This window comes from Caballeronia sp. NCF2 (assembly GCF_023631205.1).
GTDB classification, from domain to species: Bacteria; Pseudomonadota; Gammaproteobacteria; order Burkholderiales; family Burkholderiaceae; genus Caballeronia; species Caballeronia zhejiangensis.
This window is the reverse complement of the sequence record NZ_JALQDN010000067.1, coordinates 1-55,940: the sequence shown is the minus strand read 5'-3', so window position 1 is coordinate 55,940 and position 55,940 is coordinate 1. Positions and strand designations below refer to the sequence as shown.

The window sequence follows — 55,940 nt, the reverse complement described above, 5'->3', positions numbered from 1 at the left end:
TGCGGCTCGTCGCTGCGTGGTATCAGTTCCTCGATGCAGTAGGTGCATGATGACGACAGCCAAACGGATTCTCCAGGACCCCGCCGTGATGCAACCCGCGACGATCGATCCATCGGTGCGGCATCAGCGACGCGAAGACCGCGCGATGCTGCTGTTGATGGCGCCCGCGCTGTTCGTGGTCGTCGTATTGCTCGTCGTGCCGCTCGCGTGGCTGTCGTGGCAATCGTTCTATCACGACGGCGTGTTCTCGCTCGTCAATTACAAGCGTGTCTTTACCGGTGCCTATCTCGACACCTTTCTGCTGACGTTCAAGCTCAGTTTCATCGTGACGGCGATTACGCTGCTGCTCGGCTATCCTGTCGCGTATTTCGCGGCATCGATATCGCCGCGATGGAGCGCGCTCGTGCTCGGCATGGTGATTCTTCCGTTCTGGACGAGCGTGCTCGTGCGAACGTACGCGTGGCTCGTGCTCTTGCAACGCACCGGTCTCATCAACAAGGCGCTGCTCGGCATGGGTCTGATCGAGCGCCCGTTACAACTTTCGTATAACCAGTTCGGCACGATCATCGCGATGGTGCACATCCTGTTGCCGTTCATGGTGCTGCCGCTCTACTCCGCGATGCAGAAGATTCCGCCGAATCTCTCGCAAGCAGGTGCGAGTCTCGGCGGTTCGCCGCTGCATGTGTTCTTGCGCGTGTTTCTGCCGCTGTCCATGAGCGGCGTGCTCGCGGGCGTCACGCTCGTCTTCGTGCTGTGCCTCGGCTTCTATATCACGCCCGAGCTGATGGGCGGCGGCAAGTCGATGATGGTGTCGATGATCGTCAGCCGCAACGTCGAGATCTACAACAGTTGGGGCGCGGCAAGCTCGGTGAGCGTGGTGCTGCTTATTTGCGTGTGCGCGATCTTCTATTGCGTGAGCCGCGTGATTCCGCTCGAAAAGACACTGGGGGCGAAATGAATACCTTATCGTTCGGCCGCGTGACGCTCGGTGCATCGGTGATGCTGATTCTCGCGTTTCTGATGATTCCCGTGGTCATCGTCGTGCCGCTGTCTTTCTCGGATGCGCGTTTCCTCACGTTTCCGCCGCCTGCGTATTCGTTGCGCTGGTATCACGCGTTCTTCGATAATCCCGCGTGGATCGATGCGGCGAAGACCACCTTTGCGGCCTCGACGTGCGCGGCCTTGATCGCGACGCCGGTCGGCATCGCGGCGGCATACGGCATCCAGTATGGATCGCACTGGTCGTTGCGCTATCTGCGCACATTGCTGATGCTGCCGCTGATGGTGCCGATCATCATCGTTGCAGTGGGCGTGTTCTTCGTCTTCACGCAGATGGGTTATGTGAACACGCTTGGCGGTCTCATCATCGCGGATACGATGCTCGGCCTGCCGTATGTGCTCATCTCCGTCGGCGCGGACTTGCGCACGTTCGATCGCACGCAGGAGATGGTCGCGCGCAGTCTCGGCATGAATCGCTTTCGCGCGTTCATGGCGGTGACGTTGCCGCAGATCAAGGCGAGCGTGATCTCGGGTGCCGTGTTCGTGTTCATTCAGGCGCTCGATGAAACCGTCGTTGCGCTCTTCATTTCGGGCGGCAACAATCAGACGCTCACGCGCCGCATGTTCGTCACGCTGCGCGATGAAATCGATCCGACCATCGCCGCCATCAGCACGATGCTGACGGCGTTGACCTTGTGTCTCGTGATGATCGTCGTCGTGAGCCGGCGATCTTCGGCTGCGGCGCGAGCCTGAATCTTTCACAACGAAAAACCATGCGACATCTACAGCAGTTCTATATCGACGGCGAATGGGTCGAACCGTACGGCGATACACGTTTGCCGGTCATCGATCCATCGACTGAAGAAGCGATCGGCGAGGTCGCGCTCGGCGATGCGCGCGATGTCGATCGCGCGGTCGCGGCGGCGCGGCGTGCGTTCTCATCGTTTTCACGGGCGAGCGTCGCAGAGCGCGTTGCGTTGCTCGAGCGTTTGCTCGAAGCGTATGTCGCGCGTTACGACGAGATGGCCGATGTCATCTCGCGCGAGATCGGCGCACCGGCGAAGCTCGCTCATGCGTGGCAGGCGGCGCTCGGCAAGCGTCATATCGAAGAGACGCTGCGCACGGTCGAACGCTTTCAATGGCAACGCAAGAAGGGCACGACGCTCGTCAATCACGAGCCCGTGGGCGTGGCCGCGCTCATCACGCCGTGGAACTGGCCGATCAATCAGATCGTCTGCAAGGTCGCGCCTGCGCTCGCGGCGGGATGCACGGTGGTGTTGAAGCCGAGCGAAGTGTCGCCGATGAACGCCGTGCTTTTCGCCGAAATCATCGATGCGGCCGGCGTGCCCAAAGGCGTCTTCAATCTCGTCAATGGCGATGGTCCGACCGTCGGCGCGGCATTGAGCGCGCATCCGGATGTGGATATGGTGTCGTTCACCGGATCGACGCGCGCGGGCATCGAGATCGCGAAGCTGGCCGCGCCGACCGTGAAGCGCGTGCATCAGGAACTCGGCGGCAAGTCGGCGAACATCCTGCTGGACGATGCCGATTTCGAAGTAGCCGTCACGGCCGGCGTGAATTCGTGCTTCAGCAACAGCGGTCAATCCTGCAATGCGCCGACGCGAATGCTCGTGCCCGCATCGCGGCACGACGAAGTGGTGCAGATCGCGTTGCGCGCGGCGCAGAAGCAGCGCGTCGGCTCACCGAGCGATCCGGCGACGACGATGGGCCCCGTCGTCAGCGACGTGCAGTTCGAACGCGTGCAGCGGCTGATCGATGTCGGCATAGAAGAGGGCGCTGCACTGGTGACGGGCGGCGCGGGGCGTCCCGCTGGACTCGAACGCGGTTATTACGTGAAGCCGACCGTGTTCGCTAACGTGAATCCTTCGATGACCATCGCGCGCGAGGAAATCTTCGGCCCGGTGCTCGCGATCATGCCGTATCGCGATGAAGAAGAAGCGATCGCCATCGCGAACGACACGCCTTATGGCCTGGCGGCTTACGTGCAATCGCAGGATCAGGAGCGCGCGCGCCGCGTGGCGATGAGAATGCGCGCGGGCAGTGTCTACGTGAACTATCCGGCGTGGGATCCGGGCTCGCCGTTCGGCGGCTACAAGCAGTCGGGCAATGGGCGCGAATATGGCGAGTGGGGACTGGAAGCGTTTCTCGAAGTGAAGGGCATCGTGGGTTACGGCGCCTGAGTCACGGCGTGCGCGGCCGGTTCATGCTTGTCGAGGACCGTGCCGCGCAATGCATCCGCCGCGCGCTCGGCGATCATGATCGTCGGCACGTTCGTATTCGCGCATGGAATCGACGGCATCAACGACGCGTCGCATACATGCAGACCTTCGATGCCATGCACCGCGCCGCGCGCATCGGTCACGGCCAGCGGATCGCTCGATGAACCCATGCGGCACGTTCCCGACGGATGCCATGTCCCGCCGACATGGCGCATGACGAACTCGGTCATCTTGCGATCGTCGGCGAGCAGTTCGTCGATCGTGATGCCTTGCGTCACGACGCCTTTGATCAACGCACCACGCAACGGCCCGGCGATATCGAGCAGCGCGCTCAACGCGCCGCGCTGGAGCGCACTCCATGTTCCCGGCACCGCCACCGCTGCAACGCGCGGTGAATAGCTCGATGGAAAGATCGCATCCATCGAAGCCGATGCAAGCGTTGCAGCGCCGAAACGCAGCGCGAGCTTGAGCCGTTCGAGATCGCGGGAATCGGAGAGCATCGCGAAGTCGACGTTGGGTTCATCGAATGCATTCGCCGATGCCAGCGTGACGCGTCCGCGCGAATAGGACTTGTTGACCCAGAAGAAGATCGTGCCCAGCCGATAACCCACCGAATGCCAGCCCGAACGCGACAGGATCGCGCCGTGCATGTCGCCTTGAACGGTGTCGGCCAGGCCGGATGAAAAGCGCACGATCGCCTGCTCGTGATGTTCATCCGGAAACGGCGTGCGTGCGGCGCGCGGCAAAAACGCGGAGACCGCTATCGAAGGATGTTCCATCAGATTGCGCCCGACGCCGGGACGATCGGCCACTACGTCGATGCCGAGCGCGGCGAGTTCATCGCCGGGGCCGATGCCGCTTCGCATCAGCAATGCGGGACTGTGAATCGCGCCCGCCGATACGATCACGCGATGTGCGCGCAAGTCTTCACGCGTGCCGTCGGCGCGAACGATGCGCGCACCGATCGCGCGCTTGCCATCGAACAGAATGCATTCGACGACATCGCCGGTGCGTATCGTCAGATTGCTGCGAGCGCGCGCGGCATCGTCGAGATAGCAAACCGAGGTCGGTATGCGTTCTCCGTTCGCGCTGACCGCGATCGCACCGATGAACGTGCCGTCTTCCCAAGGTCCGTTCTGATCGTCGCGCAAGGCGTGGCCCCTATCGGCAAGCGAGGCGAGCACCGTGCGCACGAACGGCGAAATGCGCGGCCATGCCGTGCGTTGAATGCGTAACGGGCCATCGCTGCCGTGCAGCGGGCCGGTGACATCGCAATCGGTTTCCAGCTTGCGAAAGTAGGGCAGACACGCTTGCCAGTTCCAGCCATCGGCGCCAAGCGCTTCCCATTCATCGTAATCGGATGGAGAGCCGCGATTGGCCATTAACGCATTGATCGCCGAGCCGCCGCCGAGAAGCCGCGCCTGTTCATAGCGTCGCAGCGCCGCGGCGCGTTCGCTCATGCGCGCTTTCAATGCCTGCCAGATGTTGCGCGTGTCGAGATAAGCGCGGCCCGGATAGCGGCTGCGGATGGCATCGGGCATCGTGCGCGCGGAGATGTCGCGGCCCGCTTCGACGAGACACACGGTCGCGCGCGCATCTTCGGAAAGGCGCGCGGCCAGCACGCAGCCGGCCGAGCCGCCGCCCAGAATCAGAAAGTCGAACACGTCGGCGTTATTGCATGAACTTGAGCCAGCGCGCCTTCGCCTGAATGCCGGACTCTGAAGCCCACCATTCTTCGGAAAGCAACGCCTGCTTCGCCGCATTCGCGGGCGCGCTCGGCAATTCGGATGCGCGCTTGTCGGTGATCTTGCCGGTCTTGAATGCAGCCGGATTGCCCGGACCGTAATCGATATAAAGCGGCAGATTCGCCTGCAATTCCGGCGATACGGCCGCGTTAAGGAAGCGCACGGCTTCGTTCATGTTCGGCGCGTTTTTGAGGATGCAAAGCTGCGTGTTCTGCAGAATGCCGTCGTTGAACGTGAAGGCGACATCCGGATTGTCCTTCATTACGGCGCTCGCGCGGCCGTTCCAGATCATCGTCATGTCGACTTCGCCGTCGTGCAGCAATTGCGCCGACTGTCCGCCCGAAGTCCACCACACCGTGACGTTCGGCTTGATCTCTTCGAGCTTCTTGAACGCGCGATCCACGTCGAGCGGATAGAGCTTGTCGCGCTGCACGCCATCCGCGAGCAGTGCGGCTTCGAGCACCGTCATCGGATCGTTGCGCAGTGCGCGCGTGCCGGGGAAGTTCTTGACGTCCCAGAAGTCCTTCCAGCTTTGCGGCACTTTCTTCAGCGACTTCTTGTTATAGCCGATGACCGTCGAATAGAACTCGTACGCCACCGAATAGGGCGTGCGGTATTTTTCGGGAATGGCTGCGGCGTTGGGTAACTTCGAGAAGTCGAGCTTTTCGAGCAGCCCTTCGCGCCCGCCGCGCAAGCAGTTCGACGTGGGCGTATCGACGACGTCCCAGATCGGCTTGCCGGTTGAGCCTTGCGCCTTGATCTGCGGCCACGCATCCGGAATGCTGTCCTGGTTGATCGTGATGCCGAGCTCTTTCGCGGCGGGATCGAGAATCGCCTTGGTTTGCGCTTCCTGATACGCGCCGCCTTGCGATACGAACGTGATCTTGCCCGCTGCGAACGACGGCGCCGCGCTCGCGATGGAGAGCAGCAATGTCATGGCCAGCGGACGAACGGGAAAGTGCGGACAGCGGAATCTTGCAATCTTCATCACGGCGTTTTCCTCGACAAGATTGAAGCAGTGGACGTCCTGCAGATCGCGGTCCCGTCCGGCTTCGAGCGAAGACGAGGACGGCGCGCGGATGACTAAAAATATATTGAGTCAAATACGCGGGGGCAACGCCGGAATTGTTGGAGTGACCATGACCTGATGTTATGTCAGCGCAATGGCCACGTCCGATGCACGTTCAGAAGATCACGTAGACCTTGCGCATGGTTTCATCGACTTCCCATGTGCCTTCGGTGTTCGCCGCGAAGAAGAGCGTATCACCGCCGGTGAAGTGGATCGTGTCCTCGCCATCGGGCGTGAAGCGGCCACGGCCGGCCAGAAAATGCATGACCTCCGCTTCCTTCACCGAACGCCGGTACGTGCCCGGCGTGCATTCGAATACGCCCGTATCGATTGCTTCGCTGCCGGGAATCACTTTTTGCACGCCGGATATCTTTATTTCCTGCGTGCCGGGAAGTCCCGCCGTGCCCCAGTCTTCCAGTCCTTCGATTGCTATGCTCTGTTTGAGTTGCTGTACTTTCATTTGCTTTCTTGCCTCTTGATGGTTTTGGGTGATTGCCGGATCCCGTTATCGCGTCGGTCTATTAGCGTTGCCCCTGTGCGGGGCGGCAGTCACTTTCTTTGCCGTCGACCAGAGTTAGCGCTTTAGCGCTTACTCTGGTCCTTTCAAAGAAAGTAACCAAAGAAAGCAGCTTCCGATACGCCCGCGGTCACACGCAGTTTGGGTAGTCCTCTCGTCGTTCGTGGGCTGCCTAAAGAGGGCCTCATAGGCCCCATCGGGCTTGGCTCGCGCACGGTCTGCCACATCGCACCACACAACAAACTGGTTCAGCACCAAATAGCTCCGGCTCGCTTCGCGGCCGATGGGTCCATCGGGAATGCGCGTGCTTCTCTACTAACGTCTCCATCTCGCTGCAATCGCCGCCCTTTGGTTTCCCTTGCATACCCGGCGGCAGCGCGTAGCGCTGTGCCGAAGCTGTTTCGTGCTGAACCAGCGCGCTCAACGTATTCGGGCGGCAGACCGTGCGCGAGCCAAGCCCGGTTATTGTGATGAGGGCACTCTTTAGGCGAGTGCCATCGAGGACGAGAGAACTACCCAAATTGCGTGTGACCGCGGGCCTGAAAAGCTGCTTTCTTTGCTTACTTTCTTTGCAGCAGCAAAGAAAGTGAGTGCCGCCCCGCACAGGGGCAACGCTAATAGACCGACGCGAAAGCGGGATCCGGCGACTACTGGAAGGAAAGTGAGTGCCGCCCCGCACAGGGGCAGTGCTGATAGACCGACAAGTACACGGGATCCGGCGACCTCACATCACAACCGTAGAACAGCGCTTCAACGAGCAAAACCACCTGCAACTCGAATGCGCCGTTCGATCTTGCCGAGCCGCACGACCGTCACGCCCGGACGCAACTGCCGCAGCGACGGCATCACGAGCATGCAATCGTCATAGGGCGTTTCGACCGCAACGCCCTCCGCCCAGCCGATCACGCTGCCCGCTTTCGGAAACACTTCGAGCCCCGTGTAGGCATCGGCGAAACGGAAGTCCATGCTCCTGGCTACGACCGGTTCCGTCACACGCACAACGAGCATTTCCTGCGGCGATGGCTGAACCCATCCGGCGGGCAAGTCTTCTTCGTCGATCACGCCGGATAGCAACAGAAAGCGCGCGGTCACGTCGCGCGCGACGGTCACGGCATTCGCTTCCCAGTGCTGTCCGCATTCGATGAGCAACGCGTTCTTGTCGCTCGAAGGATCGCCGAAGCCTTCGTAATCGCGCATGCGCCGTCCTTCCGGATGACCTTCGTCGCAGATCACGGTCGCAGGCGTGCCGAGCCTCGCCGACAAGTCGATGCCTTTATCGAGCGGTCCCGCGACGATCAACGGCTTGCTCTTCTCGTGCATCGAATGAAGATCGAGCAGGAGGTCCACCGTATCGATGACGGGCCGCATCGCGCGGGCGCGGCGCAGCTCGCTCGAATCGCGCGACATGTCATCGAGCGCTTGCGCGGTCCATACACGATTGAAGTCCTGATCGACGAAGCGCGATGCATCGGGCTTGCTCGCATCGAAACGCGCGTAAGCATCGACGTTCGCGAACGCGAGCGTGAGCTTGCCGCGCCACGGGCGCAGTCCGGCACGCAGCAAGGCATCGACGACGATCGCGCCGCACACTTCGTTGCCGTGCGTGAGCGCGTTGATCATCACATGCGGACCGTCGATGCCCGAATCGAACGTATGCACATACGGCACGCCCGCGTTGCCCGAGGCATGCGCGCCGATATCGGGGAACGCGATCTCGATCGGGTATGCGTTTGAATGCGCGTTCATTCGAGCCCGCCCTGGCAGAGATATTTGATCGAGAGGTAATCGTCGAGGCCGTACTTCGAGCCTTCGCGACCATAGCCCGATTCCTTGACGCCGCCGAACGGCGCGGCCTCGCTCGCAATCGCGCCTTCGTTGATGCCGACGAGTCCCGATTCGAGCAGACGCGATACGCGATCGATGCGCTTCAGGTTCTGGCTATAGAAGTACGCTGCGAGGCCGAAAGGCGTGTCATTGGCGGCGCGGATCGCCTCGGCTTCGTCGTCGAAGCGAAACAGCGGCACGACCGGGCCGAAGGTTTCTTCGCAGCTCAACTGCATGTCGGACGTTGCATCGGCGAGCACGGTCGGCGCGTAATAGTTGGGGCCGAGTTCCGCGAGACGCCTGCCGCCCGTCAGCGCGCGTGCGCCGCGCTTCAACGCGTCGTTTACATGACGCTCGATCTTTTCGACCGCGCGCGCGTTGATCATCGGGCCGATCTGCGCATCGGAATCAGTTGCAGGCGCAACTTTCAATGCGGCGACGCGCTTCGCGAGCAGGTCAGCGAACTTGTCATACACGGACGACTGCACATAGACGCGATTCGGGCACACGCAAGTCTGTCCGCCATTGCGGAATTTCGATGCCATCAATCCGGTGACGGCGGCATCGAGATCGGCATCGTCGAATACGATGAAAGGCGCATTGCCGCCGAGTTCCAGCGACAGCTTCTTCAACGTGCCCGCCGATTCCCGCGCGAGATACTTGCCCACCGGCGTCGAGCCGGTGAAGGTGATCTTGCGCACGCGGCCATCTTCGAGCCAGTCGGCGACCGCGTCCTGCGCGTTTTCGCGCGATGCGCTGATGAGATTCAACGCGCCCGCCGGCACGCCCGCTTCATGGGCGAGCATCACGAGCGCGAGCGCCGTGAGCGGCGTATCTTCGGCCGGCTTGCCGACGACCGTGCAACCCGCCGCGAGCGCGGGCGCGATCTTGCGCGCAATCATCGCGAGCGGGAAATTCCACGGCGTGATCGCAGCGACGACGCCGACCGGTTCCTTCACCGCGCTCATGCGCTTGCCGCGTTGCTGCTGCGGAATGATGTCGCCGTAGATGCGCGTGGCTTCGTCCGCGAACCACGCGACGTAAGACGCGCCGTACATCACCTCGCCGCGGCCTTCCGCGAAGGGCTTGCCCTGTTCGAGCGAGATGAGACGTCCGAGCGCATCGGCATGCTCGACGATCAGCGCGTGCCAGCGATGCAGGACCGCGGCGCGATCTTTCGGCAGCGTATCGCGCCACGCGGGGAAGGCGCGCGCGGCGGCATCGGTGGCGGCGCGGGCATCGGCGGGGCCGCTGTCGGCCACTTGCGCGATGACGTCGCCCGTCGCGGGATCGGTGACGGCGAAGCGTCGGCCGCTTGCAGCGGCAACCCATTTGCCGTCGATGAAGTTATCGGCGCGAATCAGATCGCTCAGTTCATATCGTTGCGTCATGGTGGTCTCCAGAAAAGTCAGGCGAGCATTTGCGCAATGGCCGCGCCGACTTCCGTCGTCTTCGCCTTGCCGCCGAGATCGCCCGTATGCGGACCTTCCTTCAATACCGCCGTGATCGCGGCAAGCATCGCATCGTGTGCTTCGCGTTCGCCGAGGAAGTCAAGCATCATCGCCGCCGACCAGATCATCGCGACGGGATTCGCGATGCCCTTGCCCGCGATATCCGGCGCGGAGCCATGCACCGGCTCGAACAACGACGGGAAGTTGCGCTCCGGATTCATGTTGGCCGAAGGCGCGATGCCGATCGTGCCCGTGCAGGCCGGACCGAGATCGGAAAGAATGTCGCCGAAGAGATTGGTGGCGACGACCACATCGAAGCGATCCGGGCTCAGTACGAAGCGCGCGCACAGAATGTCGATGTGCTGCTTGTCCCACTTGATCTCGGGATACTGCGCGGCGATTTCGGCGGCGCGCGTATCCCACCACGGCATGCTGATCGAAATGCCGTTGCTTTTAGTTGCGACGGTAACTTTCTTCTCGCGCTTTTGCGCAAGATCGAATGCGAACTTCAACACGCGCTCCGCGCCCTTGCGCGTGAAGATCGACGTCTGCGATACGAACTCGCGTTCGGTGCCTTCGAACATCGTGCCGCCGACCGATGAATACTCGCCTTCGGTGTTCTCGCGCACGATCATGAAGTCGATATCGCCCGCCTTGCGATTCGCGAGCGGCGAGGGCACGCCGTCGAAAAGACGAGCGGGGCGCAGATTGATGTATTGATCGAACTCGCGCCGGAATTTGAGCAGCGAGCCCCACAGCGAGATATGGTCGGGAACGGTATCGGGCCAGCCGACCGCGCCGAACAGGATCGCATCGGCATCTTGCAACTGCGCCTTCCAGTCGTCCGGCATCATCTGGCCGTGCTGCGCGTAGTAATCGCAACTTGCCCATTCGATATGCCGGTACTCCAGTTCGATACCGAAGCGCTTGCTCACCGCGTCGAGCGCGCGCACTGCTTCGGGCATCACTTCCTTGCCGATGCCGTCGCCCGGAATCACGGCAATACGATATTTGCTGGACATGTGCTACTCCGCGTGAAAATGATCGACGATAAAAAGCACGCACGTGCATAAAGCGCGTGCGTCCGTTGAATGCATGAGAATGAGAGGCGCGCGCCTCAGTGATGGTTCTGCGAGAAGAGCGTTTCGAGCGGGTAATGCGTCTTCACGAACGACGTCTTGATGATGACGTAGCTGAAGTACTTCTCGATGCCGATGCCGCGCTCCAGCAGCCCTTCGATAATACTTTGATAGTGACTCACGCTGCGCGTGACGAACTTGAGCAGATAGTCGTAACCGCCGCTCGCGAGATGACATTCGACGATCTCGTCGACATCCTTCACGGCATTCACGAAGTTGATGAAGTCTTCGCGGCGATGATCGGCGAGCGTGACTTCGGTGAAGACCACCTGCACGTCGCCGAGCTTTTCGAGCTGAATCTGCGCGCCATAACCGACGATATAACCCGCCTTTTCCAGCCGTTTCACGCGAATCAGGCAAGGGCTGGGCGAGAGGCCGACCGCATCGGCGAGTTCCACGTTCGTGATGCGCCCGCGCTTCTGCAATTGCGAGAGGATACGCAGATCGATTCGGTCCAGCTTGCTGTCGGTGCTCATCGCGGCGGGTTCGGTCTCGCATGTCGGCGGTCGGTCGATGTTATCACGCAGCCGCGCGCGAACTAAAGCCCGATGCGCCTTTCAATGCATCGCGCACGTCGCTTTGCGCGAGTACATCGTCGAGTGTCTTCGTGAGGCGCTCGAACAGCATGTCGAAGTTCGCTTCGGTATAACAAAGCGCGGGCGCGAAGCCGAGAATGTTATCGCCGAATGCGCGGAACACGAGGCCGTTTGCATAAGCTGCGGCGGCAATGCGGTCGGGCAGCTTGAGCGATGCATCGAAGCCGCGCTTGCTGTTTTTATCGGCGACGAGTTCGAGCGCGCCGAGCAAGCCGCGATGCCGCGAATCGCCGACGAGCGGATGATCGAGCAACGCATCGAGCCCTTGCGCGAAACGCGGCGCCAGCGACTGCGCATTCGCGAGCAGGCCGCCTTCGTGATACAGCCGCATCACTTCGAGGCCGATCGCTGCGCTCACCGGATGCGCCGAATACGTATGTCCATGACCGATGACCGCCGACACATCTCCGCCATCCGCGATGCCCTGGTAGACCGCATCGGACATGAGGACCGCGCCCATCGGCGCATAACCCGCGGTGAGTCCCTTCGCGACCGTCATCAGATCGGGCTCGACGCCTTCGCCTTCGCACGCGAAGAGCGGGCCAGTGCGGCCGAAGCCCGTGATGACTTCATCCGCGACGAAGAGGATATCGAGCTTGCGGCACGCTTCGCGCATCGCCTTCAGCCAGCCTTTGGGCGGCACGATCACGCCGCCCGAGCCTTGAATCGGCTCGCAGAAGAATGCGGCGACGTTGTCCGCGCCGAGTTCCGCGACCTTGGCTTCGAGCGCTTGCACCGAAGCGGCGATGAGCGCGGCGTCATCGGCGTAATCGTTGCGGTACGCGTACGGCGAAGGAATGTGATGCTGCGTCGGCAGCGGCAAATCGAAGTTGCGATGGAACGCAGGCAACGCGGTCATGCCCGCGCCGATCGACGACGATCCGTGATAGCCGCGTTGCAGCGCGATGAAATGCTTCTTCGACGGACGGCCCGTCGCGTTGTAGTAGTGCGTGATGAAGCGCAGCGCGGAATCGACGGCATCGGAGCCGCCGAGCGTGAAGTACACATGTTGCAGCGAAGCAGGCGCGAGCTCGACGAGCTTCGCGGCGAGTTCGATGGCAGGCTCCGAGCCGAAATGAAAATAGCCCGTGGCGTAGGGCAGTTTCGCCATCTGCTTCGCGGCGGCCTCGACGATGCTCGCGTGTCCATAACCCGTGTTCACGCACCACAGGCCGGAGAACGCATCGAGCAGTTCCCGGCCTTCGATGTCGCGCAGGAACACGCCATCGGCGGAATCGAGCACGGTGACGCCGCGCGCTTCATGCGCGCGATAACTGACGACTGGATGAATCAGATGCTTACGGTCGGACTCGACAAGCGACTTGATCGACATGATGCGGCTCTCTCTTCGCGAAGGGGGCGGAATGGCTCTTGACCGTTTCATACTATCGGCAGAGCCGCATCGCGTGCATCGCCAAAAAAATCGCCAAAAAGCGAATCCGCAGCGTTTTGCGGGGGGCGCGCAGCATTTTCTGCTGCGGCCTTCGCGGTCTTTGCCCGACGATTCAATAGCCGCGCGTGCGGTCGATTTCGCCGATCATGCGCTCGCCCGCGCGATGACGGCGCAAGTTCTCCAACACCATTTCGACGGCGGTTTCGGGCCGCGTGGCGCTCGCGATATGCGGCGTGAGACGCACACGCGGATGCGTCCAGAAAGGATGCTCGCGCGGCAAGGGCTCGGGATCGGTGACGTCGAGAATCGCGGCGTTCAGATGCCCGCTATCGAGCGCATCGAGCAGATCCTGCTGGATCACATGCGGACCGCGCCCGACATTGATGAACGATGCGCCCTTCGGCAAGGTCTCGAACACGCGTTTGCCGATAAGCCCGCGCGTCGCATCCGTGAGCGGCAGCAGGCACACGAGGATATCGGTGCGCGCGAGAAACGCATCGAGCGATGCCGCGCCCGCATGACATTCGACGCCTTCGATCTCATGCGGCGAACGGCTCCAGCCCGCGCAATCGAAGCCGAACGCACGCAGCGTGGTCAGCACGGCGGTGCCGAGCATGCCGAGACCGAGCACGCCGACGCGCCGCGTCGAAGCCGCGCGCACCGGCATCTCGCGCCACACGCGCTCGCGTTGCTGCGCGGCGTAATCGAAAAGATCGCGATGAATCGTGAGCACGGCTTGCGTCACATACTCGACCATGCCTTCGACGATGCCCGGCTCCGTCATCCGCACGACCGCGACATGCGGCGGCACGCCGGACAGATCGAACTGATCGATGCCCGCGCCGACCGAGAAGATCACGTCGAGATTGGGGAATGTCTGCATGACATCCGCGGGCGGCTGCCACGCGGCGAGATAGCGCACGGCATTGGCATCGCCGATATCGGGCCATACGCGAAACGGCACGTCGGGCGCTTTCAGCGCGAAGTGCGTGGCCCATTGCTTGCCGCGTTCGGGATCGGCTTTATAGAGGATCGTCATCGTGTTCAACCCAGCGCCTGGTTGATGATCGCAAACTGCGCTACCGATGCGTCATGCGGCGGCGTGCCATTGCGCGCCATCTTGATGACGGTATCGACGCGTTTCATGCCGATGCTTTCGAGCCACGCCGACAAGCCGCTTTCATCGGGCGTGTCGATGCGCGTGAACTTGCCTTCCTTATGCGCGAGCCAATGGGCGATGAGCGCTTGCGCGCGGCGCGCGTGCTGCGCGTCGGCGGTGACGGAGACCACCGGACCGATCGCATGGCCGCGCCCGAATTCGCGGATCAGCGCGAAGCCCAGCACTTCGCCGTCGCGTTCGAGCACGATGCCGTCGGCAACTTTCAGCAACGCAGGCAGGAGCGTGCTTCGATCGAGTCCGCTTGCGCGCGATGCAAGCGCGACGAGTGCATTCGTATCGCGCGGATCGATCGCACGCAGGCGCTCGCCTTGCGCGAGATCGATGCGCGGCACGGCGAAATCGGCGGATTGATGCTGATGAATCGCACCGATGCGCGCGAACCCGAGCTTCGCGTAAAGCGGCTCGCCCGCGGGCGTCGCGTGCAGCACGGTGATGCGCTTGCCGAGCGCTTCGAGCAGCAGTTCCATCAGCTTGCGGCCGATGCCTTTGCCCTGGCAGTCCGGCGCGACGATCACCATGCCGAGCGATCCGCCATCGTCGCCGTACTTCCAGCACAGCGCGGTGCCGACGACACGCTCGCCTTCCTGCGCGATGAAGCCCGCGCCGGCGTCGAGCACGAAGCGCCAGTCGTCGGCGCGATGCGGCCATTTGACTTCGACCGAAAGCGCGTGAGCGGCGGCGATGTCATCGGCGGTGAAAGGGCGATACAGCAGAGTGGATGTTTCGGCAGCGGACACGGCATGCTCCACGTCAGAGGATGCCCGCCACTGTGACACGCGGCCCTCGCGCGCGGATAGGACGATCCTGTTGCTTACGCGGCGCTTGCCTTGTTGCGCATTCCGAGCCACGTCAATCCGGCCGCGCCGAATCCAAGCGCCGCGACCGCGATCCACAACGCGATGGAAAACGATCCGGTGTGCGCGGCGATCGGTGCGGCGACGAGCGGTCCCGCGATCTGACCGAGCCCGTATGAGGCGGTCGCGTATCCCATCAATCCGGCTGCGGCTTCGCCGCGCAGACGGCGCGCTTCGCGCATCGCGAACAGGGTGATGGCGGTGAACGGCAAGCCCAGCAGCAAACTGCCGATGCCGAAGCCGAGCGCGCTCGGAAACACGATGCCGAGCAAGATGCCGAGCGCCTGAATCAGATAGCACGCAGCGCAAAGCAGCCGGTTGTCCCACGACAGCGGCAGCCGCGCGGCGACCAGCGCGCCGGCGATCAGCGCCAGTCCGAAGGCAGGCCAGAAGAGATCAGGCCACGGCGAGGCCGGCAAGGCCTGTCGCGCGATGACGGGCAGAAACGTCGCGGTGATGATGTAGCCGAATCCCGCGAGACCGTAAAGGCCGACGAGCCCGATCGAATCGACGCGCGCCGATGCGTTCGCCACGCTTTTGGCGGCATGCGCCGGGCTGCGCGCGACCGGCGCCCGATGCGCGAACGCCTGCCACACGAACACGCCCGCCACCGCCGAGCAGAGCGCGAATCCGATCCATACCGATGGCGCGGGCACGCCGAGCGCCGCGGCGGCCGCGCCGAGCAAACCGGTCGCGACGATGCCCACGCCCGGCCCCGCGTAGATGACGCCCGCGAGACCGTGCGCATCGAGTTCCGCGAGCCGGCGCAATCCCCATTGCGACGCGAACACGAAGGCCCACGCGCTGACGACGCCCGCCGCGAAACGTATCGCGGCCCACATCCAGAAGAGATGGATGATGCCCATCGCGAGCGTCAGCGCGATGGTCCCCGCGAGCGCGAGACGCACCATGCGCGCGTGATCGATGCGGATCGCCGCGCACGACAACGCGCCGATCAGATAGCCGGCGTAATTGGCCGATGCGAGCCAGCCGCCGTGCCGGATATCGAGCGCGCCGCTGTTGAGCATCAGCGGGAGGAGCGGCGTGAAGGCGAACCTGCCGACGCCGAGCGCCACCGCCAGCACGACGGCGCACGCGAGCGCGGCGTTTCGGGCGTGATGCGCGGGCAGCGGCGAAGCGTGAGCGTGCGAGGCCATGAGTCGGTCGGCGAAGAAGGGATAAACCCCATCGTAGCTTGACCGATCCATCTTGAAAAATGAATAATCGAGATGCGATCAATCTTCGGAAAAGATCATGGATTTGTCTGCATTGAACATTTTCAGGGCCGTCGTGCGCGAAAACGGCGTGACGCGCGCGGCCGCGAAGCTCAATCGCGTGCAGTCGAACGTGACGGCGCGCATCCGTCAACTGGAGGAGACGCTCGGCACCGATCTCTTCATCCGCGATGGCCGCCGTCTCGTGCTGACGCCCGCCGGCGAAACCCTGCTGCCGTATGCCGAACGTCTGCTCGCGCTCGCGGAGGAGGCGCGTCATGCGGTCAGCGAGGATCGTCCGCAGGGGCGGCTGCGGCTCGGGACGATGGAGAGCACCGCCGCGAGCCGTCTGCCGCGCGTGCTGGCCGCGTATCACCAGCGCTGGCCGCAGGTCACGCTCGAACTGACGACGGGCGTGACGCGCGCGCTCATCGACAGCGTGCGTGCGTTCGAAGTCGACGCGGCGGTGATGGCGCGGCCGATCGAGCCCGACACGCTGCCCGCCGAGCAATTCGAGTCCGTGCCAGTGTTCGAGGAGGAACTGACGCTCGTCACGCCGCGCGGGCAGCATCCGTCGACGATGGCGCAGGCGAGCGCCGGCCTCACGCTCATCGCGTTCGAGCGTGGCTGCGCGTATCGCTCATACGCGACGCGCTGGTACGAGCAGCAGGGCATCCGTCCCGCGCGGGTGCTGGAACTGGGTTCGTATCACGCGATCGTCGCGTGCGTGGCGGCCGGTGCGGGCGTCGCGGTGGCGCCGCGCTCGGTGCTCGAACTCGCGCGTCTGGATGACGAAGTGGATCTGCATCCGATGGGCGAATTCGGTCGCATCGACACCTTGCTCGTCTGGCGCAAAGGGCATTTTTCGGCCGCGCTCAACGCGATGCGCGAGCTTCTGGCGGAACGTCCCGATGACGCAAAGGCGGCGTGACGATGTCGTCCGGCATCAGTTAGCTATCGAATGACGCGGGCGAAGCTCATTTCACGAGCGCCTTGATGGCCAGTTTCTTTGCCATCTGGAATGTCCTGGGAAAGGTCGTTTCGATGCCCAGCACGACGCGGCTCGATAACCGCTCCATGTCCTTCGGGCAATTGAACGCCATGCCGTTGAACTCGCGCAGATTCAGCGGCTTGATCTTCGACTGGAACTGCAGGAAGCGGTGAGAAACCGGAATGAAATGCGACGTCAGAGAGCTGCGCGAAAATTGCGGACGCGTCGTGCGCAGACTGCCGTGAATCGTTTTCGAATTCCATAGAAGCACGTCGCCCTTTTGCAGGAATGGCGCGCGAAATTCGAGCCGTTGTTCGGAGAGGATCTTCTTGACCAGCTCCTTGTACTGGCCGTGATTGAACGCGACGTCGAAGTTTTTTCCGTTCTTCACCATGTCGATGCGATGACTTTGCGGCACGACGAAGAAACGCCCGGCTCCCGCGTCGATATCTTCGAGCGCGTACCAGCATCCGACCATCGTGCCGATCAATTCGCTATCGAGGTAATACGTGTCCTGATGCGGCCACGTCTCCGCGTTGCCTTCGAAATACATGCTCTGCACGAGCTTGCCTTCTTCCGAAAAAATCTCGCGTGTAATGGCTTTGACAGGCCTGCTCGCGAACGCCTTCACCGCGAGATTCTTGAGCGGCGCGAACGCTACGTCGCCGAGCGACTGAAGGTTGAGCAGCGGATTCATCACGAAGCCGTATTCGTTGATCCGGTTTTTTTCCGGATTCGCAGTGGCCTGCCGGTAGATGTATCCCGGGTACTGCTTGACCGTTTTATCGAATGCATTGCGGATCGAATCGCACGCGGCCCCGTCCACGACGCGGCGCACGACCACATAGCCGTTTTCCTCGTAGTATTGCTTTGCGCCAGCGAGGTCGGTCAGGTCGAACGTGGCCGAATTTTCTTCGACCGTTTCCGGAATTTCTATCTCGGTTCCAATCGGACTGAGGATTTTGTACATGATGGCCCCAAAGGCGGAATAGACCGGCTGCACGCGGACTGAATGTTTCGCACAAGCCTATGCCGGGCGATCGGACTCACGTCGCACCTGACCGATTCCGCCAAGGGATTGGCCTCAAGCGGCAATAAGCTGCAATAAGCGGCCGCTCACTCGAACTCGAAGTTGCGCCGCGAGTAGAAGCGCTGAAGCTCGTGTTGCTGCGGCCGCACGCCGGTGAAAACTTCGACGTATTCCGGAATGCGCGACATGCGCACCGCCATGTCTTCGTGGAGCTTCATCGACACATAGCCGGCCTGCGTGTAATACGCGACGCGCGCGCGGACGTCGGCGGCGCGCGGTTCATAGTCGAAGCGCACGAACAGCGCCGTCAATGCCGCGATGCGTTGCGCATCGTCCTGCGCCATCTGCTCCGCGATCTCCTGCGATTGCTGCGACCAACTGCGCATCGCGGCTTCGAAGCGCGAGTCGAAGAGCGAATCGTCGAACCAGCAGTCGAAGACGTTGAGCATCGCTTCGCACACGCTGTCCGCGTATGCCTCGGTTCGTTCGATCCAGTGGCCGGTGTTCTTCTGCTTCCATCGGCCGAGCAACGCGGCAAGCAGTTCCTCGCGGTCCTTGAAGAACCAGTAAAAACTCGTGCGCGAAAGATTCAGCTTCTTTGCGAGCGGAAGTATGCGGACCGCATCCACGCCTCCTTCGAGAAGCCCTTCGTACGCCGCGTCCAGCCACATGTCGGCGGAGCCGCGCACCGCGTCGAGGGTCTGATCCATTTCGTTTTTTCCTGTATGCGTTCCGCTGTACACCATTGTCTCTCTACTTGACACATGTGTACAGAGCTTCTACGCTTGATTCACAACCGGCGTTCGTTCCCACTTGCTTCGAAGAGGCGCTCATGTCCACGGATCCGCTGCTGCAGCCCTATACGCTGAAACATCTCACGTTTCGAAACCGGATCATGACGACCTCGCATGAACCGGCTTACGCCGACGACGGGATGCCGAAGGAGCGTTATCGGGCGTATCACGTCGAAAGGGCGAAAGCGGGAATCGCATTGACGATGACAGCCGGCTCCGCAGCGGTTTCGAAGGACAGTCCGCCGGTCTTCAACAACATCCTCGCGTACAAGGACGAAGTGGTGCCGTGGATGAAGGATCTCGTCGACGAATGTCACGAGCACGGCGCGAAGGTGATGATCCAGCTGACGCATCTGGGCCGGCGCACGCGCTGGGACACGGGCGACTGGCTGCCCGCGGTGTCGCCTTCGCATTGCCGCGAGCCTGCGCACAGGACCTTCCCGAAGAAGCTGGAAGACTGGGACATCGAACGCATCGTGCGCGATTTTGCGGATGCCGCCGAGCGCATGAAAGCAGCCGGGCTCGACGGGATGGAGATCGAATCGTATGGTCATTTGATGGACCAGTTCTGGTCGCCTCTGACGAATACGCTCGAAGGTCCATATGGCGGTTCGCTCGATAACCGCATGCGCTTCACGTTCGATGTGTTGCGCGCGATTCGCGAGCGCGTCGGGGAGCGCTTTCTCGTCGGCCTTCGCTATACGGCCGATGAAATGCTCGCGGGCGGCATCACGAAGGAAGAGGGCATCGAGATTTCGATGCGCCTCAAGAACAGCGGTCTCGTCGATTTTCTCAACGTCATTCGCGGGCATCTGGAAACGGATGCCGCCCTGACCGACGTGATCCCCATCATGGGCATGAAGAGCGCGCCGCATCTGGAGTTCGCGGGCGAGATCAGGCGGGCGACGGACTTTCCGACGTTTCATGCCGGGCGCATTCAGGACGTCGCCACGGCGCGCTATGCGATCGAAGCCGGCAAGCTCGACATGGTCGGCATGACGCGCGCGCACATGACCGATCCGCATATCGTGCGCAAGATCATCGAGCGCAGGGAGGACGACATCCGTCCGTGCGTGGGCGCGAACTATTGTCTCGATCGCATCTATCAGGGCGGCATGGCGCTGTGCATCCACAATGCCGCGACGGGCCGCGAACTCGAGATGCCGCACACCATCGCGCCGGCCGCGACGAAGCGCAGGATCGTCATCGTCGGCGCGGGGCCGGCGGGACTCGAAGCGGCGCGCGTCGCGGGCGAGCGCGGGCATGACGTCGTCGTGCTCGAAGCGATGAACGATCCCGGCGGCCAGATTCGTCTCACCGCGCAGAACGTCCGCCGCAAGGAGATGATGGGCATCATCGACTGGCGCATGGCGCAGTGCGAAAAGCTCGGCGTGCGGTTCAAGTTCAATACGTGGGCGGATACGGAAACGGTGCTCGCGGCGCAACCCGATGTAGTGATCGTCGCGACCGGCGGCATGCCGCACACGGAGGTTTGCAGCGAAGGCAACGAGCATGTGGTCTCGTCGTGGGACATCATTTCCGGCGACGTGAAGCCCGGCGCGAACGTGCTCATCTTCGACGATGCCGGCGATCACGCCGCGCTTCAGGCTGCCGAAACGATCGCGCAGGCGGGCGGCAAGGTGGAAGTGATGACGCCCGACCGCTCGTTCTCGCCCGAAGTCATGAGCATGAATCTCGTGCCCTACATGCGCTCGCTGCAAAAGCTCGCGACCACCTTCACGGTGACGTTCCGGCTGGAATCGGTGCGTCGCGAAGGCGGTGAACTGGTGGCGACCATCGGCAGCGATTACGGCGGCGTGACGAAGGAGCAGCGTCACGATCAGATCGTCGTCAATCACGGCACGATTCCGATGGACGACCTTTACTTCGAGCTCAAGCCGCTATCGAAGAACCGCGGCGCGGTGAATTACGACGAACTCATCGACGGCAGGCCGCAGAGCGGAGAGACGAATCCCGAAGGACAGTTCCAGCTTTTCAGAATCGGCGATGCGGTATCGGCGCGCAACACGCACGCCGCGATCTATGACGCGATTCGTCTGGTGAAGGATCTGTGAGCGCGGTTACGGACTCAGCCGGCTGACCTTCGTGCCTTCGAGCGACACGCCGGCCATGAGACCGGCATTCGTCAGCACGAAGACCTCGACGGGATTGGTGGCCGTGGTCGTATCGAGCTGGCCGTTCGCGCCGAGCCTGGCGACCGCGACGGTCGCATCGGTGCCGGCCGCCCAGCCGTCGCGCCGACGGAATTGCGCGAGCGCATCGTCGGTCAGGAACACATAGATGATCGCTTTCGATTGCGCGCCAATCTGCAAGCCGAACGAGCCGCCCGCCGTGCTGTAGTAGCCGTCGGTGCGGCCATCGATACGCAATGCGCCTTCGCCATATTGCGCGCCGAACCAGAAGCCCGCCGCGATCACGCGAGGAAAAACGAGCACGCCGCGCGCCTTGCTCACGAGTTCGCGCGAGCCGTTCACGGAAACATATAACCGTTGCAGCGTCGCATCGACGGCGGCGTCGATGGCGCGATCGCGATCGGCCGTGCCGGCTGCGGTTTCGCCGGACGACGGACCCGTGGTCGTGCATCCGGCAATGCACAGCGCCGCCGCCGCCATGCCGCCGGTGAGCAAAAGACGCCTCTTGTTCTTCTGATTCATACGGTTCCTCTCATCGACAGTATCGTGGGCTCTCGCACTATACAAGCGTATTGCGCAGAGGGAAACGGTCCGAAGTCTGCTACGCCGATGCAAAGTCGGGACATCGGATTCGAGAGGATAAGAACATGAAGCGGCTTCGGGCATTCGTATGCGTGTTGATGTCGACGTGTTTGAGCAGCGCTTATGCGGCGCGCGAGACGGCATCGCCGAATCATCATCGTCATCACGCCAAGGCGAAGGCCGCGCATGCAGGCGGGATCGATCGCTCAGGCAAGCCGCGCAAGGGCGAGGCTTCGTACTACGGCCGCAAGTTCTACAAGAAAAAAATGGCCGATGGCACACACATGGATCCGCAGTCCAACGCGGCCGCGAGCAAGACCCTTCCGCTCGGCACCAAGGCGCGCGTCACGAATCTCGAGAACGGCAACAGCGATGTCGTCGAGATCAAGGACCGCGGTCCTTATGCGAAGAACCGGATCGTCGATGTATCGCCGAAGACGGCGGACAAGCTCGGGATCACAAAGGATGGCACCGCACCCGTCGAAGTAAAGCCGATCGAAGTTCCGCAGGCGGAAACAAAGTAGGATGGCGAAATAAATTACGTCGCGCTTCGCGCGGGTCCGCTGACGGGAAAATCCGCGAAAAGCCTGCATACCGCAGTCGCATTGCGGCAGAAATGAAGTTGCTCGCGGAACCGATGATCGCAAAAGTGCTCCGCGACTTCACCGAGCAAATGCAGATGCGTCATGCTCACGCGCTCGGGAACGAAGAGGGCGATCACATCCGTTACCGGCTTTCCATCGGGCGCGGCGTAGGGAATCGGCGCTGCGGGGCGGATATATAGCGCCATCGCCTGATTCACTTCTTCGAGTTGTCCGTGCGGGACGGCAACGCCTTCGCCAAGCGCGGTCGAACCGAGCGCCTCGCGGGCCGCGAGGCATGACGTGACTTGATCCGCCGCGAATCCATATCGATCGTCGACGAAGCGCCCGATCGTGCTGAAAAGCGCGTCCCGATTCGCGATATCCGCGCCGAGCAATATGTGCTCGGGCGTCAGCAGGCCGGATAGCGAAGTCGGTTCGTCGCGCGGCTTGACCATATGCGCCGCCGAATCACCGCCGATCGAAACGCTGCGTTCCATGAGATTGCGCCAGGCATCGGAAGGCGTGTCCGGAACTTCGAGCAAGCCGCTTACTTTTGCCGATGGCGCGACGTCGGACAGACGATCGATCGCGCCGTGGAGGGCCGTTCGCGGCAGGATCAGCGTGAGCCGGACGCGATCGCGTTCGTGCAGTGGCGTGACGCGTATCGTCCACGGTTCGCCCACGCAGTCGCGCACGAGCGAGCGGCGCAGCGGCGTGGCATGTTTTGCGTCGATGGTTACGTGAACCATCACATGACGGCTCTCGCCGAATGGCGCGACGCGGCCCGGCGCGGTTCTCGCGAAGCCCAATCGCGCGATGAAGGCTGACAGCGCGCTGACCATGTCGACTCCTTTACGGACGCGTGGGGAAGCAAGCACTTCAGCGTAAACCCGCGCACATGAAGACGACGTAAAAATGCTCAGGCGTGTGGAGAGCGAGACTCGTATGAAGCGCTCACGGCGCTTTGCATCGTGATCAGAGGGACGGAAGGGACAAATCGCGCACGTCGGAAGAGCAAAACGCGACGCGCGCGCCGATCAGTGCATGCAGGTTATGTTGCAGGCAGCGTAGAAGATACGCGGAAGACTGATCTTCGCGTCCGAGTTGCCTTTGCTTTGCGAGGCGCGTCTGCTGCCGGGCGATCATCCCCTTGCAGTCTTGAATATGGCGGTCGATTACCGTCAATTCTTTGCTCAATCTGTCACCGATACGAGAAAAAGCCCGCCGTGAGAGAGGGCGGGCCATGCGTTGCGAGCGCGCCGAGGCGGGGGGCCAAAGCGCCATTTCAGAATAGCCCGGTTCGTCGATGGAATGGCCGTCCGTAACTGATCCCAAACGGGCGGCTCATGGCGTTTTTCGGGCTCGCCGCCCTCCAGTTCCCGCCGGGGTTGCCGATAAACCAGCGATCCGCGTCCCAAAGCGCTCGCAGCGTCTATCCACACTTTCCCGATGAAACTCAGTCTCAAGATTCCCCTCGCATTCGCCGCCGCGCTCGTTTTGATGTTCGCCGGCGCCCTCTATGGCATTTTCGCGCTCAACGGCTCCATCGACGCGTACCGCACCGAAGTCGCGGCCAACGTCGCCAGCGAGCGCATGGTTTCGGAGATGCTCGTCACGTTCAAGCTGCAGGTGCAGGAGTGGAAGGACACGCTCCTGCGCGGCAAGGATCCGCAGAAGCTGCAGAAGTACTGGAGCGCTTTCGAAACCCGCGAGCGCACCGTCAACAAGCTCGCGGACGAACTCAAGCGCACGCTGCCCGCAGGAGAAAGCCGCGATCTGATCGAGCGATTCGCGTCCGCGCACCTCGCGATGGGCACGGGATACCGGCGCGGCTTCGAAGCGTTCAAGTCGGCGGGATTCGAGGCATCTGCCGGGGATAGCGCAGTTGCAGGCGTCGACCGTGAACCGGCCGAGCTGCTCGAACAGGCCGCGAGGAAAATCGCCGCCGACAGCGCCCGCGTCTCCGCGCAAGCCGACGCCGATGCGCGGCAGGCATCGTTCGCCAGCATCGCGTTGATGCTCGTCGTGCTGGCGCTCGCGCTCATCGGCGGATATGTGTTCAGCCGCAGCGTGTCGCGTCCGCTCAATCGTGCGCTGGGCTGCGCGCAGGCTGTTGCAACGGGCGATCTGTCGCTCGAGTTCGATGCGCGCGGCAAGGACGAAATCGCGGAACTGCTCGTCGCGCTCAAGCACATGCAGACGAGTCTCGCGAAGGTGGTCGGGCAGGTGCGTCATAACGCGGAAGGCGTCGCGACCGCGAGCGCGCAGATCGCATCGGGCAATCTCGATCTGTCCTCGCGTACCGAGGAACAGGCCGCATCACTGCAGGAAACCGCGGCCAGCATGGAGGAAATCACGGCGACCGTGCGGCAGAACGCGGAGCACGCGGCCGCTGCGTCGTCGCTCGCGCAAACCGCATGGCAAACCGCTGCGTCCGGTGGCGACACGATGGAGCAGGTCATCGAGACCATGCAAGGCATCTCCGAAAGCTCGGGCAAGGTGAGCGAGATCATCGCCGTCATCGATGCCATCGCGTTCCAGACCAACATCCTCGCGTTGAACGCGGCCGTGGAAGCAGCGCGCGCCGGCGAGGAAGGGCGCGGCTTTGCGGTCGTCGCGGCCGAAGTCCGCTCGCTCGCGCAACGCAGCGCGTCGGCGGCGAAGGAGATCAAGGTGCTGATCGAACAGTCGACGGGCCGCGTCGAAACCGGTGCGGCGCTGGTGCGCGATGCGGGCGCGATCATCGCCGATATCGTCGGTTCGGTGCAACGCGTGACGGGCGTCGTCGGCGAGATTTCGGCGGCGTCGGAAGAGCAGCGCAGCGGCATCGAGCAAGTCAATCTGGCCGTGACGCAAATGGACGAAGTCACGCAGCAGAATGCCGCGCTGGTCGAGCAGGCGTCCGCGGCCGCGCACGCGCTGGCGGAACAGTCCGCGTCGCTGCGTGACGCGGTGGCGGTGTTCAGATTGCGCGGTGACGCGGTTCAGGCTGCATGAGCACGCGCGATAAACTGTGCCGCATGAACGCAACGAAACGGAAAGACTCTCTGACGATGCAACGAAAGGAGCGAGCCCCCACGCGCAATCAAGACCAGGCGCGGCCGGCCACGCTGATCGACTCTGTCTGGCGCGTGATGCTTCGCGTCGCGTTCCGGCTCGCGCGCGCGTGGTGGAGCCTTCGACAGCCTGAGCACGAAGGCGCGCTCGTGGCGATCTACGTCGGATCGATGCTCCTCCTGGTGAAGCCGTCGTATCGGCTCGAATGGAACTTGCCCGGCGGAAGTATCGACCCGGGCGAGACGCCTCATGCCGCGGCGCTGCGCGAACTCGAAGAAGAGATCGGCCTCACGTCGCATCCGCTACGCCCTGCGGGCAGCGCGTGGGGCATATGGGACGGGCGGCGCGACACCGTGCATTTCTTCGAGCTGCATCTCGATGCGATGCCCGAATTGCGGCTCGATAATCGCGAGATCATCGCCGTGCATTGGGCGTCGCCGGAAGAATTGCGCGGCCTTGCGTTGACGGACGCAGCGGCCGCGTATTGCGAGACTCAGCTTTGATCGCCCCAGAGGTCGTCGACCGCGCGGATCGCGAGCAAGTAGCCGTTCGCGCCGGCTCCGCAGATGACCGCGGTGGCGGCCACCGAGATCGTCGAATGGCGATACTCCTCTGAGCGCCGATGAATGTTCGTGATGTGCACTTCCACCACCGGCCGGCGAATCAGCTTGACCGCGTCGAGCACCGGAATCCGCCCGAACGAAAAACCTGCCGGGTTGATGATCAGCGCGGCGTCCTGCAAGAACGCCTCCTGAATCCAGTCGATCAGTTGACTTTCGCTGTTGGTCTGACGGAATACGCAGTCGAACTTGAGCGTCTCGCCGAGCGCGAGACAGTTCTGTTCGATGTCCTTTAGCGTCGTATGCCCGTAGATGTGCGGCTCCCGTGCGCCGAGCATGTTCAGATTGGAGCCGTTGAGAATGTAGAGTTTGCGAGCCATGGTGTCAGTGGGTAGCGCTGCGTTCGAGGGACGTGTCTTTGGTTTCCCGCGACGTCGCGATCATGAGGAAGGAAAGCAGGTTCAGCGAGCCGCAGACAGCGACGATGGCCCACGGTGAACCGTGAAAGGCATTGAGCAGCGCGACCGCGACGATCGGCATCGGTCCGCCGGTGAGCAGATTGGCGCCGGAGTAGGACAGCGCGGAGCCCGTGTAGCGCGCTTCGGTCGGAAACGATTCTGCGAACCACACCGGCTGAATGCCGCTCTGGAACTGTGTGAAGCCGAGGAAGGCGCCCATCACGGCCATCGTCATGGCGATGGAGTGCTGATTGAGGATCGGAAAGTAGATCAGGCAGCAGATCAGCGTGCAGAAGGAGCCGATCATCAGCGCGCGCTTGCGCCCGATCCGGTCGCTCAGATAGCCGCCCGCCAGAGCGCCCACGATGGCGCAGACATTGGCGACCATCAGCAGCATGAAGCCGGTCTGTTTGGGCACGCCGAGGTTCTTCGTCAGATAGCTGAGCGAGAACACCACGATCAGATAGAACAGCGCAGCCGGGCCGCAGAAGAACAGCGTGAGGCGCAGCGCGGTGCGCCAGTGGAACTTGAATACGACGCCGAGCGGATTCGCGGCGCGCGCGCCTTCGCCTTTCTTCCTGAGCGCCTCGAATGCCGGCGTCTCGCTGACCTTCATGCGGATATAGATGCCGAGCAGCACGAGCACGAAACTCGCGAGGAACGGGATTCTCCATCCGAACGATTCGAAGTCATCGGCCGACAGCAAGGCGGACAACGTGAAGAGCGCGAGATTGGCGAGTATCTGGCTGAGCGGCGAGCAAATGCCGAGCAGGCCCGAATACAGCCCGCGCTTCGAAGCGGATGCGTGTTCGACGGCCATCAATTGCGCGCCCGTCGATTCCCCGCCGAGCGCGAAACCCTGAACGATGCGCAACGAGACCAGCAACGTGGGCGCGAGGATGCCGACTTGCTGATAAGTGGGCAGCAGTCCCATCAGGAACGACGACGCGCCCATCACCGAGACCGTTATCAGCATGAGGTTGCGGCGTCCCCAGCGATCGCCGAGCATGCCGCAGATCACCGCGCCGAGGGGCCGCGCGGCAAGCCCGGCCCAGAAGCTCGCGAGCGATGCGAGCAGTGAGGCGGTCGGGTCGAGGGACGGGAAGAACAGCTTGGGAAAGATCGTGGCCGCGACCACGCCGTACAACGCGAAGTCGAACCATTCCAGCGCCGTACCGACGGTGGCGCCCGCCACCGCGCGACGCGCCATCAAGTGAGCCTGTGCGGATCGTTCGCTCGCGGCAATGTTTGGGTCAGCGATGACTGACATGACGTCTCCTGAATTTTCGGTATCTTCAAACGTTCGTTTCTGGTGACGAACAGATGCTATTGTTTGCGCTGCCAAAGCGAGGCGTTCCGCACCGGAACTGCGTTTCATATCACGAAAATAGCCAAACGATGTCGCTGAAAAACGGTCTGCGTGTCCTCGACTTTCTCGCGTCGCAAGGCGAAGGCGCGGGCCTTTTGGCCATCGCCGATGCGCTCGGCTTGCCGCGCAGCACATGCCACCGCGTGCTCGTCGAGCTCGTCGAAGGCGGCTATGTCAGGCAGATGGCCGATCAGGGCCGCTACATCCTGACCATGCGGATGACATCGAACGGGCTGGAATTCCTGAGTCTCACGGGCATCGCGGATATCGCCCAGCCGATCATCGAACGCGTCGCCGCGCGGACCGGCGAACTGGCGCGTCTGTCGCTGGTGGACGGTGAAGCGATCATCTGGGTAGGGAAGGCGGACGGGCAACGCACCGGCTTTCGCTACGATCCCGACATGGGCCAGGCAGCGCAGCTTTCGTGCACATCGACCGGACACGCATGGCTCATGACGATGTCCGACGAACGCGCGGCCGCGCTCGTGCTGAAGCAGGGCTTCGGGCAGCCGAACGAGTTCGGACCCAATGCGCCGACGACGCTCAAGGCGCTACTCGGTTTCCTGCACGCGGCGCGCGTGCGTGGCTACGCGATGATCGACGAGGTGTTTGCGCCGCGCATGTCGGCGGTGGCCGTGCCTGTGGTCAGCGGCTCGCGCTGCGTTGGCGTGATCAGCCTCGCCGGTCCGCGCGTGCGGCTGACCGCCGAGAAGATTCACGAGTATTCGGTCCTGCTGCTCGAAGCTTCCAATGAGCTGGCCCAGTTGAGCAATCTCGCGGGATTTCCGAGCCGGCCGCCGCTCGGCAAGGGATGAGCGTTCGGCCCTTTCGGTCGCGCCCGGCAGCGACTCGCGCGGCATCGGGATCGGCCTGGTGCACAAGTTCTGATCGCGACGGCGTTCTGTCGACGATCGAACGCACATCTCACCGATTCGCTTGCTGCGCCGCTACCAGCGCACGCCAAAAGCCGCGCACAAGTCAGCGATGGCGGACTGATCCAGCGGAGCGGGACGCGGCGTCGTCATGAGCCACAGACGCGCGGTTTCTTCGAGTTCCTCGAGCGCATACGAAGCGTGCGAGACGCTGCGTTCCCACACTACCGGCCCGAGCCGTTCGAGCAATACGGCCCGCACGGACGACGCACGCCGCGCGATTTCCGCGGCCACCTGCGGGTCGCCCGGACGCCGGTATCGCACGAGCGGCACATGCCCGACCTTCATCACGTAGTACGGCGTGATGGGCGGCAGCACGTCTTCATCGCTCCATACGCCCGCGAGCGTCAGCGCGACGAGCGAAGTGGAATGCGTATGCACGATGCCGCGCGTGTCGGCGTTGTTTTCGTAGATTCGGCGATGCAGTTCCAGCGTCTTCGATGGCCGCGCGCCCGACACATGCCGGCCTTGCGCATCGACCTTCGCGATGTCCGCCGGATCGAGCCGCCCGAGACAGGCGTCGGTCGGCGTGATGAGCCAGCCATCGTCGCAGCGCGCGCTGATATTGCCCGCGCTGCCCACGGTATAGCCGCGCGCATAGAGGCTCGCGCCGACCGCGCAGATTTCCTCGCGCAATTTCGCGTCGGTCATCACGAACGTTCTCCTTCGGCATAGCGCAGGGCCTTCGCGAAGAAATCGCGTGCGCCGAAGTTGCCCGACTTGAGCGCGAGCACGAGCGGCGTCTCGCCGAGCGCGACCGTGACGGGCACGCCCGGATCGATCGGCGGTCCGATCTGCAGCATGTCGACGCCGAGCGCCTGCACCACCGCGCCCGAGGTCTCGCCGCCCGCCACCACGAACTTGCGCACGCCGCGCGCCTTCGCCTCGCGGGCGATGGCGGCGAGCGCATCCTCGACGAGCTTGCCCGCCGCCGCGACGCCCAGCTCGCGTTGCACTTCGCTCACTTCGTCGGGCGCGGCGGTCGCATAGACCAGCACCGGCTGCGTCGCGTGCGTATCGATGAAAGCGAGCGCTGCCTCGACGGCGGCTTCGCCACGCGCGAGCGCACGCGGATCGATGCGGTACGCGGGGCGCGTCTCGAGCCATTCCGCGACCTGCGCGTTGGTTGCCTTCGACGCGCTGCCTGCCAGAACGAGCGCCGGGCCGCTGACGGCCGGAAGATCGGCGGCCTTGTCGTTCGGCTCGATCAGTCCCGCGCGGCGGAAATTTTCCGGCAATCCGATGGCGACGCCCGAGCCGCCCGTGACGAGCGGCAACTCCGCGCACGCTTCGCCGAGTGTGCGCAGGTCGGCATCGGTGAGCGCATCGGCGATGGCGAGGCGCACGCCGTCGGCGCGCAGCTTCGCGATCGCGTCGCGCACGGCATCGGCGCCCGCCGCGACCGTCGCGCTCGCGATCAGGCCGACTGTCGACTTCGACTGACGCTGCAGCACGCGCACGAGGTTGGGATCGCGCATCGGCGTGAGCGGATGGTTCTCCATGCCGGATTCGTTGAGCAGCGCGTCGCCGACGAACAGATGTCCGCGATACACGGTGCGCCCGTTCTCCGGAAACGCCGGGCAGGCGATCGCGAAGTCGCCTTTGCCGCCGTCGGCGAGCGCATCGAGCAGCGCCTCGGCAACCGGTCCGATGTTGCCCGCATCGGTCGAATCGAAGGTCGAGCAGTACTTGAAGAAAAACCGACGGCAGCCCTGGCCGCGCAGCCAGTCGAGCGCGGCGAGCGACTGCGCGATGGCGTCGTCCGCAGCGATGGTGCGCGATTTGAGCGCCACGACGAGCGCGTCGACATCGTCGAGCACGGCGGATGCTGGCACGCCGATGGTCTGGATCGTACGCATGCCGCCGCGCACCAGCGTGCTGGCGAGGTCGGTGGCGCCGGTGAAATCGTCGGCGATGCATCCCAGAACGGGACGGCGATGGCTTGTTTGCATGGTGTTCCCTCCGGCGGCCGATTGTACGGCGCAGTGAACATTCCGTGTTAATCGATGTTAAAAAAATTGACTGTAGTGATAAAGAGCGTTAACGTCTGCTCCATTGGGCGCGGGCTGTGTCCGCGACCTGTCACCCCGTTCGCCGGCTAACGTGCGTCGGCAACGCTTTTTTGCGCGGATCCCAAGATGAACTTCGAACTTCTGTTTTCCCCGGCTTCGTCGGCGCACGCGGGCCAGCCGGTGCGTTACGCGCTGACCGGCGCGAAGGGCGGTTTCGCCCGCACGCTGCTCGCGCAGACGCGGCTGATGGCGCGCCTCTTTCCGGCGGTCCTGTGCGATCTCGACGTCGCCGGGTTGCGCGCGATGTGCATCGAGCTGGGTTTCGATGAAGCCGCGCTCGTCGAATGCGCCGATGCCGCGAGCGTCGCCGCGCTCGACGCCGGCAAGATCGCGCTCGTCGCCGACGTCGCGCTGATTGCCTCGGCGCAGTACGACATCCTCGTCGAAGCGACCGGCAATCCGTCGGTGGGCTATCGCGTGGCGGTCGCGGCGCTCATCGCGAAGCGCCACGTCGCGATGGTGAGCAAGGAAGTCGATTCGGTCGCGGGCGTGTCGCTCGCGCGGCTCGCCCAGCGCCAGGGCGTCGTCTACACGACGGCGGACGGCGATCAGCCGTCGAACCTGATCGGCTGGGTGACGTGGGCGCGCGTGCTGGGGCTCGATGTCGTCGCGGCGGGCAAGTCGAGCGAATACGACCTCGTGTTCGACGATGCGACCGGCAAGGTCACACAGCTCGATCAGACGTTCGAAGCGCCGGAACTCGCCGGCCTCATGTCGCTCGGCGACGACATTCCCGCGACGCTCGCCGCGCGCCGCGAAGCGCTGCGCGGCCGCAAGACATCGGCGACGGCGGATTACTGCGAGATGAGCGTCGTCGCGACGAACACGAACCTCGTATCCGACGTCGAACTGCTGCATTACCCGGTCGCGCGCACGACCGAACTTGCCGACATCTACGCGCTGCGCGAAGACGGCGGCGTGCTGTCGCGCTCGGGCGTCATCGACGTGTTCAACATGCTGCGCCGTCCCGACGAGGCGAGCTTCGCGGGCGGCGTGTTCGTCGTCGTGCGTACCTTCGATGCGCCGACGTGGGAACTGCTCGCGCAAAAGGGCCACGTCGTGAGCCGCAACGGCCGCTACGCGTGCCTGTATCTGCCGTATCACTTCATGGGCGTCGAGACGCCGATCACGCTGCTCGACGCGGTGCTGCACGGGCGTCCGTCGGGCGCGGCGAAGCCGGCGCAATGCGTCGTGCTGGCGGGCCGCGCGAACGTGGATATCGCCGCGGGCACGGTGCTCCACATGGGCGGCCATCATCACGACGTGACCGGCGTGCAGGCCGTGCTGCTCGATCGCAGGAACGCCCCCGCCGATGTCGCGCCGCTGTATCTCGCGGCTCACACGACGCTCGCACGCGATGTGAAGGCGGGCGAACTCATCACGATCGCCGATCTATACAACCCCGACGAAGCGCTGTTGAGCGCATGGACGACGGGCTGCGCCTGAGCGCCGCACGTTCCGATAACGACGAAATCATTCGAACACTGAAGCAGGAAGGGGACACCATGCGGGGAGAATTCGGGACGATCACGATGGCCGTGATCGCGATTGTCGTGCTGATCGTTTTGATCGCGCGATACAGGCTGAGTCCGTTCATCGCGCTGACGCTGGTCGCGCTCGGACTCGGGCTCGCGGCGGGCGTGACGCCGGAGCACGCGATCGACAGCTTCACGAAGGGCTTCGGCGGCGCGCTGGCGCGCACCGGGCCGGTCGTGGGTCTGGGCGCGGTGCTGGGCGGCATCATGATCGGCACGGGCGGCGCGGACCGCATCGCGAATGCGTTCGTCGGCAAGCGGCCGTTGTGGCTCGCGCCGTGGACGGTCTGCGCGGCGGCGCTCTTGATCGGCATGCCGCATCTGTTCGACGTGAGCTTCATCATGCTCGCGCCGCTCGTCTATACGATCGCGCGGCGCACCGGCAGCCATCTGCTGTATATCGGCTTGCCGCTCGCCGCCGGCCTTTACGTGTCGCACGGTCTGCTGCCGCCGCATCCGGCGCCGACGCTCGCCGTGACCGCGTATCACGCCAACACCGGCCTCACGCTGCTTTATGGTCTCATCATCGCGATTCCGGCGGCGGTGATTACCGGTCCGCTCTTCACCGCGTTCGCGCGACGCAGCTTCGGCCCGGCGCCCGATCTTTCGAAGGGCCCCGGCGGCACGCGCACCGATGCGGAGAACGCCACCGACGTGTCGCTCGCGCTGTCCGTGCTGTGCCTGCTGATTCCGCCCGGACTGATGCTCGCGGGCACCGTCGGGATGGACTACAGCACGAAGGGCACCGGGCAATACGTGTTCTTCCAGTCGCTCAACGATCCGATCCTGTCGCTGCTTGCCGCGGTGATCTTCGCGTTCTTCGCGCTCGGCATCAAGGCGCGATTCCCGCTCGCGGACATGCAGAAGATGATCGGCAAGGGCATCGCGCCGCTCTCGGCGATCCTGCTGATTCTCGGCGCGGGCGGCGGCTTCAAGCAGATGCTGACATCGATCCATCTGGACACCATCATCGTCACGCACACGGCGAGCTGGGCCGTGAGCCCGCTCGTGCTGGCATGGGTGATCGCCGCGCTGCTGCGCGTGTGCGTCGGCTCGGCGACGGTCGCGACGGTGGCGGCTTCGGGCATCGTCGCGCCGCTGCTTATGTCGCATCCGGGCGTCTCGCCGGAACTGATGGTGCTCGCGACAGCATCCGGCGCGGTGATGCTGTCGCATGTGAACGACTCCGGCTTCTGGCTTTTCAAGGAGTATTTCCAGCTGACGGTCTCGCAGACCCTGCGGACGTGGACGCTGATGCTGTGCGTGCAGTCGCTGGTCGGGCTCGCGGGGGTGCTGCTCATCAACATGTTCATCGGCTAAGATAAGCGACCCCCGGCGAGCCCGCGCGCCGGGGCGCTTAATGAAGGTTTTCTCATGTCGAGCCAGGCCAAACCCGATGCATCCGATGTCCCGCTGATTCCCGATCAGCGGCGCGAGGCCATGCTGCGCCAGTTGCGCCGGGACAAGGTGCTGTCGGTGCATCAGCTGATGGAATCGTTCAACTGTTCGCACATGACGGTGCGGCGCGATATCGCCGCACTCGAGGAAGCCGGATTCGTCTATACGGTGCCGGGCGGCGTGCGGATCGCGAGTCATCTGAACAGCGAGCCGAGCCATCAGTCGAAGGCGGTCGTCGAACAGCCGCAGAAGCAGGCCATCGCGCGCCGCGCCGCAGAAGGTCTGCGCTCCGGCATGTCGATCTATCTCGATGCCGGCACGACCATGCTGTCGTTCGTGCCGCATATCGTCGAGCTGTCGGACATGACGGTCGTGACCAACGACTTCCAGATCGTGCGCGAACTCGCCAGCGCGACGCATGTGAACGTCATACACATCGGCGGACAGCTCGATCACCGGAACCTGTCGAGCGTCGGCACGCTCGCGGCGGCGACGCTGCGCCAGGTCGTGCTCGACGTCGCGTTCATCTCGGCGAGTTCGTGGGACTTGCGCCGTGGCGTGACCACGCCTTCCGCGCCGAAAGTCGAAGTCAAGCTCGCTGCGATGGAAGCCGCCTCGCGCAACGTGCTCACGGTCGCGAGTTCGAAATACGGCACGGTCGGGCTATACAAGGTAGCGAGTCTCGAAAGCTTCGATCAGGTCATCACCGACGATGGCCTCGCCCCGGCTGCCGCAACGGGCATCCGTCAATCGGGAATCGATCTGGCGCTGGCCGCGGTCGAGTGATCCCGGCGGCTCGCCGCACGCATCCATTTTTCGAAAGCGCGTTTCACATCGCGGGACACGCGCCGCGCGTGCGACGCTTTGACTTTTCGCGGCTTGAAAGCGTGTTTTGCATCGCAAAAACGGTCGGCTATCTCGTTGATATGAAAGGATAAATACTGTCTTGTGTCTTATATAAGACTTGGCTTGCCAGCGAAGAAACGGCGTTACCATGTAGTCATGCGGTTTCGCTTCGACTATTCATCTAACGCGCTTTGTTCTTAGGAGAGTCACATGGCCCAGTATCAAGACGACATCAAGGCAGTTGCCGGTTTGAAAGAGAATCACGGCAGCGCGTGGAGTGCCATCAATCCCGAATATGCCGCGCGCATGCGTGCGCAGAACAAGTTCAAGACGGGCCTCGACATCGCGAAGTACACGGCGAAAATCATGCGTGCCGACATGGCCGCCTACGACGCCGACCCGTCGAAGTACACGCAGTCGCTCGGTTGCTGGCACGGATTCATCGGCCAGCAGAAGATGATCTCCATCAAGAAGCACTTCAACAGCACCGAGCGCCGTTACCTTTATCTGTCCGGCTGGATGGTCGCCGCGCTGCGCTCCGAGTTCGGTCCGCTGCCGGATCAGTCGATGCACGAAAAAACCTCGGTCAGCGCGCTGATCCGCGAGTTGTACACGTTCCTGCGCCAGGCCGACGCGCGTGAGCTCGGCGGCCTGTTCCGTCAGCTCGATGCGGCCGAAGGCGCTGCCAAGGCCGCCATTCAGGAAAAGATCGACAACCACGTGACGCACGTCGTGCCGATCATCGCCGACATCGACGCGGGTTTCGGCAACGCGGAAGCGACGTACCTGCTTGCCAAGCAGTTCATCGAAGCGGGCGCGTGCTGCATCCAGATCGAAAATCAGGTGTCCGACGAGAAGCAGTGCGGTCACCAGGACGGGAAAGTCACCGTGCCGCACGAGGATTTCCTCGCCAAGATTCGCGCGATCCGTTACGCGTTCCTGGAACTCGGTGTCGACGACGGCATCATCGTGGCGCGTACCGATTCGCTCGGCGCGGGCCTCACCAAGCAGATTGCCGTGACGCGCACACCGGGCGACCTGGGCGATCAATACAATTCGTTCCTCGATTGCGAAGAACTGACGGCGGACGAACTGGGCAATGGCGACGTCATCATCAAGCGCGACGGCAAGCTGCTGCGTCCCAAGCGCCTGCCGAGCAACCTGTTCCAGTTCCGTGCCGGCTCGGGCGAGGCGCGCTGCGTGCTGGATTGCGTCACCGCGCTGCAGAACGGCGCCGACCTGCTGTGGATCGAAACCGAGAAACCGCATATCGCGCAGATCGGCGGCATGGTCAGCGAGATCCGCAAGGTCATTCCGAACGCCAAGCTGGTGTACAACAACAGCCCGTCGTTCAACTGGACGCTGAACTTCCGCCAGCAGGCGTACGACGCGATGAAGGCCGCGGGCAAGGATGTTTCGGCCTACGACCGCGCCCAGTTGATGAGCGTGGAATACGATCAGACCGAACTCGCGCAGCTCGCCGATGAAAAGATCCGCACCTTCCAGGCCGACGCGTCGCGCGAAGCGGGCATCTTCCATCATCTGATCACGCTGCCGACGTATCACACGGCCGCGCTGTCTACCGACAATCTCGCCAAGGAATACTTCGGCGACCAGGGCATGCTGGGTTATGTGGCGGGCGTGCAGCGCAAGGAAATCCGTCAGGGCATCGCGTGCGTGAAGCACCAGAACATGTCCGGCTCGGACATCGGCGACGATCACAAGGAGTATTTCAGCGGCGAAGCGGCTTTGAAGGCGGCGGGGAAAGACAACACGATGAACCAGTTCTGATCGCGCTCGTACTTCACGCGAAATGACAAATGGCCCGATCGGCTTGCGCTGATCGGGCCATATTTGCGTTCATCAAGACCTACCGGGGAACGCGCCGCGCTGAATCAGGAATTCGTCCAGTTGCTCGAACGTTTCGGGCATTGCTTCGTCCATTCCCTCGATGGCGACGTCGAGCGCTTCCTTCGACGGATACAGCTCGTGCATCACGAGCAGCGTCTTGCCATCCTTCTCTTCGAGGGTCACGGTCGTGACGGCGCCATCGTCGCTTTCCTCGTTGGTCCAGACGAGGCGCGCATCCGGAACCACGTCGAGGTATCTGCCGAAGAACGCCATGGGCGCCGATGCCTCTGGATGAGCGAACGCCAGCCGATAGCGCCCGCCGACACGCACGTCCTGTTCGCACGAGAGCAGGGTCGCACCGCTCGACTTCGGCACCCACCATTGCCTGAAAAGCTCGGGCGTGGTCCACGCTTCGAACACGAGCCGCGGCGGCGCGTCGAAGATGCGCGTGATGACCATCTCGCGCTCGGACTTGCGCTCCGATGCGGTGCGGTTGCTCGTGCGGTTGTTCGTGCGGGCGGGCTCATTTTCTCTGCTTGCGACCATCACGTTTCTCCTTGCGTTTGAGTTCCTCGATGACCGTGTCCAGCGCGTCGAAACGTTCATGCTTTCATGCACTGTCGATGCTCCGGCCGTTCGCCGCCACGAATGCGATGGTGAATTGTGCGCCACCTTCTTCGCGATTGACAGCCGCGATCCGCGCGCCGAATCCGTCGACGATGGGCGACGTGATCGCGAGCCCGAGGCCGGGTCCGTGTCCGCGCGGCTTGGTCGTGACGAGGGCTCGAACAGAAGCGCGAAGTTTTACGAAGGCGAGGTTCGCGGCACGCGCCGCATTCGGAAATTTCAGAATCGCTCGATTTTCGATGGCCGAGCTTTTAGACTGCGAGTTGCCCTTTCACGCAACGGAGCGCTTCACGCATGACGAGAACCAACGAATATCAGCAGCCGATCGGCGAAGCGGTAACGGACTGGAAAACGCGTGAGCGCCCGGCGCGCATCGGCATCGACGGCAGGCATTGCCGCATCGAGCCGCTCGACGTGGATCGCCACGCGGCCGATCTCTTCGATGCCTACGGTCGGGCGCCGGACGGCAGCGACTGGACTTATCTTTTCGTCGGGCCGTTCGCGGATTTCGAAACCTTTCGCGACTATCTGGCGAAAGCCGCCGCGTCCGCCGATCCGCTGCATTACACGGTCATCGATTCGGCGAGCGGCAAGGCGGTCGGCACGCTCGCGCTGATGCGGATCGAGCCTGTGCATGGCGTCATCGAAATGGGCAGCGTCACGTTCTCGCCCCTGCTCAAGCAGACGCGCATATCGACGGAAGCGCAATATCTGCTGATGCGCTATGTTTTCGACGATTTGGGCTACAGGCGCTACGAATGGAAGTGCGACAGCCTGAACGCGCCTTCGCGCAAGACGGCGCTTCGGCTCGGCTTCGAGTTCGAAGGCATCTTCAGGCAGGCGATCGTCTACAAGGGACGCAATCGCGATACGGCGTGGTACGCGATCATCGATAAGGATTGGCCGCGCATCCGGCGCGGCTTCGAACGCTGGCTCGCCGACGATAACTTCGACGCGAACGGCAGGCAGCGTGCATCGCTCGCGCAATTGCGGGACGAGGCGGCTTAGAAAGCGCATCGTCCGCGATTGCGCGTGCTTCGATTACTTCTTGATCTCGAGCAGTTCGACTTCGAACGTCAGGTCGCTGTTCGGCGGAATCGTGCCGACGCCGCGGCTGCCGTAGGCGGTTGCGGCCGGGCAGGTCAGCTTCGCCTTGCCGCCGACCTTGATCTTCTGCACGCCTTGCGTCCAGCACGGAATCACGCGGTTGAGCGGGAAGGTCGCGGGGCCGCCGTGCTTGCTCGAGCTGTCGAATTCGGTGCCGTCGGCGAGCGTGCCGCGATAGTTGACGCTCACGGTGTCGTCGGCGGTGGGTTGCGCGCCGGTGCCTTGCTTGAGGTGCTCGACGACGACACCCGACGGCAGCTTCTCGGTGGTGTTGGCGGCGAACGCGGTGGTTGCGATGGCGGATGCGGCGAGCAGAGCGATGACTGATTTCATGCGATAACCTCGTTGAACGGAAGGGCCATTATATCGACAGCCCTTTGGCCTCAATTCGTCCGCGCCTCCGGGCATTCCGTCCGGTACCAGATATCGACCTGACGCTGCGCCGCATGCAGATCGTCGGGATAGTACGGGTCGAAAAATTTCGACGGATCGTAGCCCGCTCGTTCGAGCGCGGCCAGTTCGCTCAGATTGCGCTCGCGCGTCAGCGGCGCGTGGTTTCTGAGCGCGGTGAGATCGCGGCATTGCGCAGCGCTCAGATTCGGCGCGCCTGGCTGCGAGCCGCCTGCGGCACAACCGGCGAGCGCAATGGCGAGCGCCGGGATCATCGATAGTGTTTTCATGTTGCGTTTTCCTCCGGTTCGGGGCGTCTATCGGAAGTATCCCTAGTTGAGCGGAAATCCGCTCGAACTGCTTCGCGCAGCCCGGCGAGCGCTGCAGCCGCGCCATTGTTTGCGAATCGCGAATGACGCATTCGGCGGTTCGCCCGTTCTTTTCGAAGCGCGTCTGAGTCACCCTCTGTTGCGTCGACGATGCCGCATTTCAACCACGCGGCGCGCGATTCTGACTCAGGAGACAAAGATGACCTCGAACCGGTGGGATACGTCCTACGAATGGAAAGCCGTGACGCTGCTTGCGCTCGGATTCGCCCTTGTCGGCCTCGATCGATGGCTGATCGCGCCGCTCTTTCCGGCAATGATGAAGGACCTGCATCTCACCGCGCAGGATGTCGGCAACTGCATCGGCATACTGGGGCTGTCGTGGGGCGTGTTCGCCGCGCTGATGGGCGGCATCTCCGACAAGATCGGACGTCGCAAAGTGCTGATTCCCGCGATCATCGCGTTTTCGCTGCTATCCGGAATTTCGGGCGTCGCGGGCGGCCTCGCCAGCCTGCTCGCGGTGCGCTCGCTGATGGGCGTCGCCGAAGGCTCGTTCTGTCCGACGAGTTTCGCCGCGACCGCCGACGCCTCGCATCCGAAGCGGCGCGGCTTCAATCTCGGGCTGCAGCAAAGCGGATTCGCACTCTTCGGGCTTGCGCTTTCGCCGATCATCGCGACGCAACTGCTCAACGTCGTGTCGTGGCGCTGGGTGTTCGCGCTCGTGTCCATTCCCGGCTTGATACTCGGCGTGCTGATGTTCTTCGTGATTCGCGAACCGGCGTCGGCGCCTGCGCAACAGCAGGCCGCGAAGGGCAACTGGCGCGACGTGCTGAAGAGCCGCAACATTCCCGTCGCGATGGTCGCGCTCTTCTGCGCGATGACGGGCGTCTTCGTGCTCGGCGCGATGCTGCCGCTTTACCTCACCGACTATCTCGCGCTCGACACGCAGCGCATGGGCATCGTCGTATCGGCGATTGGCTTTGGCGGATTCGTCGGCCAGTTCGCGTTGCCGGGACTCTCCGATCTCGTCGGACGGCGGCTTGCGAGCATCGCCGGTTTCGCGGGCACGGCCGTCATGCTGTACGTGTTTCGGGGCGTCGGGGCGCAGCCGCTCGTTCTGTTCATCGTGCTGTTCGTGGCGTCGTTCTTCACGCTCGGCCTCGTTTCGCTGCTGTCCGGGCCGGTCGCGACGGAAGCGGCGCCGATCGGCATGGTGTCGACGGCGATCGGGATCGTCGTCGGCGCGGGCGAGATCTTCGGCGGCGGCGTGGCGCCCGCGATCGCGGGTTTCGTCGCTACACGATTCGGAATCCAGAATATTCTCTGGCTCCCGATTTGCGCGGTGATTCTGGGCATCGGCGTGAGCCTGCTGCTCGAAGAGACCGCGCCCGCCCGCGTGCGCGGAAAAGCGCGCGGCGTGGGGCTCGTCGGAGGCGAGCAGCCCGAGTAAGCGCATACGCGCGCTGCGGATACACTGACATGCTGGACACGCTCGAAAGGGACCAGCATGGATCGTTTTCTCAGCATAGAGGCCTTCGTGCGCGTGGCGGAGACCAGCAGCTTCGCGGAAGCGGCGCGGCAGCTCGGCGTCGCCAGTTCGGTCGTCACCACGCGCATTCAGCAGTTGGAGAAATTCCTCAATGTGCCGCTGTTTCATCGCAGCACGCGGCACGTCAGGCTATCCGATGTCGGCGAGGCGTTCTATCGGGACTGCGCGGAAGTGGTGGGGCGCGTCAACGAACTGACCGACCAGATGCGCGAGTTGCGCGCGACACCGACCGGGCGGCTGCGCATTCAGATGTTGCCGGGCTTCGCGCTGGGTCACTTCGGCGCATCGCTGGCCGAATTCAATCGACGGTATCCCGGCATCCAGCTCGACGTGATCGTCAACGACCGTGTCGTCGATCCGATCGAAGAGGGCTTCGACGTCGCGTTCCAGATCTTTCCGGCGATCTCCGAATCGCTGATCGAGCGGCGTCTCTTCACCGTCCGGCGGCTCTTTTGCGCCGCGCCTTCCTACGTGAACGAACATGGCGCGCCCCGGCATCCGCGCGAACTGCTCGATCACAGGACGGCGCTTTACTCGGGCTATCCGTCGCGCAATCGCTGGACGATGACGCGCGGCAGCGAGGTCGTCGAAATAGAACTGCCGGGCATCGTGCGTTCGAATTCGGTGCACTTGCTGCACGACTACGCGCTGACGGGCGGCGGCGTGGTGTGCCTGCCGACGCTCGTCGCGAGCGCGTCGCTGCTCAATGGCTCGCTCGTGCCGATTCTGCCGGACTACGCGCTCTCTCCAATGAACTTCGCAGCCGTCTATCCCGCGACGCAGCGGCAAGGGCTCAAGGTGAAAGCGCTGGTCGAATTTCTCGCCGAGCGGCTGGGTCCGGAGCCGGCGTGGGACGTGCCGCTCATCGAACGAGGATGGGTTAGTTAGCCATGCAACTAACTGTCCTTTCGCGCACGTCCCTTGAACAACGCGCTCAACGACGCTGCGGCCCGAACATGCGCGACAAGGCCCGCGCGAGTTCCTTCACAACGGCATCGGCAGTCGGGCGATGCAGCAGCGCGATATCCATCGTCTCGATGGCGGGCAAGCCGCTCTTCGCTGTCAGCACGACGTGATCCGGCGATACGGCGCGCGCCGGAAGCAGGCTGATGCCCAGACCATCGGCGACGGCCGCCTGGATGCCGCTCAGACTCGAACAGATGAACGCGAGCCGCCAGCGTCGGCCGATGCTTTCGATCGCATGGGTCATGTCGTCGCGATACAGCCCGCGCGGCGGAAACGCGACGAGCGGAATCGGATCGAGTTGAATCGACGGATTCGTCGCGCTGTCGATCCATCGCAATTGCTCGGGCCATGTCGCGACGGCTTCGCGGCTATTGCGCCGCTGCTTCACGAGGACGAGATCGAGATCGCCGCGATCGTAGCTGTTGCTCAGATCGCGGACCAGTCCGCTCGTCACTTCGAGCTTCACTTGCGGATGCTTGCGATTGAAGGCCGCGAGCATGTGCGTCGTCGGTCCGCCGACGAAGTCTTCCGGCACGCCGAGCCGGACCGTCACGCCGACGTTCGCGCCCGATAGCGCCTCGATCATTTCGTCGTTGAGCGCGAGCATGCGGCGCGCGTAGGCGAGCAAGGTTTCACCGGCGTCGGTCGGGCGAACATCGCCGCTGCCGCGTTCGAGCAGCTTGTGCCCCGCCATGTCCTCGAGCCGGCGCACCTTCTGGCTGATCGTCGATTGCGTCGAATGAAGCCGCGCGGATGCGGCGGTGAAGGTGCCGCAATCGGCCACCATGACGATGGCCTTCAGCAAGTCGAGGTCGAACAGCGGCGTGCGTGCGTTGGGAAGGTGTTTCATCGACCCGATGGATCTTCGAATGGGACATCGACTTCTATCACGCGCGAAGGGCGCTGGCAATCGCGTGATAGTGTTCCGGTAGGGCAGTGCGTCCGCTTACCGATATCGCCGACATGACTCGTTCTCTCTATCTCTGCAATGTCCGCCTGGCCGATGGCCAACGGGTTTCCGTATCCATCGTCGATGGCCGTATCGACGCGCTCGGCGCAGATGCCGCCGCCCCACGCGATGCGCAGATCGAAGACGGCGGCGGCGCGTTGCTGCTGCCGGGCTTCGTCGAAGGTCATACGCATGTCGATAAGAGCAACTGGGGGCGTCCGTGGTATCGCAACGAAGTCGGCCCGCTGCTCACCGATCGCATCGGCAACGAACGCGAATGGCGCAGGACATCGGGACACGATGCGGCCGCGCAATCGCTCGCGCTGTCGCGTGCATTCGTGGCTGCGGGCACGACGCGTCTGCGCACGCACGTCGATATCGACACCGACGCACGCCTGCGCCATCTCGAAGGCGTACTCGCAACACGGCAGACGATGCGCGATACGCTCGACATGCAGATCGTCGCGTTTCCGCAGTCGGGCATGCTGATTCGTCCGGGCACCGTCGAGCTGCTCGGCGAAGCGCTCGCAGAAGGCGCCGATGTGCTCGGCGCGCTCGATCCCGCGTTGATCGACGGCGATCCGGTCGCATCGTTGAACGCGACCTTGGCGCTCGCGCAACGCTATCGCAAGCCGATCGACATCCATCTGCACGAACCGGGCGAGATCGGCGCGTTCACGCTGAAACTGCTGCTGGATCGCGTGCAAGCGTCGGGCATGCAGGGACAGGTCGTCGTCAGTCACGGCTTTTGTCTTGGCGCGCTGCCGGAGCGCGAGCGCGATGTGCTGCTCGATCGCATCGCTGATTTGCGCGTGGCGCTGCTGACGAGCGCGCCGCCTTCGTGCACGGTGCCGCCGCTCAAGCTATGCCGCGAGAAGGGCATCACGATGTTCGGCGGCAACGACGGCATCCGCGATACATGGACGCCGTACGGCGTGCCCGACATGCTCGAACGCGCGATGCTGATCGGCATGCGCTACGACTTGCGGCGCGACGACGATCTCACGATCGCGTTCGATTGCGTGAGCGATGCGGCAGCGCGCGGCTGCGGTTTCGCGGACTACGGCCTGCGCGTGGGCGCGCGCGCGGATCTCGTGCTCGTCGATGCCGAGACCGTCGCCCATGCGGTCGTGACGCGGCCCGTGCGCAAGCTCGTCGTTGCGAACGGACGTATCGTCGCGCGCGACGGCGTGCTGACGCCGCCTCGCGCATGACGCTCAACGCGGTGCGTTGAGCGTCAGCTTCATATGGCGGTTCACGTCCTTGTACAGCAGATAGCGGAAGCGGCTCGGTCCGCCCGCATAACAGGCTTGCGGACAGAATGCGCGCAGCCACATGAAGTCGCCGGCTTCGACTTCGACCCAGTCCTGATTCAGCCGATACACCGCCTTGCCTTCGAGCACATACAGGCCGTGCTCCATCACGTGCGTTTCTGCGAACGGAATCACGCCGCCCGGCTGGAACGTAACGATGTTGACGTGCATGTCGTGACGCATGTCGCTGGTATCGACGAAACGCGTCGTCACCCAGCGGCCTTCGGTGCCCGGCATCGGAATCGGCTCGATGTCCTGCTCGTTCGTGACGAACGCTTCGGGAAGCGGCACGCCATCGACGGCTTCATAGTGCTTGCGAACCCAGTGAAAACGCGCCGCATCCTTATGACGATTGCGCAACTGCCAGTTCGTGCCGGGCGGAATGAACGCATACCCGCCTGTCTTCAGAACATGCAAGGTGCCTTGCAAAGTCAGTTCGATCTCGCCTTCGACGACGAACAGCACGCCTTCGGCATTCGGGTCCTGTTCGGGCTTTTCGCTGCCGCCGCCCGGCGCCACTTCCATGATGTATTGCGAGAACGTCTCGGCGAATCCGGTAAGCGGACGCGCGAGCACCCAGAGACGCGTCTTGTCCCAGAACGGCAGATGACTCGTGACGATATCGCGCATCACGCCTTTGGGAATGACGGCATACGCTTCAGTGAACATCGCGCGATCGGTGAGCAGCTCGGTCTGCGATGGATGACCGCCGTGCGGCGCGTAGTACGTGTTGCTTGACATACGAAAGTCTCCGTTAGGTTCACGCCGTCGTCGTGATTTCGACGCCTTGGTCGTCCGGCTTTCCCGGACGCTAATGACAGGCGCGACGAGTTTACCCGGCAGAACACATACAAAATATCGGAGATGCGCGCTATCGACAAATTAAATGTTCGAATGCAGGGTATCCATTTCCTGAATGGGCCGGCGAACGATTCTTTATGCAGACGCTTACGAAGATCAGCGAAGAACATGCCCGAGCACGATCACATAGACCGCCGTGATCGCAAGCTGACATAAGGTGAACGGCAATCCATAGCGCAGAAAGCGCCCGAAGCTGACCGGCGCGCCTTCCTGCGCGCAGATTCCCGCTGCCACGATGTTCGCCGCCGAGCCGACGAGCGTCGCGTTGCCGCCGAGCGTCGCGCCGTACATCATGCCGATGAAGACCGGAATCACCGCGTCGGGCCACTGCGTGAACTGGTCGGAGAGCGCGGCCTCCGGCACGAATTCCGCCGTGACGAGATAGCCCTTGACCATCACGATCGACGCAGCCGCGACCGGCACGTTCGCGAGCACGGAAGAGAGCAGGCCGATGCCGCCGATCATCGCGAGCGCGACGAGCGTGAGTCGCGTGCCGAACACTTCATACAGCTTGAGCGACATGACTTGCAGCAGTCCCGTCTTGGCCATGCCCTGCACGAGACAGAAAATGCAGGTGAGGAACAGCAGCGTCTTCCAGTCGACGTCGCGCAGCACGCGATCGGTCGGCTCGACCCTGAACGCATACGCGACGAGCAGCGCGAGCGCACTCGCGATCACGGCGACGACGGGTGGCACGATGCGCGTCGGCAACTCTTCGCCGAGCACGAAGAGGACCATCATCAGCGCGAGCACGACGACGGCGAGCGCCGCGTACACGGGCCGCTTGAGCTTCGTTCCCGTGCTGCGCGGCGGTAGCGGCGTGACGCTGCGCCAGATGCCGCGCATGAGGATCGGCAAGAGCGGAATCACGACGATGATCGCGAGCAGACCACCGAGGCTCGCGCGCCGCAGATACTCGCCGAAGCTCATGCCGATCGAACTGCCGACGAGAAACGTCGCCGGATCGCCGACGAGCGTCAGCAGGCCGGCGGCGTTGCTGAGCAGGGCGGTGAGGATCAGCGGCGGCACGATATCGAGTTCGAGCGCGCGCGCGACGCGAACGATGATCGGCGCGAGCAGGATCACCGTCGTCGCGTTGGGAAGCAAGGCGCATAGCGGCGCGACGATCACGATCAAGAGAAGCAGGAAGCGTTTGCCGCTGCCCGCCGTCGCGCGCAGATAGTATTCGCCGACGAGATCGAAGAGACCCGTCGTCGAAAGAATCCGCGCGACGATCATGCCGCCGAACAGCAGGCTGATCGGTCCTGCCGCGGTGCGCGCGGTCGCGATCAGATCCTGCTCGTCGATGATGCCGAGCGCGATCAGCACGCTTGCACCGACGAGCGCGGCGACGGCCATGTCGATCAGATCGAAGGCGATCACGAGGATCACCGCCGAGAACACGCCGACTACGAGATAGATTTGCCAATCGCTCATGATGGGCTCGCGCGGGCGCTATTGCATCGGCGGCGCGTACATCAGGCCGCCGCGTCGGTAGAGTTCGTTCAGTCCGCGTTCGAGTTTGAGCGGACTTCCGGTGCCGAGATTGCGGTCGAACATTTCTCCGTAATTGCCGGCGCTTTTCAGCGCACGAATCGTCCAGCCGGGGTCGATGCCGAGCGTCGCGGTGACGCTCGCATCCGGCACGAGCGCGCGGGCCACGATCGGATCGCGGACGCGCTCCGCTTCGTTGCTCCGCGTCACGCCGACTTCTTCGGCGGTGATGAGCGTGAAGAGCACCCAGCGGACGATAACGAGCCAGCGGTCATCGTCGCCGCGCACGGCGGGCGCGTGCGGCTGCTTCGAGATTCGCTCGGTCAGGATCGTCATGGACGACGGGCCGCCCGGCGCGCGGCTGCGCAGCGTGGCGAGCAGGGAGGTATCGGCGGTCACGGCGCCGCATCGGCCGGAGACGAACGCGTGCTCCAGTTCCGTCACCGAGCCGAGCACGAGCGGCTTCAGGTCGAGCGCGTTCGCATTCGAATAGCCGGCGAGATTGCTTTCGCTCGTGGTCTCGCGTTGCCCCTGAGCGACGCGAGCGTGCGAATGCCGCTCTTCGCCGGCACCATGAACGCCTGAGCGTCATAGAACAGCACGCCCGCGAACTGCACGGCAAGCGTGCCTTCGCGCAGCAGCGTCCAGGTCGTGTTGCGCGCGAGCAGATCGACGCGGCCCGTCCTGAGCGCCGGAAAACGCGCGGACGTCCTGAGTGGAACGAAGGCGACCTTGTTCGCGTCGCCGAGCGTCGCGGCGGCCACCGCGCGGCAGAAGTCCGCGTCGATGCCCGACCAGTGCCCGGACGCATCCTGCTGTGAAAAGCCCGCGATGCCGTCGCTGACGCCGCATCGCAGAACGCCGCGCGCCTTGACTTGCGCGAGCGTGTCCGATCCCGCCGCGAGGACGGGCGCGCCCGATGTCAGCAGCGCGAGCAGCACGGCGCCGACGATCGCGATGAATCTCCCCGATGCGTTTGCCATCGTCTTCTCTTGTTGAAGACTTCCGTTCACGGCGTATTGCCACGCAGTTCATGCTCGAAAAGCGAGCGTGTGATATTGCTTGTTTCTACCCGTTCGAAGAGACACGTGACAATAAGGTTGTAGACGAAAACGGATTCAGTTCAAGCGGTCATTTACCGGATACTGTTGCCCCGCCAGGGGCTGGGAGAATTCGATGCGCGCCTTCGTCTCGCTGCCGGTTCTTGCGTTGCCGATCCTTCTCGCCGCGTGCAACACGCCGCCGATTCCGCCGGGCAAATCGGTGGACATACCCACGGCGCTCCAGAACGTCCTCGATGGCGTGTGCAACTTCCGGAAGACGCAGGCCGAGCGCAAGCAGAACTACGGCGTGGCGATCGATTCGATCACCGTCGAACTCGATCTGACCGTCGATGGCGCGCAGACTCCGCCCGTCGCCGTCGCGCCCGATATCAAGTTCATCCCGACCGTCAGTTACGGGCACATCATCACGGCGAACACGGGAAGCAGGCTGCTCGTATCGCTGAAGAATCTCGATGGCGCGAAAGGCGCCGACATGCAGTGCCCGCCGCCGCCGCCCGCCAGCCCCGCTAAGTAAGCGAGGGTTTACCGCAATCCATTCCTGCTTGACGTCGGCTGCGCTGCGCCTGATACTTTGTCCGTACAAAGTGATGTTTAAGACAGGAGGCATGACGCAATGCATTCGGACAGAGTAGGCAAGCAGCGATATCGGGCGAGTTACGGCCGTTATCTGGAGGATTTCACAGTCGGCGATATATACGAGCATCGCCCGGGCCGCACGATCACAGACGCGGACAACATTCAGTTCTCGCTGCTGACGATGAACTTTCATCCGATGCACTGCGACGCGCATCACGCCTCGAAGAGCGAGTTCGGCAAGCTTCTCGTGAGCAGCGGCCTCACGGTCGCGATCGTGCTCGGCATGTCGGTGAACGACGTGAGCGGCAAGGCCATCGCCAATCTCGGCTGGAAGGAAATTCGCCTGACGGGCCCTGTTTTTGCGGGCGATACGCTTTATGCGGAGTCGGAAGTGCTCGAAGTGCGCGAATCGAAATCGCGCCCGACGCAGGGCATCGTCACGGTGCACACGCGCGCGTTCAATCAGGACGGCAAGCCCGTCATGGATTTCGTCCGTACCGCGCTGATCGCCAAGCGCGGCCACGGCACCGCCGAAGACTGACCGCACATATCGCCGGCGTTGTCGCGCGCCGGCGTCCCGTTTCCGTTTCGCATACAAGACCGTTCGATTGCATCGATGCATCGGCGCACGGCGGCGAGACGGTTCATCGTCACAGTACTGGAGACAACTGTGAGTCATTACGTTAGCTCGGGCGCCCGGCTGGACCGGCTGCCGATGTCGCGTTTTCACTGGAAGATTCTGGGCCTCATCAGCGCGGGCGCGTGCCTCGACGCGTTCGACGTCTATCTCGCGGGCGGCGTATCCGCCGCGATGCTCAAGGCGGGTTTCTCGACGATGCAGCTCAACGCATTGTTCGTGTCGTCGGGCTTTTTCGGCATGGTGATCGGCGCGGGCTTGTCCGGCTATCTCGGCGATCGCTTCGGACGCCGCTCGTCGTATCAGTTCAATCTCGCGCTCTTCGGTTTGATGTCCTTCGTCGCCGCGTTCGCACCGAATATCCAGTGGCTGATCGGCGCGCGCTTCGTCATGGGCATCGGGCTGGGCGCGGAGCTGGTCGTCGCGGCGGGCACGTTGTGCGAGTTCATTCCGCCCGCGTATCGCGGACGCTGGATTTCGCTGCTCGGTCTCATCGTCAATTCGGGTCTCGTGCTCGCGACGAGTGTCGGTTACGTGGTGATTCCGCATCTCGGCTGGCGCTGGATGTTCGGCATCGCGGGCATCGGCGCGGTGATCGTATGGGCGCTGCGTCATCGCATGCCGGAATCGCCGCGCTGGCTCGAATCGGTCGGACGCACGCAGGAAGCCGAGGACACCGTGAGCGCGATCGAAGCGGAAGTCGCGCATCAGAAGGGACCGCTGCCCGACTGTGCGCGCACGCAGAATCTCGAAGTGCCGCGCGCGCCGCTGTCGGCGCTGTTTCGCCGCGGCATGATCGGACGCACGCTGACGGCCGCATTGACGGCGATCGCGGTGAACGTCGCGGTGTACGGCTTCGTCGCGTGGCTGCCGACGTTCTTCGTCCACGAAGGGCGCGATATTGTCACGTCGCTCGGCTTCACGACGCTGATGTCGTTCGGCGCACCGTTCGGCGCAGTGCTCGGCTACCTCACCGCCGACCGCCTCGGACGCGCGAAAGGTCTCGTGTTCTATAGCGTCATCGCGATCGTGCTGGGCTTCGTCTATCCGCAGATGACGGCCAACGCGGCGATCGCCATCGTCGGCTTCACGCTCGTCAGTTGCATCTTCGGCATTGTCACGCTGGGTCTCTTCGGCTACGTGCCCGAGCTCTTTCCGACCGCGCTGCGCCTGCGCGGCACCGGCGTGGCGGGCGTGTGCGGACGTATCGCGTCGATGCTCACGTCGTATGCCGCCGTGATCCTGTATGCGCAACTCGGGCTGTTCGGCGTGCTCGGCATGGTCGCGGGCGTTCTGATCCTGCTCGTGATCGCCGTGCTGAGTCTCGGCGTGGATGCGAACCAGTTCTCGCTGGAAGAAGTCTCGCCCGATGAAGAAGCCAACGCAGACGATCTGCCGCTCAACCATCAGGGAGCCACGCGATGAACGCACGCAACGACATGCAGCAGGCGCAAACCGTATCGCAACGCCTTGCATCGTTTTCGACGCATCTGCAATTGAGCGACGTGCCGCAAAGCGTGCGCGAGCGCGCGAAGCATCTGATTCTCGACAGCATCGGCCTGGCTTATGCGACCTTGAAACTGCCGTACGCGACCTCGACGCTCGCCGCGATGCAGGAGCTCGGCAGCGGCGAAGCGACGGTGTTCGGCCACACGCAGAAGCTCGCATTGCGCGATGCGATGCTGCTCAACGGCCTTCTGATTCACAGCCTCGACTTCGACGACACGCATGCACGCGGCGTGATCCACTCGACGGCGAGCGCGTTTCCGGTCGCGTTCAATCTCGCCGAGCGCGAGAACGCGAGCGGCGCGGATCTGCTCACCGCGTATCTCTGCGCGATGGAAGTATCGACGCGCGTCGGCTCGGCGGCGAAGAGCGGCTTTCACAACGCGGGCTTTCACCCGACGGGACTCGTCGGCGCATTCGGATGCGCGCTCGGCGCGGCGCGTCTTCTGGGTCTGCCGGTCGAAGCGGCGCAGCATGCGCAAGGCATCGTGCTGTCGATGGCATCGGGCAATCTCGAGTTCCTGCAGGACGGCGCGTGGACCAAGCGTCTGCATCCGGGATGGGCGGCGGTAGCGGGCGCGACTTCGGCGACGCTCGCGAAGCATGGTTATATCGGTCCGGGCGCGGCCTATGAAGGACGCTTCGGCCTCTATGCGCTTTACATGAAGACGCCGCTCGAAGCGGGCGATATCGATATCGCAACGGCGGGCCTCGGCGAGACATGGGAGATCGAGGCCGTTGCGTTGAAGCCGATTCCCGCGTGTCACTTCACGCATGCTTCGTCGGATGCGGCCATCGCGCTTCATCGCGCACATGGTTTGCAAGCCGACGACATCGAGCGTGTGATCGTGCGCGTGCCCGGCCCGACGATTCCCATCGTGTGCGAGCCGGTCGCGCCGAAGCAAAAGCCGTCGAACAGCTATGACGCGCAGTTCAGCATTCCGTACATCGTCGCGACGGGGTTGTTGCGCGGCCGCTTCACGCTCGACGATCTCGAAGCCGAAGCGCTCGCCGATGAAACCGTGCGCGCCGTCGCGGCCCGCGTCACGCACGAAGCGGATCAGGACTCGACGTTTCCGCGTCACTACACCGGCGAAGTGATCGTCCATACGCGGGACGGCCGCACGCTGACGCATCGCGAGTCGATCAATCGCGGCTCGTCGGACAGGCCGCTCACGAATGAGGACATCGTCGCGAAGTTCTTCGACAACGCGCAGCGCAACGTATCGCGCGATGCCGCCGAGCGCATCTGCGAAGCGGTGCTCTCGCTCGACACGCGACCGGCGCGCACGCTTGCGCAAGCGCTCGCATAAGACGTACACACGAATACAGGAGAAGCAATGGCCACCATCGACGCCGATCAACAGCAGGACATGAGCAATTACGAAGAGAACGAGACGCTCATTCTCGACATGCTCGACCGCTTCCTCAAGACGGAAGTGAAACCCTACGTGCACGAACTCGATGCGAAGGACGAGTATCCGCACGAGATCGTCGAGAAGATGAAGGACATGGGACTCTTCGGCTGCCTGATCTCGCCCGAGTACGGCGGCCTCGGTCTCACGACTTCGACGTACGCGAAGATCGTCGATCGCATTTCCGCGGTATGGATGTCGGTGAGCGGCATCATCAATTCGCATCTCATCATGGCGATGACGATCCAGCGCAACGGCACCGAAGCGCAGAAGCGCGAGTTCCTGCCGCGCATGGCGACGGGCGAGTTGCGCGGCGGCATCGGCCTGACCGAACCGGATTGCGGCACGGACCTTCAGGCGATCCGCACGGTCGCGAGGCGCGACGGCGATCACTATGTCGTCAACGGCAGCAAGACGTGGATCACGAACAGCAAGTACGGCAACATCCTCGCGCTGCTCGTGAAGACCGATCCGGAAGCGCAGCCGCGTCACAAGGGCATGAGCCTTCTGATCGTCGAGAAGGGACCGGGCTTCGAAGTGAGCCGTCAGTTGCAAAAGCTCGGCTATAAGGGCATCGATACGTGCGAGCTTACGTTCACCGATTTTCGCGTGCCGGTGTCGAGCGTGATCGGCGGGCAGGAAGGGCTCGGCCTCAAGCAGATTCTGAGCGGGCTGGAGCTGGGCCGCATCAATGTCGCCGCGCGCGGGGTCGGTGTTGCGCAAGCCGCGCTCGATGAAGCGGTCGCGTATTCGCAGCAGCGCAAGACCTTCGGCAAGCCGATCTGCGAGCATCAGGCGATTGCGCTCAAGCTCGGCGAAATGGCGACGCGCGTGGAAGCCGCGCGCCTTCTGACGGACTCGGCCGCGCGCGCATACGACAAAGGTCTGCGCTGCGACATGGAAGCGGGCATGGCGAAGTACTTCGCAACCGAAGCGGCTGTCGAGAACAGCATGGAAGCAATGCGCATTCATGGCGCGTATGGCTATTCGAAGGAATACAACGTCGAGCGGCTGTATCGCGATGCGCCGCTTCTGACCATCGGCGAAGGCACCAACGAGATGCAACGCCTGATCATCGCCAAGATGCTGATTGCGAGGAACCCTGCATGAGCCTGCCTCTTTCCGGCGTACGCATCGTCGCCATAGAACAATACGGCGCGGGTCCGTTCGCGACCCAACATCTCGCCGATCTCGGCGCGGAAGTCATCAAGATCGAAAACTTCCGCGAAGGCGGCGATGTGGGCCGCAACGTGGGACCGCATTTTTTCGGCGAAGGCGATAGCCACTTCTTCGAAGCGTTCAATCGCAACAAGTGCAGTCTGACGCTCGATCTGAAGAAGCCCGAAGGGCGCGACGTGCTGCTCGATCTCGTCAAGTCGAGCGATGCCGTCTTCAACAATCTTCGCGGCGATCTGCCCGTGAAGCTGGGTCTCACTTACGATCAGTTGAAGGACGCGAATCCGGCTATCGTATGCGCGCATTTGTCGGCATATGGACGCACCGGCAGCCGCGCATCGTGGCCCGGCTACGACTATCTGATGCAGGCGGAAGCGGGTTATCTCTCGGTCACTGGCGAGCCGGACAGTCCGCCGGCGCGCTTCGGTCTGTCGATCATCGATCTGATGACGGGCACCACCGCCGCGATGGCGCTGCTCGCGGGTCTCGTGCAGGCGCGCACGACGGGCATCGGCCGCGACATGGACACGAGTCTCTTCGATGTCGCGCTGCATAACCTCGCGTATGTCGGCACTTGGTATCTGAACGGCGGCACGGTGACAGGACGGGACCGGCGCTCCGCGCATCCGTCGCTGACGCCGAGCCAGCTGTACAAGACGAAGGACGGCTGGATCTTCCTGATGTGCAACAAGGAAAAGTTCTGGGGCGTGCTGGCGGAGATACTCGACAAGCCTTCGTGGATCACCGATGAACGCTTCTGCAATTTCAAGGCGCGGCTCGCGAATCGCGATCTCGTCGAACAGGAACTCGATGCGGCGCTTTCGCGCGCGACGACCGCCGAATGGCTCGCACGTCTGGGCGGACGGGTGCCCGCCGCGCCGGTGTACGACATCAAGCAGGCGCTCGACAATCCGTTCGTCGCGGAGCGGCAAGGCGTGACCGAAGCGGAGCATCCGCGCTTCGGCAAGGTGCGCAACGTGGCGGCGCCGGTTCGCGTGAACGAGACCTTGCCCGCGCGTTCGGCGCCCGAACTGGGACAGGACAACGCGAGGCTTTTCGCCGAACTCGGTTACGATGCTGGTCGGATCGCCCGGTTGCGCGAGAGCGGTGCGGTGCAATGACGATGCTCGCACCGGATGATGTCGCGCGACAGGCGGATCCCTCCGTCAATCCTTCATCGTGCGTGCAAAAGATGGTCAACGTGCTCGGTCAGCAGCCGCGCTATCTGCAATTGGCGCAGACGCTCATCAACGAAATACAGAGCGGGCGCTTTCCGGTGGGCTCCACCATTCCCACCGAATTCGAACTCTGCGAGCAGTTCGGCGCGAGCCGCTCGACCGTGCGCGAGGCAGTCAAGCAGCTCGTGCAGCTCGGCATGGTCGTGCGGCAGGCGGGCATCGGCACGACCGTCAAGGCCGTGAATTCGGAAGGCAGCTATCGGCAGGTCATGCAGCAGTTGAGCGACCTGCATCGCTATTCCGCCGATACCGCGCTCGAGGTCCTGAAGAAAGAGACCGTCGAAGTGAGCGATGCGTCGCTCTGCAAGATGTTGCAGGCGAAGCCCGGCGAAACGTGGTTGCGTCTCGAAGGCATTCGTCGTTCGCCGGAGAGCGTCGATCCGATCTGTCATACCGAGGTCTATATCCAGCCGGCGTTTCGTTCGCTGACAGGCATCGAGGATGATCCACACACGCCGATCTTCACGATGATCGAGCGTCAGTTCGGCGAACAGATCGCGCGCGTGGAGCAGGAGATTCGCGCGGTGGCGCTGCCCGCGAACATCGCGCGTCTCGTCAACGCGAAGGCGCGTTCGCCCGCGCTATGGCTGTCGCGCCGCTACTTCAACAAGCGCGGCGAGATCGTCGAAGCGGCGGTCAGCATTCATCCCGCCGACCGCTTCAGTTATTCGGAGACGTTCCAGCGCGGCTGGAGCGGCACCTGACGCATTCGAGGAAATCCGCATGATTGCACGCAGTTTTTTGTTCGTTCCGGGCGATCGTCCGGAACGGTTCGACAAGGCATTGGCGACGCACGCGCATCGCGTGGTCATCGATCTGGAAGATGCCGTGGCCGTCGATGCCAAGGCGCAAGCTCGCGCGCAGATCGCGCATTGGTTACGTGAGACGCATGAGCGCGTCGTGATTCGCGTCAACGCTTTCGGTACGCCATGGCACGAAGAAGACGTCGCGATGATTCGCGCGGCGAACGTGCGCGCCGTGATGGTGCCGAAGGCCGAAGATGCGGCGCAACTCGCGGATATCGCGGCACGTTGCGCCGATGAGGTCGAGTTGATCGCGCTGGTTGAGAGCGTTGCGGGCGTGGTGCGTATGCGCGAGATCGCGCAATGCGGGCGCGTTGCGCGGCTCGCGTTCGGCTCGTTCGATTTCGGCGTGGACGCGGGCATCGACGGCACCGGGCGCGAACTGGACTACGTGCGTTCGCAGTTTGTCATCGAGTCGCGGTTTGCGGGCCTGCCGCCGCCGATCGATGGCGTAACGCTCGCGACGAGCGACCTCGACGCGATCAACGCCGACGTGCTCGATGCGCGCCGCTTCGGTTTCGGCGGCAAGCTATGCATTCATCCGAAGCAGGTGGACGCCGTGAATGACGGCTTCGCACCGAGCGCCGCCGAACGCGAATGGGCGGCACGCGTGCTCGCTGCGCTGGAAGCGAATCCGCGCGGCGCGATCTCGGTGGACGGGAAACTGGTCGACAAGCCGATCGTCGATCGTGCGCGAAGAATTCAAGCCGCGTGAACGCGGTTCAACGGAGAGCAAGCGAATGAAGGTATTGGTTCCAGTGAAGCGCGTCGTCGATTACAACGTGAAGGTCCGCGTGAAATCGGATAACACGGGTGTCGATATCGCCAACGTGAAGATGTCGATGAACCCGTTCGATGAAATCGCTGTTGAGGAAGCGGTGCGATTGAAGGAAGCGGGCGTCGCTACGGAAGTGATCGCTGTGTCGTGTGGTGTTACGCAATGTCAGGAGACGTTGCGGACGGCGTTGGCTATCGGTGCGGATCGCGCTGTGCTGATCGAAAGCGCAGAGGAATTGCAGCCGTTGGCGGTGGCGAAGCTGTTGAAGGCATTGGTCGATCAGGAGAAGCCTGAACTCGTGATCCTCGGCAAGCAGGCTATCGATGACGATTCGAATCAGACCGGTCAGATGCTTGCTGCATTGACGGGTTTGCCGCAAGCGACGTTCGCATCGAAGGTCGTTATCGCCGATGGTAAAGCGACTGTATCGCGTGAGGTCGATGGCGGCGCCGAGACGCTTTTGTTGAAGCTGCCCGCAGTAATCACGACAGACCTGCGTCTGAACGAGCCGCGCTATGTGACGCTGCCCAACATCATGAAGGCGAAGAAGAAGCCTATAAGCACGATGACGCCTGCCGATCTTGACGTCGATGTTACGCCGCGTCTGAAGACGCTGAAAGTCGTCGAGCCGCCGAAGCGCAGCGCGGGCATCACGGTGCCCGACGTGAAGACGCTGGTCGAAAAACTGAAAACCGAAGCGAAGGTGATCTGAACATGACGATTCTCGTAATT

55 protein-coding genes and 1 pseudogene (1 of these 56 running past the window's edge) are annotated in these 55,940 nt (G+C 63.2%); 28 read left to right on the top strand and 28 right to left on the bottom strand.

What is annotated here, in order from left to right; genetic code table 11:
- The 4 genes in view from NCS02_RS26950 to NCS02_RS26935 are tightly spaced (at most 20 nt apart) and all read left to right on the top strand, a layout consistent with a single transcriptional unit that may run on beyond the window.
- Positions 1-50, top strand: partial view of an NAD(P)/FAD-dependent oxidoreductase gene (locus NCS02_RS26950; RefSeq protein ID WP_250523368.1) — the 3' end only. It extends 1,264 nt beyond the left edge of the window; only the last 50 of its 1,314 coding nucleotides appear in the window; its start codon lies off the left edge, out of view; the stop codon is at positions 48-50.
- On the top strand, positions 47-958 hold the full coding sequence (locus NCS02_RS26945; RefSeq protein WP_008346976.1) for an ABC transporter permease: 912 nt from the start codon (positions 47-49) through the stop codon (positions 956-958). Before NCS02_RS26950 ends, NCS02_RS26945 begins: the two co-directional genes overlap by 4 nt.
- Positions 955-1,752 (top strand): ABC transporter permease, encoded by a 798-nt coding sequence (locus tag NCS02_RS26940; RefSeq protein WP_008346975.1) that lies wholly within the window; start codon positions 955-957, stop codon positions 1,750-1,752. Before NCS02_RS26945 ends, NCS02_RS26940 begins: the two co-directional genes overlap by 4 nt.
- Before the next feature lie 20 nt (positions 1,753-1,772).
- Entirely contained in the window at positions 1,773-3,200 is a 1,428-nt protein-coding gene (locus NCS02_RS26935) for an aldehyde dehydrogenase family protein (RefSeq protein ID WP_250441534.1), read from the top strand.
- On the opposite strand, the gene NCS02_RS26930 is transcribed toward NCS02_RS26935, so the two are convergent.
- The 11 genes from NCS02_RS26930 to NCS02_RS26880 form a co-directional block, all read right to left on the bottom strand.
- Positions 3,188-4,903: a GMC family oxidoreductase gene (locus tag NCS02_RS26930; protein ID WP_250523367.1), complete on the bottom strand. Its 1,716-nt coding sequence runs from the start codon at positions 4,901-4,903 to the stop codon at positions 3,188-3,190. The two genes, NCS02_RS26935 and NCS02_RS26930, sit on opposite strands and share 13 nt — an antisense overlap.
- Positions 4,904-4,910: 7 nt before the next feature.
- A complete protein-coding gene (locus NCS02_RS26925; protein WP_008346971.1) occupies positions 4,911-5,972 on the bottom strand; it encodes an ABC transporter substrate-binding protein in 1,062 nt (353 codons plus the stop codon).
- A gap of 196 nt (positions 5,973-6,168) precedes the next feature.
- Positions 6,169-6,513 carry a cupin domain-containing protein gene (locus tag NCS02_RS26920; protein WP_008346969.1) on the bottom strand — a complete coding sequence of 115 codons (345 nt, stop codon included), beginning with the start codon at positions 6,511-6,513 and terminating at the stop codon, positions 6,169-6,171.
- Between the two features lie 807 nt (positions 6,514-7,320).
- Positions 7,321-8,316: a M14 family metallopeptidase gene (locus NCS02_RS26915; RefSeq protein WP_250520112.1), complete on the bottom strand. Its 996-nt coding sequence runs from the start codon at positions 8,314-8,316 to the stop codon at positions 7,321-7,323.
- The gene (locus tag NCS02_RS26910; protein WP_175981464.1) at positions 8,313-9,785 is read right to left on the bottom strand and encodes an NAD-dependent succinate-semialdehyde dehydrogenase; all 1,473 of its coding nucleotides are present in this window, start codon (positions 9,783-9,785) and stop codon (positions 8,313-8,315) included. The genes NCS02_RS26915 and NCS02_RS26910 overlap by 4 nt, the downstream gene beginning before the upstream one ends.
- Positions 9,786-9,802: 17 nt before the next feature.
- Complete coding sequence (locus NCS02_RS26905) at positions 9,803-10,867, bottom strand: tartrate dehydrogenase (RefSeq protein ID WP_008346962.1); 1,065 nt, start codon at positions 10,865-10,867, stop codon at positions 9,803-9,805.
- A gap of 95 nt (positions 10,868-10,962) precedes the next feature.
- Positions 10,963-11,460, bottom strand: a complete 498-nt coding sequence (locus NCS02_RS26900) for an Lrp/AsnC family transcriptional regulator (protein WP_008346961.1) — start codon at positions 11,458-11,460, stop codon at positions 10,963-10,965.
- 43 nt (positions 11,461-11,503) lie between these two features.
- Positions 11,504-12,913, bottom strand: a complete 1,410-nt coding sequence (locus NCS02_RS26895) for an aspartate aminotransferase family protein (RefSeq protein WP_175981466.1) — start codon at positions 12,911-12,913, stop codon at positions 11,504-11,506.
- 172 nt (positions 12,914-13,085) lie between these two features.
- Positions 13,086-14,012 (bottom strand): 2-hydroxyacid dehydrogenase, encoded by a 927-nt coding sequence (locus tag NCS02_RS26890; RefSeq protein ID WP_250520145.1) that lies wholly within the window; start codon positions 14,010-14,012, stop codon positions 13,086-13,088.
- Between the two features lie 5 nt (positions 14,013-14,017).
- On the bottom strand, positions 14,018-14,890 hold the full coding sequence (locus NCS02_RS26885) for a GNAT family N-acetyltransferase (protein ID WP_250520111.1): 873 nt from the start codon (positions 14,888-14,890) through the stop codon (positions 14,018-14,020).
- Positions 14,891-14,964: 74 nt separating this feature from the next.
- Entirely contained in the window at positions 14,965-16,164 is a 1,200-nt protein-coding gene (locus tag NCS02_RS26880; RefSeq protein ID WP_250520110.1) for a YbfB/YjiJ family MFS transporter, read from the bottom strand.
- 97 nt (positions 16,165-16,261) lie between these two features.
- Here NCS02_RS26880 and NCS02_RS26875 point away from each other — a divergent pair, with 97 nt between their 5' ends.
- The gene (locus NCS02_RS26875) at positions 16,262-17,152 is read left to right on the top strand and encodes a LysR family transcriptional regulator (protein WP_250520109.1); all 891 of its coding nucleotides are present in this window, start codon (positions 16,262-16,264) and stop codon (positions 17,150-17,152) included.
- Between the two features lie 46 nt (positions 17,153-17,198).
- Here NCS02_RS26875 and NCS02_RS26870 read toward each other — a convergent pair whose 3' ends face one another.
- Both NCS02_RS26870 and NCS02_RS26865 read right to left on the bottom strand, forming a co-directional pair.
- Complete coding sequence (locus tag NCS02_RS26870; protein WP_250503709.1) at positions 17,199-18,182, bottom strand: phytanoyl-CoA dioxygenase family protein; 984 nt, start codon at positions 18,180-18,182, stop codon at positions 17,199-17,201.
- Positions 18,183-18,328: 146 nt separating this feature from the next.
- Positions 18,329-18,952 (bottom strand): TetR/AcrR family transcriptional regulator, encoded by a 624-nt coding sequence (locus tag NCS02_RS26865; protein ID WP_175981473.1) that lies wholly within the window; start codon positions 18,950-18,952, stop codon positions 18,329-18,331.
- Between the two features lie 122 nt (positions 18,953-19,074).
- Between NCS02_RS26865 and NCS02_RS26860 the strand changes: the two genes are divergently transcribed.
- Positions 19,075-21,111, top strand: coding sequence for an NADH:flavin oxidoreductase (locus NCS02_RS26860; RefSeq protein ID WP_250520108.1), 2,037 nt, complete (start codon positions 19,075-19,077; stop codon positions 21,109-21,111).
- Between the two features lie 6 nt (positions 21,112-21,117).
- Here the strand turns inward: NCS02_RS26860 and NCS02_RS26855 are convergent, their stop codons facing one another.
- Complete coding sequence (locus tag NCS02_RS26855) at positions 21,118-21,711, bottom strand: BPSL1445 family SYLF domain-containing lipoprotein (protein ID WP_008346946.1); 594 nt, start codon at positions 21,709-21,711, stop codon at positions 21,118-21,120.
- A 125-nt stretch (positions 21,712-21,836) separates the two neighbouring features.
- Between NCS02_RS26855 and NCS02_RS26850 the strand changes: the two genes are divergently transcribed.
- A complete protein-coding gene (locus NCS02_RS26850) occupies positions 21,837-22,295 on the top strand; it encodes a septal ring lytic transglycosylase RlpA family protein (protein ID WP_250520107.1) in 459 nt (152 codons plus the stop codon).
- A 14-nt stretch (positions 22,296-22,309) separates the two neighbouring features.
- On the opposite strand, the gene NCS02_RS26845 is transcribed toward NCS02_RS26850, so the two are convergent.
- Complete coding sequence (locus tag NCS02_RS26845) at positions 22,310-23,197, bottom strand: PTS sugar transporter subunit IIA (RefSeq protein ID WP_250520106.1); 888 nt, start codon at positions 23,195-23,197, stop codon at positions 22,310-22,312.
- A gap of 133 nt (positions 23,198-23,330) precedes the next feature.
- Positions 23,331-23,690, bottom strand: coding sequence for a hypothetical protein (locus NCS02_RS26840; protein ID WP_250520105.1), 360 nt, complete (start codon positions 23,688-23,690; stop codon positions 23,331-23,333).
- Between the two features lie 114 nt (positions 23,691-23,804).
- Here NCS02_RS26840 and NCS02_RS26835 point away from each other — a divergent pair, with 114 nt between their 5' ends.
- Together NCS02_RS26835 and NCS02_RS26830 are read left to right on the top strand one after the other, a co-directional pair.
- Positions 23,805-25,352 (top strand): methyl-accepting chemotaxis protein, encoded by a 1,548-nt coding sequence (locus NCS02_RS26835; protein WP_250520104.1) that lies wholly within the window; start codon positions 23,805-23,807, stop codon positions 25,350-25,352.
- Between the two features lie 56 nt (positions 25,353-25,408).
- Positions 25,409-25,915, top strand: coding sequence for an NUDIX domain-containing protein (locus tag NCS02_RS26830; RefSeq protein ID WP_250520103.1), 507 nt, complete (start codon positions 25,409-25,411; stop codon positions 25,913-25,915).
- On the opposite strand, the gene NCS02_RS26825 is transcribed toward NCS02_RS26830, so the two are convergent.
- Positions 25,906-26,352, bottom strand: a complete 447-nt coding sequence (locus NCS02_RS26825; RefSeq protein WP_008346936.1) for a type II 3-dehydroquinate dehydratase — start codon at positions 26,350-26,352, stop codon at positions 25,906-25,908. The genes NCS02_RS26830 and NCS02_RS26825 overlap by 10 nt on opposite strands.
- Positions 26,353-26,356: 4 nt before the next feature.
- The gene (locus NCS02_RS26820; RefSeq protein ID WP_008346933.1) at positions 26,357-27,640 is read right to left on the bottom strand and encodes an MFS transporter; all 1,284 of its coding nucleotides are present in this window, start codon (positions 27,638-27,640) and stop codon (positions 26,357-26,359) included.
- 188 nt (positions 27,641-27,828) lie between these two features.
- On the opposite strand from NCS02_RS26820, the gene NCS02_RS26815 reads away from it, so the two are divergent.
- Positions 27,829-28,614, top strand: coding sequence for an IclR family transcriptional regulator (locus NCS02_RS26815; protein ID WP_250437389.1), 786 nt, complete (start codon positions 27,829-27,831; stop codon positions 28,612-28,614).
- A gap of 132 nt (positions 28,615-28,746) precedes the next feature.
- On the opposite strand, the gene otnC is transcribed toward NCS02_RS26815, so the two are convergent.
- Positions 28,747-29,382: a 3-oxo-tetronate 4-phosphate decarboxylase gene (gene otnC / locus NCS02_RS26810; RefSeq protein ID WP_008346930.1), complete on the bottom strand. Its 636-nt coding sequence runs from the start codon at positions 29,380-29,382 to the stop codon at positions 28,747-28,749.
- Positions 29,382-30,683: a 3-oxo-tetronate kinase gene (gene otnK, locus NCS02_RS26805; RefSeq protein WP_250523366.1), complete on the bottom strand. Its 1,302-nt coding sequence runs from the start codon at positions 30,681-30,683 to the stop codon at positions 29,382-29,384. Before otnK ends, otnC begins: the two co-directional genes overlap by 1 nt.
- Before the next feature lie 186 nt (positions 30,684-30,869).
- Between otnK and NCS02_RS26800 the strand changes: the two genes are divergently transcribed.
- From NCS02_RS26800 to NCS02_RS26785, 4 genes are all read left to right on the top strand, one after another.
- Positions 30,870-32,249, top strand: coding sequence for a homoserine dehydrogenase NAD-binding protein (locus NCS02_RS26800; RefSeq protein ID WP_008346927.1), 1,380 nt, complete (start codon positions 30,870-30,872; stop codon positions 32,247-32,249).
- 59 nt (positions 32,250-32,308) lie between these two features.
- Positions 32,309-33,658 (top strand): GntT/GntP/DsdX family permease, encoded by a 1,350-nt coding sequence (locus NCS02_RS26795; RefSeq protein WP_033537184.1) that lies wholly within the window; start codon positions 32,309-32,311, stop codon positions 33,656-33,658.
- A gap of 54 nt (positions 33,659-33,712) precedes the next feature.
- The gene (locus NCS02_RS26790) at positions 33,713-34,522 is read left to right on the top strand and encodes a DeoR/GlpR family DNA-binding transcription regulator (RefSeq protein ID WP_008346923.1); all 810 of its coding nucleotides are present in this window, start codon (positions 33,713-33,715) and stop codon (positions 34,520-34,522) included.
- 270 nt (positions 34,523-34,792) lie between these two features.
- Positions 34,793-36,373, top strand: a complete 1,581-nt coding sequence (locus NCS02_RS26785) for an isocitrate lyase (RefSeq protein ID WP_008346921.1) — start codon at positions 34,793-34,795, stop codon at positions 36,371-36,373.
- Between the two features lie 72 nt (positions 36,374-36,445).
- On the opposite strand, the gene NCS02_RS26780 is transcribed toward NCS02_RS26785, so the two are convergent.
- On the bottom strand, positions 36,446-36,892 hold the full coding sequence (locus tag NCS02_RS26780) for an SRPBCC family protein (RefSeq protein WP_239295253.1): 447 nt from the start codon (positions 36,890-36,892) through the stop codon (positions 36,446-36,448).
- Here NCS02_RS26780 and NCS02_RS26775 point away from each other — a divergent pair.
- Both NCS02_RS26775 and NCS02_RS26770 read left to right on the top strand, forming a co-directional pair.
- On the top strand, positions 36,882-37,358 hold the full coding sequence (locus NCS02_RS26775) for a hypothetical protein (protein ID WP_250520100.1): 477 nt from the start codon (positions 36,882-36,884) through the stop codon (positions 37,356-37,358). The two genes, NCS02_RS26780 and NCS02_RS26775, sit on opposite strands and share 11 nt — an antisense overlap.
- A pseudogene (locus NCS02_RS26770) lies at positions 37,355-38,065 on the top strand (GNAT family N-acetyltransferase); the annotation flags it as partial. The gene NCS02_RS26775 and the pseudogene NCS02_RS26770, both read left to right, overlap by 4 nt.
- Before the next feature lie 36 nt (positions 38,066-38,101).
- Here the strand turns inward: NCS02_RS26770 and NCS02_RS26765 are convergent.
- Both NCS02_RS26765 and NCS02_RS26760 read right to left on the bottom strand, forming a co-directional pair.
- Positions 38,102-38,500, bottom strand: a complete 399-nt coding sequence (locus NCS02_RS26765; RefSeq protein WP_008346914.1) for an FKBP-type peptidyl-prolyl cis-trans isomerase — start codon at positions 38,498-38,500, stop codon at positions 38,102-38,104.
- 50 nt (positions 38,501-38,550) lie between these two features.
- On the bottom strand, positions 38,551-38,847 hold the full coding sequence (locus tag NCS02_RS26760) for a DUF4148 domain-containing protein (RefSeq protein WP_175981500.1): 297 nt from the start codon (positions 38,845-38,847) through the stop codon (positions 38,551-38,553).
- 238 nt (positions 38,848-39,085) lie between these two features.
- Here NCS02_RS26760 and NCS02_RS26755 point away from each other — a divergent pair, with 238 nt between their 5' ends.
- Together NCS02_RS26755 and NCS02_RS26750 are read left to right on the top strand one after the other, a co-directional pair.
- Positions 39,086-40,333 carry an MFS transporter gene (locus tag NCS02_RS26755; RefSeq protein ID WP_250520099.1) on the top strand — a complete coding sequence of 416 codons (1,248 nt, stop codon included), beginning with the start codon at positions 39,086-39,088 and terminating at the stop codon, positions 40,331-40,333.
- A gap of 57 nt (positions 40,334-40,390) precedes the next feature.
- Positions 40,391-41,320, top strand: a complete 930-nt coding sequence (locus NCS02_RS26750; RefSeq protein WP_008346907.1) for a LysR family transcriptional regulator — start codon at positions 40,391-40,393, stop codon at positions 41,318-41,320.
- A 46-nt stretch (positions 41,321-41,366) separates the two neighbouring features.
- Here NCS02_RS26750 and NCS02_RS26745 read toward each other — a convergent pair whose 3' ends face one another.
- Positions 41,367-42,248, bottom strand: coding sequence for a LysR family transcriptional regulator (locus tag NCS02_RS26745; RefSeq protein ID WP_250458238.1), 882 nt, complete (start codon positions 42,246-42,248; stop codon positions 41,367-41,369).
- A 113-nt stretch (positions 42,249-42,361) separates the two neighbouring features.
- Between NCS02_RS26745 and NCS02_RS26740 the strand changes: the two genes are divergently transcribed.
- Positions 42,362-43,561, top strand: a complete 1,200-nt coding sequence (locus tag NCS02_RS26740; protein ID WP_175981504.1) for an amidohydrolase family protein — start codon at positions 42,362-42,364, stop codon at positions 43,559-43,561.
- 3 nt (positions 43,562-43,564) lie between these two features.
- On the opposite strand, the gene NCS02_RS26735 is transcribed toward NCS02_RS26740, so the two are convergent.
- The 4 genes from NCS02_RS26735 to NCS02_RS26720 all read right to left on the bottom strand — a co-directional run bounded on the left by NCS02_RS26735 (position 43,565) and on the right by NCS02_RS26720 (position 46,998).
- A complete protein-coding gene (locus NCS02_RS26735; protein ID WP_008346903.1) occupies positions 43,565-44,401 on the bottom strand; it encodes a bifunctional allantoicase/(S)-ureidoglycine aminohydrolase in 837 nt (278 codons plus the stop codon).
- A gap of 216 nt (positions 44,402-44,617) precedes the next feature.
- Entirely contained in the window at positions 44,618-45,958 is a 1,341-nt protein-coding gene (locus tag NCS02_RS26730; protein WP_250520098.1) for an ArsB/NhaD family transporter, read from the bottom strand.
- An 18-nt stretch (positions 45,959-45,976) separates the two neighbouring features.
- Positions 45,977-46,471 carry a type 2 periplasmic-binding domain-containing protein gene (locus NCS02_RS26725; protein ID WP_250523365.1) on the bottom strand — a complete coding sequence of 165 codons (495 nt, stop codon included), beginning with the start codon at positions 46,469-46,471 and terminating at the stop codon, positions 45,977-45,979.
- An 8-nt stretch (positions 46,472-46,479) separates the two neighbouring features.
- Positions 46,480-46,998, bottom strand: a complete 519-nt coding sequence (locus tag NCS02_RS26720) for a transporter substrate-binding domain-containing protein (protein ID WP_250523364.1) — start codon at positions 46,996-46,998, stop codon at positions 46,480-46,482.
- A gap of 193 nt (positions 46,999-47,191) precedes the next feature.
- Here NCS02_RS26720 and NCS02_RS26715 point away from each other — a divergent pair, with 193 nt between their 5' ends.
- From NCS02_RS26715 to NCS02_RS26675, 9 genes are all read left to right on the top strand, one after another.
- A complete protein-coding gene (locus tag NCS02_RS26715; protein ID WP_008346898.1) occupies positions 47,192-47,593 on the top strand; it encodes a hypothetical protein in 402 nt (133 codons plus the stop codon).
- Between the two features lie 99 nt (positions 47,594-47,692).
- Positions 47,693-48,196: a MaoC family dehydratase gene (locus NCS02_RS26710; RefSeq protein WP_250520097.1), complete on the top strand. Its 504-nt coding sequence runs from the start codon at positions 47,693-47,695 to the stop codon at positions 48,194-48,196.
- A gap of 174 nt (positions 48,197-48,370) precedes the next feature.
- Positions 48,371-49,717, top strand: coding sequence for an MFS transporter (locus NCS02_RS26705; RefSeq protein ID WP_008346894.1), 1,347 nt, complete (start codon positions 48,371-48,373; stop codon positions 49,715-49,717).
- Positions 49,714-51,111: an MmgE/PrpD family protein gene (locus NCS02_RS26700; protein WP_250523363.1), complete on the top strand. Its 1,398-nt coding sequence runs from the start codon at positions 49,714-49,716 to the stop codon at positions 51,109-51,111. The genes NCS02_RS26705 and NCS02_RS26700 overlap by 4 nt, the downstream gene beginning before the upstream one ends.
- A gap of 27 nt (positions 51,112-51,138) precedes the next feature.
- Positions 51,139-52,323, top strand: a complete 1,185-nt coding sequence (locus NCS02_RS26695; protein ID WP_008346890.1) for an acyl-CoA dehydrogenase family protein — start codon at positions 51,139-51,141, stop codon at positions 52,321-52,323.
- Positions 52,320-53,510 carry a CaiB/BaiF CoA transferase family protein gene (locus NCS02_RS26690; protein WP_008346888.1) on the top strand — a complete coding sequence of 397 codons (1,191 nt, stop codon included), beginning with the start codon at positions 52,320-52,322 and terminating at the stop codon, positions 53,508-53,510. The genes NCS02_RS26695 and NCS02_RS26690 overlap by 4 nt, the downstream gene beginning before the upstream one ends.
- 71 nt (positions 53,511-53,581) lie before the next feature.
- The gene (locus NCS02_RS26685; RefSeq protein WP_051078976.1) at positions 53,582-54,331 is read left to right on the top strand and encodes a GntR family transcriptional regulator; all 750 of its coding nucleotides are present in this window, start codon (positions 53,582-53,584) and stop codon (positions 54,329-54,331) included.
- 19 nt (positions 54,332-54,350) lie between these two features.
- On the top strand, positions 54,351-55,145 hold the full coding sequence (locus NCS02_RS26680; RefSeq protein ID WP_250520095.1) for an HpcH/HpaI aldolase/citrate lyase family protein: 795 nt from the start codon (positions 54,351-54,353) through the stop codon (positions 55,143-55,145).
- 25 nt (positions 55,146-55,170) lie between these two features.
- Positions 55,171-55,920, top strand: a complete 750-nt coding sequence (locus NCS02_RS26675; RefSeq protein WP_250523362.1) for an electron transfer flavoprotein subunit beta/FixA family protein — start codon at positions 55,171-55,173, stop codon at positions 55,918-55,920.
- Positions 55,921-55,940: the final 20 nt, after the last annotated feature.

Excerpts from the sequence above, each read along its gene's own strand:
- NCS02_RS26795 (WP_033537184.1), top strand. The coding sequence starts at position 32,309 with ATGCGGGGAGAATTCGGGACGATCACGATGGCCGTGATCGCGATTGTC.
- NCS02_RS26720 (WP_250523364.1), bottom strand. The coding sequence starts at position 46,998 with ATGGCAAACGCATCGGGGAGATTCATCGCGATCGTCGGCGCCGTGCTG.
- NCS02_RS26710 (WP_250520097.1), top strand. The coding sequence starts at position 47,693 with ATGCATTCGGACAGAGTAGGCAAGCAGCGATATCGGGCGAGTTACGGC.
- NCS02_RS26945 (WP_008346976.1), top strand. The coding sequence starts at position 47 with ATGATGACGACAGCCAAACGGATTCTCCAGGACCCCGCCGTGATGCAA.
- NCS02_RS26790 (WP_008346923.1), top strand. The coding sequence starts at position 33,713 with ATGTCGAGCCAGGCCAAACCCGATGCATCCGATGTCCCGCTGATTCCC.
- NCS02_RS26800 (WP_008346927.1), top strand. The coding sequence starts at position 30,870 with ATGAACTTCGAACTTCTGTTTTCCCCGGCTTCGTCGGCGCACGCGGGC.
- NCS02_RS26850 (WP_250520107.1), top strand. The coding sequence starts at position 21,837 with ATGAAGCGGCTTCGGGCATTCGTATGCGTGTTGATGTCGACGTGTTTG.
- NCS02_RS26730 (WP_250520098.1), bottom strand. The coding sequence starts at position 45,958 with ATGAGCGATTGGCAAATCTATCTCGTAGTCGGCGTGTTCTCGGCGGTG.
- otnC (WP_008346930.1), bottom strand. The coding sequence starts at position 29,382 with ATGACCGACGCGAAATTGCGCGAGGAAATCTGCGCGGTCGGCGCGAGC.
- NCS02_RS26780 (WP_239295253.1), bottom strand. The coding sequence starts at position 36,892 with ATGGTCATCACGCGCATCTTCGACGCGCCGCCGCGGCTCGTGTTCGAA.
- NCS02_RS26905 (WP_008346962.1), bottom strand. The coding sequence starts at position 10,867 with ATGTCCAGCAAATATCGTATTGCCGTGATTCCGGGCGACGGCATCGGC.
- NCS02_RS26755 (WP_250520099.1), top strand. The coding sequence starts at position 39,086 with ATGACCTCGAACCGGTGGGATACGTCCTACGAATGGAAAGCCGTGACG.
- NCS02_RS26880 (WP_250520110.1), bottom strand. The coding sequence starts at position 16,164 with ATGGCCTCGCACGCTCACGCTTCGCCGCTGCCCGCGCATCACGCCCGA.
- NCS02_RS26920 (WP_008346969.1), bottom strand. The coding sequence starts at position 6,513 with ATGAAAGTACAGCAACTCAAACAGAGCATAGCAATCGAAGGACTGGAA.
- NCS02_RS26685 (WP_051078976.1), top strand. The coding sequence starts at position 53,582 with ATGGTCAACGTGCTCGGTCAGCAGCCGCGCTATCTGCAATTGGCGCAG.
- NCS02_RS26915 (WP_250520112.1), bottom strand. The coding sequence starts at position 8,316 with ATGAACGCGCATTCAAACGCATACCCGATCGAGATCGCGTTCCCCGAT.
- NCS02_RS26875 (WP_250520109.1), top strand. The coding sequence starts at position 16,262 with ATGGATTTGTCTGCATTGAACATTTTCAGGGCCGTCGTGCGCGAAAAC.
- NCS02_RS26735 (WP_008346903.1), bottom strand. The coding sequence starts at position 44,401 with ATGTCAAGCAACACGTACTACGCGCCGCACGGCGGTCATCCATCGCAG.
- NCS02_RS26745 (WP_250458238.1), bottom strand. The coding sequence starts at position 42,248 with ATGAAACACCTTCCCAACGCACGCACGCCGCTGTTCGACCTCGACTTG.
- NCS02_RS26750 (WP_008346907.1), top strand. The coding sequence starts at position 40,391 with ATGGATCGTTTTCTCAGCATAGAGGCCTTCGTGCGCGTGGCGGAGACC.
- NCS02_RS26855 (WP_008346946.1), bottom strand. The coding sequence starts at position 21,711 with ATGAATCAGAAGAACAAGAGGCGTCTTTTGCTCACCGGCGGCATGGCG.
- otnK (WP_250523366.1), bottom strand. The coding sequence starts at position 30,683 with ATGCAAACAAGCCATCGCCGTCCCGTTCTGGGATGCATCGCCGACGAT.
- NCS02_RS26890 (WP_250520145.1), bottom strand. The coding sequence starts at position 14,012 with ATGACGATCCTCTATAAAGCCGATCCCGAACGCGGCAAGCAATGGGCC.
- NCS02_RS26690 (WP_008346888.1), top strand. The coding sequence starts at position 52,320 with ATGAGCCTGCCTCTTTCCGGCGTACGCATCGTCGCCATAGAACAATAC.
- NCS02_RS26820 (WP_008346933.1), bottom strand. The coding sequence starts at position 27,640 with ATGGCGCGTCGCGCGGTGGCGGGCGCCACCGTCGGTACGGCGCTGGAA.
- NCS02_RS26695 (WP_008346890.1), top strand. The coding sequence starts at position 51,139 with ATGGCCACCATCGACGCCGATCAACAGCAGGACATGAGCAATTACGAA.
- NCS02_RS26815 (WP_250437389.1), top strand. The coding sequence starts at position 27,829 with ATGTCGCTGAAAAACGGTCTGCGTGTCCTCGACTTTCTCGCGTCGCAA.
- NCS02_RS26870 (WP_250503709.1), bottom strand. The coding sequence starts at position 18,182 with ATGTACAAAATCCTCAGTCCGATTGGAACCGAGATAGAAATTCCGGAA.
- NCS02_RS26705 (WP_008346894.1), top strand. The coding sequence starts at position 48,371 with ATGTCGCGTTTTCACTGGAAGATTCTGGGCCTCATCAGCGCGGGCGCG.
- NCS02_RS26675 (WP_250523362.1), top strand. The coding sequence starts at position 55,171 with ATGAAGGTATTGGTTCCAGTGAAGCGCGTCGTCGATTACAACGTGAAG.
- NCS02_RS26860 (WP_250520108.1), top strand. The coding sequence starts at position 19,075 with ATGTCCACGGATCCGCTGCTGCAGCCCTATACGCTGAAACATCTCACG.
- NCS02_RS26910 (WP_175981464.1), bottom strand. The coding sequence starts at position 9,785 with ATGACGCAACGATATGAACTGAGCGATCTGATTCGCGCCGATAACTTC.
- NCS02_RS26765 (WP_008346914.1), bottom strand. The coding sequence starts at position 38,500 with ATGAAATCAGTCATCGCTCTGCTCGCCGCATCCGCCATCGCAACCACC.
- NCS02_RS26940 (WP_008346975.1), top strand. The coding sequence starts at position 955 with ATGAATACCTTATCGTTCGGCCGCGTGACGCTCGGTGCATCGGTGATG.
- NCS02_RS26865 (WP_175981473.1), bottom strand. The coding sequence starts at position 18,952 with ATGGATCAGACCCTCGACGCGGTGCGCGGCTCCGCCGACATGTGGCTG.
- NCS02_RS26680 (WP_250520095.1), top strand. The coding sequence starts at position 54,351 with ATGATTGCACGCAGTTTTTTGTTCGTTCCGGGCGATCGTCCGGAACGG.
- NCS02_RS26740 (WP_175981504.1), top strand. The coding sequence starts at position 42,362 with ATGACTCGTTCTCTCTATCTCTGCAATGTCCGCCTGGCCGATGGCCAA.
- NCS02_RS26830 (WP_250520103.1), top strand. The coding sequence starts at position 25,409 with ATGCAACGAAAGGAGCGAGCCCCCACGCGCAATCAAGACCAGGCGCGG.
- NCS02_RS26835 (WP_250520104.1), top strand. The coding sequence starts at position 23,805 with ATGAAACTCAGTCTCAAGATTCCCCTCGCATTCGCCGCCGCGCTCGTT.
- NCS02_RS26935 (WP_250441534.1), top strand. The coding sequence starts at position 1,773 with ATGCGACATCTACAGCAGTTCTATATCGACGGCGAATGGGTCGAACCG.
- NCS02_RS26845 (WP_250520106.1), bottom strand. The coding sequence starts at position 23,197 with ATGGTCAGCGCGCTGTCAGCCTTCATCGCGCGATTGGGCTTCGCGAGA.
- NCS02_RS26895 (WP_175981466.1), bottom strand. The coding sequence starts at position 12,913 with ATGTCGATCAAGTCGCTTGTCGAGTCCGACCGTAAGCATCTGATTCAT.
- NCS02_RS26760 (WP_175981500.1), bottom strand. The coding sequence starts at position 38,847 with ATGAAAACACTATCGATGATCCCGGCGCTCGCCATTGCGCTCGCCGGT.
- NCS02_RS26900 (WP_008346961.1), bottom strand. The coding sequence starts at position 11,460 with ATGAGCACCGACAGCAAGCTGGACCGAATCGATCTGCGTATCCTCTCG.
- NCS02_RS26785 (WP_008346921.1), top strand. The coding sequence starts at position 34,793 with ATGGCCCAGTATCAAGACGACATCAAGGCAGTTGCCGGTTTGAAAGAG.
- NCS02_RS26715 (WP_008346898.1), top strand. The coding sequence starts at position 47,192 with ATGCGCGCCTTCGTCTCGCTGCCGGTTCTTGCGTTGCCGATCCTTCTC.
- NCS02_RS26825 (WP_008346936.1), bottom strand. The coding sequence starts at position 26,352 with ATGGCTCGCAAACTCTACATTCTCAACGGCTCCAATCTGAACATGCTC.
- NCS02_RS26700 (WP_250523363.1), top strand. The coding sequence starts at position 49,714 with ATGAACGCACGCAACGACATGCAGCAGGCGCAAACCGTATCGCAACGC.
- NCS02_RS26925 (WP_008346971.1), bottom strand. The coding sequence starts at position 5,972 with ATGAAGATTGCAAGATTCCGCTGTCCGCACTTTCCCGTTCGTCCGCTG.